Annotated in this window: 61 protein-coding genes, 1 tRNA gene and 2 other annotated features (1 of these 64 running past the window's edge); of the genes, 20 read left to right on the top strand and 42 right to left on the bottom strand. The window is 46.3% G+C overall.

Annotated features, from left to right (window positions below; all coding sequences use genetic code 11):
- The 31 genes from rplB to REC12_RS10660 form a co-directional block, all read right to left on the bottom strand.
- Positions 1-302, bottom strand: the start of a protein-coding gene (rplB, locus tag REC12_RS10810) for a 50S ribosomal protein L2 (protein WP_308894296.1). It extends 526 nt beyond the left edge of the window; only the first 302 of its 828 coding nucleotides appear in the window; its start codon is at positions 300-302; its stop codon lies beyond the left edge, outside the window.
- Between the two features lie 30 nt (positions 303-332).
- Positions 333-620, bottom strand: a complete 288-nt coding sequence (locus tag REC12_RS10805; RefSeq protein ID WP_308894295.1) for a 50S ribosomal protein L23 — start codon at positions 618-620, stop codon at positions 333-335.
- Complete coding sequence (rplD, locus tag REC12_RS10800; RefSeq protein WP_308894294.1) at positions 620-1,243, bottom strand: 50S ribosomal protein L4; 624 nt, start codon at positions 1,241-1,243, stop codon at positions 620-622. Before rplD ends, REC12_RS10805 begins: the two co-directional genes overlap by 1 nt.
- 17 nt (positions 1,244-1,260) lie before the next feature.
- Positions 1,261-1,896, bottom strand: coding sequence for a 50S ribosomal protein L3 (rplC, locus tag REC12_RS10795; protein ID WP_308894293.1), 636 nt, complete (start codon positions 1,894-1,896; stop codon positions 1,261-1,263).
- Between the two features lie 178 nt (positions 1,897-2,074).
- The gene (gene rpsJ, locus REC12_RS10790; RefSeq protein ID WP_308894291.1) at positions 2,075-2,380 is read right to left on the bottom strand and encodes a 30S ribosomal protein S10; all 306 of its coding nucleotides are present in this window, start codon (positions 2,378-2,380) and stop codon (positions 2,075-2,077) included.
- A 226-nt stretch (positions 2,381-2,606) separates the two neighbouring features.
- Positions 2,607-3,809, bottom strand: a complete 1,203-nt coding sequence (gene tuf / locus REC12_RS10785) for an elongation factor Tu (protein ID WP_308894290.1) — start codon at positions 3,807-3,809, stop codon at positions 2,607-2,609.
- A gap of 109 nt (positions 3,810-3,918) precedes the next feature.
- Positions 3,919-5,997: an elongation factor G gene (gene fusA, locus REC12_RS10780; protein WP_308894288.1), complete on the bottom strand. Its 2,079-nt coding sequence runs from the start codon at positions 5,995-5,997 to the stop codon at positions 3,919-3,921.
- 39 nt (positions 5,998-6,036) lie between these two features.
- Positions 6,037-6,507 carry a 30S ribosomal protein S7 gene (rpsG, locus tag REC12_RS10775; RefSeq protein WP_308894286.1) on the bottom strand — a complete coding sequence of 157 codons (471 nt, stop codon included), beginning with the start codon at positions 6,505-6,507 and terminating at the stop codon, positions 6,037-6,039.
- Between the two features lie 44 nt (positions 6,508-6,551).
- Positions 6,552-6,971, bottom strand: a complete 420-nt coding sequence (gene rpsL / locus REC12_RS10770; RefSeq protein ID WP_308894285.1) for a 30S ribosomal protein S12 — start codon at positions 6,969-6,971, stop codon at positions 6,552-6,554.
- Positions 6,972-7,062: 91 nt separating this feature from the next.
- Positions 7,063-7,314, bottom strand: coding sequence for a ribosomal L7Ae/L30e/S12e/Gadd45 family protein (locus REC12_RS10765; protein ID WP_308894567.1), 252 nt, complete (start codon positions 7,312-7,314; stop codon positions 7,063-7,065).
- Positions 7,315-7,380: 66 nt separating this feature from the next.
- Positions 7,381-10,815, bottom strand: coding sequence for a DNA-directed RNA polymerase subunit beta' (gene rpoC / locus REC12_RS10760; RefSeq protein WP_308894283.1), 3,435 nt, complete (start codon positions 10,813-10,815; stop codon positions 7,381-7,383).
- A gap of 26 nt (positions 10,816-10,841) precedes the next feature.
- Complete coding sequence (gene rpoB / locus REC12_RS10755; RefSeq protein ID WP_308894281.1) at positions 10,842-14,210, bottom strand: DNA-directed RNA polymerase subunit beta; 3,369 nt, start codon at positions 14,208-14,210, stop codon at positions 10,842-10,844.
- 410 nt (positions 14,211-14,620) lie between these two features.
- Positions 14,621-15,001 (bottom strand): 50S ribosomal protein L7/L12, encoded by a 381-nt coding sequence (gene rplL, locus REC12_RS10750; RefSeq protein WP_308894279.1) that lies wholly within the window; start codon positions 14,999-15,001, stop codon positions 14,621-14,623.
- 53 nt (positions 15,002-15,054) lie between these two features.
- On the bottom strand, positions 15,055-15,582 hold the full coding sequence (gene rplJ / locus REC12_RS10745; RefSeq protein WP_308894277.1) for a 50S ribosomal protein L10: 528 nt from the start codon (positions 15,580-15,582) through the stop codon (positions 15,055-15,057).
- Between the two features lie 23 nt (positions 15,583-15,605).
- Positions 15,606-15,736: a sequence feature (ribosomal protein L10 leader region), on the bottom strand.
- Between the two features lie 50 nt (positions 15,737-15,786).
- Complete coding sequence (rplA, locus tag REC12_RS10740) at positions 15,787-16,479, bottom strand: 50S ribosomal protein L1 (protein ID WP_308894276.1); 693 nt, start codon at positions 16,477-16,479, stop codon at positions 15,787-15,789.
- 50 nt (positions 16,480-16,529) lie between these two features.
- Positions 16,530-16,958, bottom strand: coding sequence for a 50S ribosomal protein L11 (gene rplK / locus REC12_RS10735; RefSeq protein WP_308894274.1), 429 nt, complete (start codon positions 16,956-16,958; stop codon positions 16,530-16,532).
- A gap of 35 nt (positions 16,959-16,993) precedes the next feature.
- Positions 16,994-17,521, bottom strand: a complete 528-nt coding sequence (gene nusG, locus REC12_RS10730) for a transcription termination/antitermination protein NusG (protein WP_308894272.1) — start codon at positions 17,519-17,521, stop codon at positions 16,994-16,996.
- A 42-nt stretch (positions 17,522-17,563) separates the two neighbouring features.
- Entirely contained in the window at positions 17,564-17,785 is a 222-nt protein-coding gene (secE, locus tag REC12_RS10725; protein WP_308894270.1) for a preprotein translocase subunit SecE, read from the bottom strand.
- Between the two features lie 216 nt (positions 17,786-18,001).
- Positions 18,002-18,151 (bottom strand): 50S ribosomal protein L33, encoded by a 150-nt coding sequence (gene rpmG / locus REC12_RS10720; RefSeq protein WP_308894268.1) that lies wholly within the window; start codon positions 18,149-18,151, stop codon positions 18,002-18,004.
- 181 nt (positions 18,152-18,332) lie between these two features.
- Positions 18,333-18,408: transfer RNA gene (locus REC12_RS10715), tRNA-Thr, on the bottom strand.
- A 104-nt stretch (positions 18,409-18,512) separates the two neighbouring features.
- Positions 18,513-19,163: an RNA polymerase sporulation sigma factor SigH gene (gene sigH / locus REC12_RS10710; protein ID WP_308894565.1), complete on the bottom strand. Its 651-nt coding sequence runs from the start codon at positions 19,161-19,163 to the stop codon at positions 18,513-18,515.
- A 201-nt stretch (positions 19,164-19,364) separates the two neighbouring features.
- A complete protein-coding gene (gene rlmB, locus REC12_RS10705; RefSeq protein ID WP_308894564.1) occupies positions 19,365-20,114 on the bottom strand; it encodes a 23S rRNA (guanosine(2251)-2'-O)-methyltransferase RlmB in 750 nt (249 codons plus the stop codon).
- Entirely contained in the window at positions 20,111-20,791 is a 681-nt protein-coding gene (gene thyX, locus REC12_RS10700) for an FAD-dependent thymidylate synthase (protein ID WP_308894265.1), read from the bottom strand. Before thyX ends, rlmB begins: the two co-directional genes overlap by 4 nt.
- Before the next feature lie 24 nt (positions 20,792-20,815).
- Positions 20,816-21,220, bottom strand: a complete 405-nt coding sequence (locus REC12_RS10695) for a Mini-ribonuclease 3 (RefSeq protein ID WP_308894563.1) — start codon at positions 21,218-21,220, stop codon at positions 20,816-20,818.
- Between the two features lie 11 nt (positions 21,221-21,231).
- Positions 21,232-22,668 (bottom strand): cysteine--tRNA ligase, encoded by a 1,437-nt coding sequence (gene cysS / locus REC12_RS10690; RefSeq protein WP_308894263.1) that lies wholly within the window; start codon positions 22,666-22,668, stop codon positions 21,232-21,234.
- Positions 22,565-23,311: a serine O-acetyltransferase gene (gene cysE / locus REC12_RS10685; RefSeq protein ID WP_445223113.1), complete on the bottom strand. Its 747-nt coding sequence runs from the start codon at positions 23,309-23,311 to the stop codon at positions 22,565-22,567. Before cysE ends, cysS begins: the two co-directional genes overlap by 104 nt.
- Positions 23,312-23,386: 75 nt before the next feature.
- Positions 23,387-23,600 (bottom strand) — a binding site (T-box leader).
- Positions 23,601-23,667: 67 nt separating this feature from the next.
- Positions 23,668-25,110: a glutamate--tRNA ligase gene (gene gltX, locus REC12_RS10680; RefSeq protein WP_308894259.1), complete on the bottom strand. Its 1,443-nt coding sequence runs from the start codon at positions 25,108-25,110 to the stop codon at positions 23,668-23,670.
- Positions 25,111-25,178: 68 nt separating this feature from the next.
- Positions 25,179-25,658 (bottom strand): 2-C-methyl-D-erythritol 2,4-cyclodiphosphate synthase, encoded by a 480-nt coding sequence (gene ispF / locus REC12_RS10675; protein WP_308894561.1) that lies wholly within the window; start codon positions 25,656-25,658, stop codon positions 25,179-25,181.
- Positions 25,659-25,660: 2 nt separating this feature from the next.
- Positions 25,661-26,410: a 2-C-methyl-D-erythritol 4-phosphate cytidylyltransferase gene (gene ispD, locus REC12_RS10670; protein WP_308894257.1), complete on the bottom strand. Its 750-nt coding sequence runs from the start codon at positions 26,408-26,410 to the stop codon at positions 25,661-25,663.
- Positions 26,403-27,575, bottom strand: coding sequence for a PIN/TRAM domain-containing protein (locus tag REC12_RS10665; RefSeq protein WP_308894560.1), 1,173 nt, complete (start codon positions 27,573-27,575; stop codon positions 26,403-26,405). The genes ispD and REC12_RS10665 overlap by 8 nt, the downstream gene beginning before the upstream one ends.
- Before the next feature lie 94 nt (positions 27,576-27,669).
- On the bottom strand, positions 27,670-28,146 hold the full coding sequence (locus tag REC12_RS10660; protein WP_308894256.1) for a CarD family transcriptional regulator: 477 nt from the start codon (positions 28,144-28,146) through the stop codon (positions 27,670-27,672).
- Positions 28,147-28,325: 179 nt separating this feature from the next.
- On the opposite strand from REC12_RS10660, the gene REC12_RS10655 reads away from it, so the two are divergent.
- From REC12_RS10655 to REC12_RS10645, 3 genes are all read left to right on the top strand, one after another.
- On the top strand, positions 28,326-28,718 hold the full coding sequence (locus REC12_RS10655; protein ID WP_308894557.1) for a nucleoside triphosphate pyrophosphohydrolase family protein: 393 nt from the start codon (positions 28,326-28,328) through the stop codon (positions 28,716-28,718).
- A 164-nt stretch (positions 28,719-28,882) separates the two neighbouring features.
- A complete protein-coding gene (gene sigK, locus REC12_RS10650) occupies positions 28,883-29,632 on the top strand; it encodes an RNA polymerase sporulation sigma factor SigK (protein WP_308894254.1) in 750 nt (249 codons plus the stop codon).
- 203 nt (positions 29,633-29,835) lie between these two features.
- Positions 29,836-29,988 (top strand): hypothetical protein, encoded by a 153-nt coding sequence (locus REC12_RS10645; protein ID WP_308894253.1) that lies wholly within the window; start codon positions 29,836-29,838, stop codon positions 29,986-29,988.
- Between the two features lie 51 nt (positions 29,989-30,039).
- Here the strand turns inward: REC12_RS10645 and REC12_RS10640 are convergent, their stop codons facing one another.
- The 3 genes from REC12_RS10640 to REC12_RS10630 form a co-directional block, all read right to left on the bottom strand.
- Complete coding sequence (locus tag REC12_RS10640) at positions 30,040-30,849, bottom strand: methyl-accepting chemotaxis protein (RefSeq protein ID WP_308894251.1); 810 nt, start codon at positions 30,847-30,849, stop codon at positions 30,040-30,042.
- Between the two features lie 860 nt (positions 30,850-31,709).
- Positions 31,710-32,165: a MarR family winged helix-turn-helix transcriptional regulator gene (locus REC12_RS10635; RefSeq protein WP_308894250.1), complete on the bottom strand. Its 456-nt coding sequence runs from the start codon at positions 32,163-32,165 to the stop codon at positions 31,710-31,712.
- 48 nt (positions 32,166-32,213) lie between these two features.
- The gene (locus REC12_RS10630; RefSeq protein ID WP_308894248.1) at positions 32,214-32,930 is read right to left on the bottom strand and encodes a DUF169 domain-containing protein; all 717 of its coding nucleotides are present in this window, start codon (positions 32,928-32,930) and stop codon (positions 32,214-32,216) included.
- A gap of 233 nt (positions 32,931-33,163) precedes the next feature.
- On the opposite strand from REC12_RS10630, the gene REC12_RS10625 reads away from it, so the two are divergent.
- From REC12_RS10625 to REC12_RS10600, 6 genes are read left to right on the top strand one after another with little or no spacing between them, the layout of a single operon-like run.
- Positions 33,164-33,370 (top strand): DUF1657 domain-containing protein, encoded by a 207-nt coding sequence (locus REC12_RS10625; RefSeq protein ID WP_308894247.1) that lies wholly within the window; start codon positions 33,164-33,166, stop codon positions 33,368-33,370.
- A 15-nt stretch (positions 33,371-33,385) separates the two neighbouring features.
- Positions 33,386-34,243: a DUF421 domain-containing protein gene (locus tag REC12_RS10620; RefSeq protein ID WP_308894246.1), complete on the top strand. Its 858-nt coding sequence runs from the start codon at positions 33,386-33,388 to the stop codon at positions 34,241-34,243.
- Between the two features lie 11 nt (positions 34,244-34,254).
- On the top strand, positions 34,255-34,734 hold the full coding sequence (gene spoVAC / locus REC12_RS10615; RefSeq protein WP_308894244.1) for a stage V sporulation protein AC: 480 nt from the start codon (positions 34,255-34,257) through the stop codon (positions 34,732-34,734).
- A gap of 1 nt (position 34,735) precedes the next feature.
- Positions 34,736-35,740 carry a stage V sporulation protein AD gene (gene spoVAD, locus REC12_RS10610; protein ID WP_308894242.1) on the top strand — a complete coding sequence of 335 codons (1,005 nt, stop codon included), beginning with the start codon at positions 34,736-34,738 and terminating at the stop codon, positions 35,738-35,740.
- Between the two features lie 14 nt (positions 35,741-35,754).
- Positions 35,755-36,108: a stage V sporulation protein AE gene (gene spoVAE / locus REC12_RS10605; RefSeq protein WP_308894240.1), complete on the top strand. Its 354-nt coding sequence runs from the start codon at positions 35,755-35,757 to the stop codon at positions 36,106-36,108.
- A 31-nt stretch (positions 36,109-36,139) separates the two neighbouring features.
- Positions 36,140-36,346, top strand: coding sequence for a DUF1657 domain-containing protein (locus REC12_RS10600; RefSeq protein ID WP_308894238.1), 207 nt, complete (start codon positions 36,140-36,142; stop codon positions 36,344-36,346).
- A 121-nt stretch (positions 36,347-36,467) separates the two neighbouring features.
- Here the strand turns inward: REC12_RS10600 and mutT are convergent, their stop codons facing one another.
- The gene (mutT, locus tag REC12_RS10595) at positions 36,468-36,866 is read right to left on the bottom strand and encodes an 8-oxo-dGTP diphosphatase MutT (protein WP_308894236.1); all 399 of its coding nucleotides are present in this window, start codon (positions 36,864-36,866) and stop codon (positions 36,468-36,470) included.
- 71 nt (positions 36,867-36,937) lie between these two features.
- Positions 36,938-37,963: a threonine aldolase family protein gene (locus tag REC12_RS10590; protein ID WP_308894555.1), complete on the bottom strand. Its 1,026-nt coding sequence runs from the start codon at positions 37,961-37,963 to the stop codon at positions 36,938-36,940.
- Positions 37,964-38,329: 366 nt separating this feature from the next.
- Here REC12_RS10590 and REC12_RS10585 point away from each other — a divergent pair, with 366 nt between their 5' ends.
- The 8 genes from REC12_RS10585 to REC12_RS10550 all read left to right on the top strand — a co-directional run bounded on the left by REC12_RS10585 (position 38,330) and on the right by REC12_RS10550 (position 47,621).
- Positions 38,330-38,656: a tautomerase family protein gene (locus tag REC12_RS10585; protein WP_308894234.1), complete on the top strand. Its 327-nt coding sequence runs from the start codon at positions 38,330-38,332 to the stop codon at positions 38,654-38,656.
- A 45-nt stretch (positions 38,657-38,701) separates the two neighbouring features.
- Positions 38,702-40,288, top strand: coding sequence for a PucR family transcriptional regulator (locus REC12_RS10580; protein WP_308894232.1), 1,587 nt, complete (start codon positions 38,702-38,704; stop codon positions 40,286-40,288).
- Between the two features lie 192 nt (positions 40,289-40,480).
- Entirely contained in the window at positions 40,481-41,125 is a 645-nt protein-coding gene (locus REC12_RS10575; RefSeq protein ID WP_308894230.1) for a TorD/DmsD family molecular chaperone, read from the top strand.
- 26 nt (positions 41,126-41,151) lie between these two features.
- Positions 41,152-43,350 carry a molybdopterin-dependent oxidoreductase gene (locus REC12_RS10570; protein WP_308894228.1) on the top strand — a complete coding sequence of 733 codons (2,199 nt, stop codon included), beginning with the start codon at positions 41,152-41,154 and terminating at the stop codon, positions 43,348-43,350.
- Between the two features lie 13 nt (positions 43,351-43,363).
- On the top strand, positions 43,364-43,930 hold the full coding sequence (locus tag REC12_RS10565; protein WP_308894226.1) for a 4Fe-4S dicluster domain-containing protein: 567 nt from the start codon (positions 43,364-43,366) through the stop codon (positions 43,928-43,930).
- Between the two features lies 1 nt (position 43,931).
- Positions 43,932-44,762 carry a dimethyl sulfoxide reductase anchor subunit family protein gene (locus REC12_RS10560; protein ID WP_308894225.1) on the top strand — a complete coding sequence of 277 codons (831 nt, stop codon included), beginning with the start codon at positions 43,932-43,934 and terminating at the stop codon, positions 44,760-44,762.
- Positions 44,763-44,986: 224 nt separating this feature from the next.
- Positions 44,987-47,026 (top strand): molybdopterin-dependent oxidoreductase, encoded by a 2,040-nt coding sequence (locus REC12_RS10555; protein WP_308894224.1) that lies wholly within the window; start codon positions 44,987-44,989, stop codon positions 47,024-47,026.
- Positions 47,027-47,048: 22 nt separating this feature from the next.
- Positions 47,049-47,621, top strand: coding sequence for a 4Fe-4S dicluster domain-containing protein (locus REC12_RS10550; protein WP_308894222.1), 573 nt, complete (start codon positions 47,049-47,051; stop codon positions 47,619-47,621).
- A gap of 177 nt (positions 47,622-47,798) precedes the next feature.
- On the opposite strand, the gene acs is transcribed toward REC12_RS10550, so the two are convergent.
- Positions 47,799-50,108 carry an acetate--CoA ligase gene (acs, locus tag REC12_RS10545; protein WP_308894221.1) on the bottom strand — a complete coding sequence of 770 codons (2,310 nt, stop codon included), beginning with the start codon at positions 50,106-50,108 and terminating at the stop codon, positions 47,799-47,801.
- 549 nt (positions 50,109-50,657) lie between these two features.
- Between acs and REC12_RS10540 the strand changes: the two genes are divergently transcribed.
- Positions 50,658-51,605: a DUF4474 domain-containing protein gene (locus tag REC12_RS10540; RefSeq protein ID WP_308894219.1), complete on the top strand. Its 948-nt coding sequence runs from the start codon at positions 50,658-50,660 to the stop codon at positions 51,603-51,605.
- A gap of 95 nt (positions 51,606-51,700) precedes the next feature.
- On the opposite strand, the gene REC12_RS10535 is transcribed toward REC12_RS10540, so the two are convergent.
- The 4 genes from REC12_RS10535 to REC12_RS10520 form a co-directional block, all read right to left on the bottom strand.
- Positions 51,701-52,741, bottom strand: a complete 1,041-nt coding sequence (locus tag REC12_RS10535; RefSeq protein WP_308894218.1) for a M42 family metallopeptidase — start codon at positions 52,739-52,741, stop codon at positions 51,701-51,703.
- Between the two features lie 118 nt (positions 52,742-52,859).
- Positions 52,860-53,114 carry a hypothetical protein gene (locus tag REC12_RS10530; RefSeq protein WP_308894216.1) on the bottom strand — a complete coding sequence of 85 codons (255 nt, stop codon included), beginning with the start codon at positions 53,112-53,114 and terminating at the stop codon, positions 52,860-52,862.
- A 52-nt stretch (positions 53,115-53,166) separates the two neighbouring features.
- Positions 53,167-53,835, bottom strand: coding sequence for an HD domain-containing protein (locus REC12_RS10525; protein WP_308894214.1), 669 nt, complete (start codon positions 53,833-53,835; stop codon positions 53,167-53,169).
- A gap of 29 nt (positions 53,836-53,864) precedes the next feature.
- On the bottom strand, positions 53,865-54,758 hold the full coding sequence (locus REC12_RS10520; RefSeq protein ID WP_308894212.1) for an Fpg/Nei family DNA glycosylase: 894 nt from the start codon (positions 54,756-54,758) through the stop codon (positions 53,865-53,867).
- Positions 54,759-54,925: 167 nt separating this feature from the next.
- Here REC12_RS10520 and REC12_RS10515 point away from each other — a divergent pair, with 167 nt between their 5' ends.
- Positions 54,926-55,852 (top strand): LysR family transcriptional regulator, encoded by a 927-nt coding sequence (locus tag REC12_RS10515; RefSeq protein ID WP_308894210.1) that lies wholly within the window; start codon positions 54,926-54,928, stop codon positions 55,850-55,852.
- Positions 55,853-55,895: 43 nt separating this feature from the next.
- On the opposite strand, the gene REC12_RS10510 is transcribed toward REC12_RS10515, so the two are convergent.
- The gene (locus REC12_RS10510) at positions 55,896-56,507 is read right to left on the bottom strand and encodes a GNAT family N-acetyltransferase (protein ID WP_308894208.1); all 612 of its coding nucleotides are present in this window, start codon (positions 56,505-56,507) and stop codon (positions 55,896-55,898) included.
- Positions 56,508-56,692: 185 nt separating this feature from the next.
- On the opposite strand from REC12_RS10510, the gene REC12_RS10505 reads away from it, so the two are divergent.
- Positions 56,693-57,265, top strand: a complete 573-nt coding sequence (locus REC12_RS10505) for a xanthine phosphoribosyltransferase (protein ID WP_308894206.1) — start codon at positions 56,693-56,695, stop codon at positions 57,263-57,265.
- Positions 57,266-57,671: the final 406 nt, after the last annotated feature.

The raw sequence follows: 57,671 nt of genomic DNA, 5'->3' as shown, positions 1-57,671 counted from the left end.
TTAAAACCGTCTTTGTAATAAAGTAAGGCGATATTAGCCGAGCGGTTCGGATCATATTCAATGCTGGCAACTCGTGCCGGAATACCGTCTTTATTCCGTTTGAAATCAATTTCCCGATACATTCTCTTATGCCCGCCGCCTTTATGGCGAACGCTCAAACGGCCTTCGCTGTTGCGTCCGGCTTTCTTGCGCAGCGGTTTTAACAAAGAACGCTCCGGCTCAGTTCTGGTAATTTCTTCGAACGTCGAAACCGTCATCTGACGTCGGCCGGCCGAAGTTGGTTTAAATGACTTTAGTGCCATTGGTTTCTTTCCTCCTTTGCTTCAAGCTGTTTACAGGCCTGCGAAGTTCTCGATTCTATCTCCAGCTTTAAGCGTAGCAATCGCTTTTTTGCGGTTTGATGTTTTACCGGTATACTTGCCCACCCGTTTCATTTTCCCTTTAACATTTATGGTATGGATCTCAACCACCGAGACCTTGAACATTTTTTCGACGGCTGCTTTAATTTCAATTTTGTTGGCGGCTGGGTCTACCCAGAAGGAGTACTTATTTTCCTCAACAAGACCTACGGATTTTTCGGAAATAACCGGGCTTTTGAGGACATCACGTGCGTCGCGCATTACGCAAACACCTCCTCTGTTTTTGATACCGCTGCTTTCGTCATAACCAGAATGTCATAGTTGAGCAAATCCACTACGTTCATGCCCGCGACATCCATGGTGATAACTCCTTCAAGGTTGCGCGCGGAGCGGAACACGGCTTCGTCGAGATTATCTGTGACAATCATAGCCTTCTTGTTAACTTGAAGGGCTTTGAGCAATTTGACAATCTCGCGGGTTTTGGCTTCTTCTAAATTCAAAGCATCCAAAACGATCAATTGCTGCTCAAGGACCTTCGAAGAGAGTGCTGAGTGCAAAGCTAAGCGACGAACTTTCTTCGGCAGTTTAAAACCATACTTACGCGGTTTCGGTGCAAATACAACGCCGCCGCCTCTCCATACCGGAGAGCGTGAGCTACCGGAGCGAGCGCGTCCTGTTCCTTTTTGACGCCACGGCTTACGGCCGCCTCCGCGTACTTCACCGCGCAACAAAGCAGATTGCGTGCCTTGCCGAGCTCCGGCCAATTGGGAAACAACGGCCGAATGGAGAACTGGGACATTCGGTGTAATCCCAAAGATATTATCATTAAGTTCAATTTCACCAACAGATGCACCTTGCATATTTACTACTTGAACTTTCGGCATTGCTTATTCCTCCTTTCTCAGTGCTGCTTCGCCTTGACAGAAGGCTTCAGAATGAGCAATGATTTTTTCGCTCCTGGGACAGCCCCTTTGATCAAGATCAAGTTTTTATCTAAGTCAACCCGGATAACTTCCAGGTTTTGTACTGTTACTCGTTCGCCACCCATACGGCCTGGCAAAACACGGCCTTTAAAAACACGAGCCGGGCCTTTCGCGCCAAGGGAACCTGAACGGCGATGATATTTGGAGCCGTGAGCCATTGGTCCGCGGCTGGCACTGTTGCGTTTGATCATTCCCTGAAAGCCTTTGCCTTTGGAAGTTCCTACAACATCCACTTTGTCTCCGACGACAAAGAGATCCACACTGACTTCCTGGCCAACCTCATAGCTGTCGATGTCCTCGACCCTGAATTCCCGGACATAGCGCATAGGCTTTAAGTTTGCCTTCTGGAAATGTCCTTTGCGCGGCTTATTCGTCAAGCCTTCGCGAAGCAGGGAAAATCCCAGTTGGATAGCGTTATAGCCGTCCGAAGCAACTGTTTTCTTCTGAACCACCGGACAGGGACCCGCTTCCACTACTGTGACCGGTATGACTCGGCCTTCGCTTGTGAACACCTGGGTCATCCCTATCTTTTTGCCTAAAATTCCTTTTGACACGAATGCCACCTCCTAGACACTTTGAAGTGCGCCAGATTTCTCTGGTGCACGAGAGCGTCTCCTTATTATTTATCTCACCGCGTTACTCCAAATCCCTACACACTACCGGGCGTTTCTCGCGACAAGTACAACATATTATATCACAAGACATATAATTAAGCTACTTAAAAACGAAAATTTATAACTTAATTTCAATATCTACCCCTGCAGGCAGATCCAATCGCATGAGAGCATCCACAGTTTTTGAAGTAGGTTCAAGGATATCAATCAAACGCTTATGAGTGCGCATCTCAAATTGTTCGCGGGAATCCTTGTTAACGTGCGGCGAGCGTAAAATAGTATAAACATTCTTCTCCGTTGGGAGAGGAATCGGTCCGCTAACCTGTGCTCCGGTTCTTTTAGCTGTCTCTACAATTCGTTCCGCGGATTGATCGAGAGTTTTGTGATCAAATGCCTTTAAGCGGATTCTGATTTTTTGGCTCATTGTTAATTCTACCTCCTTAATAGTTCCGTTAAACGGATCGAGCGCAAAAATTCCCCAGACAAGCGGAGTCACTTGTCCAGCAACCTTTTACGCCAGCAAAATATAGAGAGCAGATGCTGGAAACAAACGATCAAGCTTGATAAATCGTCCTTTCTCCATCTGACTTCACAATTAGAGAGGAAGAATCTCTTCCTCTCTAATTAAACTCATAGCTTATATATTACAATTAAGCATAAATTTTTGCAACAATTCCTGAACCAACGGTACGTCCGCCTTCACGAATAGCAAAGCGAAGTCCTTCTTCCATAGCGATTGGGGTAATAAGTTCAACGTCAATCGTTACACGGTCGCCAGGCATAACCATTTCGGTCCCTTCAGGAAGAGTGATAACACCGGTAACATCTGTTGTCCGGAAATAAAATTGGGGGCGATAGTTGTGGAAGAATGGAGTGTGACGTCCGCCCTCTTCTTTATTCAGGATGTAAACCTCGCCGGAAAACTTGGTGTGAGGTTTAATCGATCCGGTTTTGGCCAAAACTTGACCACGTTCAATATCTTTACGCTCAACACCACGGAGAAGCGCACCGATGTTGTCCCCTGCTTGGGCTTGATCTAACAGTTTGCGGAACATTTCTACGCCGGTTACGACGGTCTTGCGAGCAGCGGTGCTTAAGCCCACGATTTCAACTTCGTCTCCGACTTTAACTTGTCCCCGCTCAACACGGCCGGTTGCCACAGTACCACGACCAGTGATCGTGAAAACATCCTCAACAGGCATTAAGAAAGGTTTGTCAGTGTCACGTTCCGGAGTAGGAATGTAAGAGTCAACGGCATCCATAAGATTCCAGATCTTACCGCACCACTCGCAGTCACGTTTGCCGCAGCCACATTGGAGGGCTTTGAGGCCTGAGCCGGGAATGATGGGGATATTGTCGCCATCAAACTCGTAGGAACTTAAAAGTTCACGAATTTCCATTTCAACCAACTCTAAAAGTTCTGCGTCGTCAACCATGTCGGCTTTGTTAAGCCAAACTACGATACTGGGCACACCAACTTGACGGGCCAAGAGGATGTGTTCACGAGTTTGAGGCATAGGGCCATCAGCAGCGGAAACAACCAGGATTGCGCCGTCCATTTGAGCAGCGCCGGTGATCATGTTCTTAACATAGTCTGCGTGCCCTGGGCAGTCAACGTGAGCATAGTGACGGGTTTCCGTCTCATACTCAACGTGAGCGGTGGAAATGGTGATTCCACGTTCACGCTCTTCAGGGGCTTTGTCGATTTGATCAAAAGCTGTTGCCACAGCGCCGCCGACTTTGGAAAGAACAACGGTGATAGCAGCTGTAGTGGTAGTTTTACCGTGGTCTACGTGTCCGATGGTTCCAACGTTAACATGTGGTTTAGTACGTTCATATTTCGCTTTTCCCATGTTTTTCACTCCTTTAAAATATTCATGATCTATGATTCAGTGAGGTACCGAGGCTCAGGTTCATAAAAATTTAAACTTTTACAACTTGAACCTCGGCTTCCAACCTCGCTTACGCGCCTTGACGTTTTGCAATAATTCCATCCGTGATCGTCTTAGGAACTTCTTCGTAATGGTCAAATTGCATCACGTATACTCCGCGGCCTTGTGTGGCTGAACGCAAATCTGTCGAATAGCCGAACATTTCGGAAAGAGGGACATAACCGCGCACAACCTGAGAATTGCCTCGTGCTTCCATACCTTCAATGCGTCCACGGCGTGAGCTGACATCGCCAATGACGTCTCCCATATATTCTTCAGGAACCGTCACTTCAACTTTCATCACAGGTTCCAGAATTACGGGATCAGCTTTGGCGGCGCCTGCTTTAAAGGCCATAGAACCAGCAATCTTAAAGGCCATTTCTGAAGAGTCAACATCATGATAGGACCCGTCATAGACTGTGGCCTTTATATCAATGGCAGGATAGCCTGCGAGGATACCGTTTTGCATGGCTTCTTCAATACCATCGCCAATCGGGTTGATATATTCACGAGGAATAACCCCGCCGACGATCTTATTGACAAACTGGAAGCCTGATCCCGGTTCCATGGGTTCAAGTTCAATCCAGCAGTGTCCGTATTGTCCACGGCCACCGGATTGCCGTACAAATTTACCTTCAGCTTTAATCGTTTTGCGAATGGTTTCTTTATAAGCAACCTGTGGGCGTCCGACATCACATTGAACTTTAAATTCACGTTGTAAACGGTCAACAATAATCTCCAGATGGAGCTCGCCCATTCCGGCAATAATTGTTTGTCCTGTCTCAATGTCCGTACGCATTCTGAAGGTCGGATCTTCCTCAGCTAAACGCGACAAAGCTCCACCCATTTTTTCCTGGTCGGCTTTTGTCTTCGGTTCGATAGCCACATCGATAACCGGCTCAGGAAAGACCATTTTTTCCAGAATAATCGGCGTTTTCTCGTCACAAAGAGTGTCCCCTGTTGTGGTGTCTTTCAAACCAACTGCGGCAGCGATATCCCCCGAACGAACTTCAGGAATATCTTCCCGGTGATTGGCATGCATTTGCAGAATACGCCCAATCCGTTCTTTCTTACCTTTGGTCGAGTTGAAAACATAAGAGCCTGCGTTCAGAACTCCGGAATAAACCCGGAAGAAGGCCAGTTTTCCCACAAAGGGGTCAGCCATGATCTTGAAGGCCAAGGCTGAAAACGGCTCCTCATCTGAAGCTGTCCTGTGATCTTCAGCGCCTGTATCCGGATTAACCCCATTAATTGCAGGGACATCCAAAGGAGACGGCATATAGTCCACAACGGCATCCAACAGAGGCTGAACACCTTTGTTTTTAAAGGCGGACCCGCACAAAACAGGAATGAACTTGTTATCCACAACTCCTTTCCTGATTCCGGCGCGAATTTCCTCTTCCGTAAGCTCTTCACCTTCAAGATACTTCATCATGAGTTCTTCGTCCGTCTCAGCAACTGCTTCGACGAGCTTCTCGCGGTACTCATTCGCCAGATCCTGCAACTCTTCAGGGATCGCATTGTGCTCTGCCGTTGTGCCCAGATCATCCGTGTAAATGACGGATGACATCGTCACCAGGTCCACAACCCCTTTAAAGTTCTCCTCAGCACCAATAGGCAATTGGATAGGGACAGGATTAGCGCCGAGTCTTTCGGAGATCATAGAAACACCACGGAAGAAATCGGCTCCCAGCCGGTCCATTTTGTTAATATATGCAATACGCGGAACCTTGTATTTATCCGCTTGACGCCATACCGTTTCAGATTGAGGCTCAACTCCACCGACCGAACAGAACACTGCTACGGCACCATCAAGTACCCGTAGAGAGCGTTCCACTTCTACCGTAAAGTCCACGTGCCCTGGTGTGTCAATGATGTTAATACGATTGTTTCTCCACTGGCAGGTGGTTGCCGCCGAAGTGATCGTGATGCCGCGTTCCTGTTCCTGGACCATCCAGTCCATTGTCGCCGCACCATCATGTACTTCGCCGATTTTATGCACGCGTCCGGTGTAGAACAAAATACGTTCCGTCACGGTCGTCTTTCCGGCGTCAATATGCGCCATAATCCCGATGTTACGCGTATTATCAAGTGAAACTTTTCTTGCCACTGCGATTCCCCCTTTCTGTCAAAATCAGTGTGCCTCAAACTACCATTTGTAATGCGCAAAAGCTTTATTTGCCTCAGCCATTTTATGCATATCTTCCTTCTTTTTGACAGAACCGCCTGTATTATTAGCAGCGTCTAACAACTCTCCGGCAATCTTCTCTTGCATGGTCTTTTCACCGCGCTTGCGCGCCATGGTGACAAGCCAGCGCAGAGCGAGAGTCGAACGACGTTCTGCACGTACTTCGATAGGAACTTGATAGTTAGCGCCACCGACGCGACGAGCCTTGACTTCCAAAACGGGCATAACATTTTTCAAGGCGTTATTAAAAACTTCCAGTGGATCCTTGCCCACTTTCTCCTGAATCATTGCAAAGGCACTATAGCAAATAGCCTCTGCCGTCCCCTTCTTACCATCCAACATGATCTGATTGATAAACTTTGTTACCGTTTGATTCTTGTAGATCGGATCGGGCAGAACCTCGCGTTTCGCAACATATCCCTTACGTGGCATTAGTTTCCCTCCTTTATAGCGTACTCATCCGGCCTAAACAGTTTTTAGGCTTTTTTCGGGCGTTTTGCCCCGTATTTCGAACGACCTTGTGCGCGCTTTTGCACTGCTGTAGTGTCCAGAGCACCACGGATCACGTGATACCGCACACCTGGTAAATCTTTAACACGACCTCCACGGAGAAGAACCACGGAGTGCTCTTGAAGATTGTGTCCGATGCCAGGTATATAGGCTGTAACTTCCAGCTGATTCGTCAAACGAACACGGGCAACTTTCCGAAGCGCAGAGTTAGGCTTTTTAGGAGTTGTTGTATAAACCCTCGTGCACACCCCTCTTTTTTGCGAAGAGCCTCCGGACGGGAATTGTTTACGGTTTAAAGAGTTATAGCCCCACTGTAACGCTGGAGCTGTCGATTTTTTCTCGATTGAGGTACGGCCTTTGCGAATGAGTTGGTTAATTGTCGGCATGTCTCCACCTCCTTTCTGATCAAATCAATATGCAAGGAATTGCTTGCTTCAGCATCAAGCAAGCAATTCCAAAACCGGCATGTCAGTAAAATTAGTCTTTCAAAATAGCCGCCACGGCTGTTCCGACTTCAATTCCGCAGGCCTTGCCAAGTTCCTTCATGCTCGAAACCTCTATACGTTCAACATTATGATTCCGGCACAAATCCAAAATTGGGCGCAGCACATGCGCTTCCGCATCGTTAGCCAGATATACGCGCCGCACAATCCCTTTTTCCAGAGCGCGCTGGGTTTGCTTTAACCCGACGGTTTTGTTTTTAGCAAGTTTAAAGGTTTCATCAAGCAGCAAGATGCTTTCCCCCTTAGTCGCACTATAGTAGTTTAGCATTTGCGTTCAAAGGTGTCAATAATTTCAAACTGGATTTGTTTCTAAGGTTTTGATATTGCGGTAGCGAGTCATACCTGTTCCCGCCGGAATTAGCTTCCCGATAATAACATTTTCTTTGAGCCCCAGCAGAGGGTCGACTTTCCCTTTGATCGCCGCCTCTGTAAGCACTCGGGTCGTCTCCTGGAAGGACGCGGCAGACAGGAAGGAGTCCGTTGCCAAAGATGCTTTAGTGATTCCCAGGAGTACGGCATGGGCCACTGCGGGTTCTCCGCCGTTGATAATGGCCTTGGCATTCTCATCCTGAAAATCAAAAATGTCTATGAGACCGCCCGGCAGCAGGCTGGTGTCGCCGGCATCGTCAATTTTGACTTTGCGCAGCATCTGGCGGACCATGACCTCAATGTGCTTATCGTTGATGTCAACCCCTTGCAGACGATAAACGCGCTGGACCTCGCCTACCAAATAAACCTGGACCCCACGCTGACCTTTAACCTTGAGCATATCGTGAGGATTGATACTTCCTTCGGTCAGTTCATCTCCTGCTTCTACAAACTGCCCGTCTCTTACGCTGAGGCGGGAGCCGTAAGGAACGGTATAGGTGACATGCTCATCGGACTCCGTGGTGATCTCCACTTCGCGGCGCCCTTTGACTTCGCTGATAGTCACTTTACCTTTCACTTCCGAAATGATCGCTTGCCCTTTCGGCTTACGGGCTTCAAAAAGCTCTTCAACCCGCGGCAGACCTTGAGTAATGTCATCCCCCGCCACACCTCCGGTGTGGAAGGTCCGCATGGTAAGCTGAGTTCCCGGCTCACCGATAGACTGGGCTGCGATGATGCCCACAGCTTCACCCATTTCTACCGGACGTCCTGTCGCCAAGTTTCGGCCATAGCATCTTTTACAAACCCCATAGCGGGAAGTGCAGGCAAGTACGGAGCGAATAACGACAGAGTCAAACTCTTTGGCAATTTCTTTTGCCTGTTCTTCCGTCATTTCACTGTCCGGGCTGGCCAGGAGTTTTCCCGTCACAGGATGGTATAACTCTTCCAGCACGAAACGGCCTACCAGTCGTTCTTCCAGAGACTCGATGATTTCCGGACCATCTTTAATGTCTTCCACCACAATGCCTGTTGCCGTTCCGCAGTCTTCCTCACGCACAATAACGTCCTGAGAAACATCAACCAAACGGCGGGTCAAGTATCCGGAGTCTGCTGTCCGCAGCGCCGTATCGGCGAGACCTTTCCGGGCACCGTGAGAAGAAATGAAGTATTCCAAAACTGTAAGGCCTTCGCGGAAATTAGCCTTAATCGGCAACTCAATCGTTCGTCCCGAAGGATCGGCCATAAGTCCCCGCATCCCGGCTAATTGCCGCAGCTGCTGAATGTTACCCCGAGCTCCTGATGTTGCCATCATATAAACCGGGTTAAACTGATTCAAGCTGTCCATTAAGGCATCTGTAACGGTTTTCGTCGCTTTTGCCCAAGTATCGATAACTAAATTATAACGCTCTTCATCCGTAATTAAACCCCGACGGTATTGTTGTTCTGTTTTAGCAACAGCCTGGTCGGCGTTGGAGAGAATTTCAGTTTTCGCTTCGGGAACCGTAATGTCCGTCAGACCAACCGTCATCCCTGCCCGCGTCGAGAACTTAAACCCTTGGCTTTTCAAGCCGTCCAGCAGAGAAGCCGTGGCTTCATATCCTGCTAAACGATAGGTTTTGGCAACAATTTCCCCCAGGCCCTTTTTGCCGACAACTTCATTGAAGTAGCCGATTTCTTTGGGAATTACAGAATTAAAAATCAAACGCCCAACGGTAGTCTCTAAAAGTCCGTCCTCGCGCCGAACTTTAATCTTGGCTTGCAAATGGACTTCTTTGGAATCGTAGGCAAGAACTGCTTCATTAAAATCCTTAAAAATCTTGCCCTCTCCAAAAGCACCCGGACGTTCCATGGTCAAATAATAAGATCCTAAAACCATGTCTTGCGTGGGGGTCTGAACAGGTCGTCCATCTTTGGGATTCAGGATATTGTGGGAGGCCAGCATAAGCAAGCGGGCTTCTGCCTGGGCTTCTGCCGACAGAGGAACGTGGACAGCCATTTGGTCCCCGTCAAAGTCGGCGTTATAAGCTGTACACACAAGCGGATGAATCTGTAAAGCACGGCCTTCAACTAAAATCGGTTCAAAGGCCTGAATGCCTAAACGGTGCAGGGTTGGAGCACGATTCAAGAGAACCGGGTGATCTGTGATAACATCCTCCAGGACATCCCAAACTTCGGGACGAACCCGCTCAACCATCCTTTTGGCACTTTTAATATTGTGAGCATGCCCTTCATTGACAAGCTTTTTCATCACAAAAGGCTTAAACAGCTCTAAAGCCATTTCTTTCGGCAACCCACACTGATGAAGTTTGAGGTTCGGTCCAACCACAATAACCGAACGTCCCGAATAGTCTACACGTTTTCCCAGTAAGTTTTGCCGGAAACGCCCTTGCTTGCCTTTTAACATGTCACTTAAAGATTTTAAGGGACGGTTTCCCGGGCCTGTCACAGGACGTCCACGGCGGCCGTTATCGATCAGCGCATCGACTGCTTCCTGCAGCATCCGTTTTTCATTGCGGACAATGATATCGGGCGCGCCTAGGTCTAAAAGACGCTTCAGGCGGTTATTGCGGTTAATCACGCGGCGATAAAGATCATTCAAATCGGAGGTGGCAAACCGTCCCCCGTCTAACTGGACCATGGGGCGCAGTTCAGGCGGGATGACCGGAACGACATCCATAATCATCCATTCCGGGCGATTCCCGGAGGACTTAAAGGCTTCAACTACTTCCAAGCGCCGTATGGCCCGGATTTTACGCTGTCCGGAGACTTCTTTCAGCTCACCGCGCAGTTCGTCGTTAAGTTTATCGAGATCCATTTCGGCCAGCAGAAGTTTAACTGCTTCAGCACCCATGCTTGCGTGAAAACGGTCTCCGTACTTCTCGCGATATTCACGATACTCCGTTTCTGTCAACAGCTGCTTTTTCATCAGCGAAGTATCCCCAGGATCTGTCACAATATAGGAAACAAAATACAACACCTTTTCCAAAGCGCGGGGGGACATGTCTAAAAGCAGTCCCATACGGCTTGGTATCCCTTTGAAGTACCAGATATGGGAAACGGGAGCGGCAAGAACAATATGCCCCATCCGCTCACGGCGTACCTTCGAGCGAGTTACTTCAACTCCGCACCGATCACAAACAATACCTTTGTAACGCACCCGTTTATATTTTCCGCAGTGGCATTCCCAGTCCCTTGTCGGGCCAAAAATCTTTTCGCAAAACAAACCTTCCCGTTCCGGTTTTAAGGTCCGATAGTTAATGGTTTCAGGCTTCTTTACTTCTCCAAACGACCAATCACGGATCATGTCCGGGGAAGCTAGGCCGATACGCATACGGTCGAAGTTATTGACGTCTAGCAATCTTATCGCTCCTTTCGTCCGGGGGACTATTTGAGATCGCCAAGATCTATATCATCATCTTCGAGGTCTTCCTCGCTCAAATCATCGAGCGGATCCTCTTCATCTGGGATTTCATCCTCATCTTCCACGGCAACGAGGCGAGGTCCTGAAGGCGGAAGTTCCTCATGAAGGTCAATACCGAGCTCTTTGGCAGTTTCCGCGATATCTTCATCGGTATCATGAATCTCAATTTCCTGATCATCCGAGGAGAGCACGCGCACATCAAGGCCTAAGCTCTGCATTTCTTTAATCAATACCTTAAAGGATTCCGGAATTCCCGGCTCGGGAATATTCTCTCCTTTGACAATAGCCTCATAGGTTTTTACACGCCCGACAACATCATCTGATTTAACGGTGAGGATTTCCTGAAGAGTATATGATGCTCCGTAAGCTTCCAGAGCCCAAACTTCCATTTCCCCAAAGCGCTGGCCTCCGAATTGAGCTTTACCTCCCAAAGGCTGCTGAGTTACCAGAGAGTAAGGACCCGTCGAACGAGCATGGATTTTATCGTCAACTAAATGGTGCAACTTCAGCATGTACATATAACCCACAGTGATCTTACTGTCAAAAGGATCTCCTGTGCGTCCGTCATACAAGATCGTCTTGCCATCTCTGGGCAGTCCGGCCTTCTCTAAAGTTTCAAAAATATCCTCTTCCCGAGCGCCGTCAAAAACCGGAGTGGCAATGCGGATACCTAAAGCTTTCGCCGCCCACCCCAAGTGAGTTTCGAGTACCTGACCAATATTCATCCGGGAAGGAACGCCCAGCGGGTTCAACACAACTTCAATCGGCGTACCGTCCGGCATAAAGGGCATATCCTCTTGACGCATAATCCGCGAGATAACCCCTTTGTTTCCATGACGGCCGGCGACCTTGTCACCGACAGAGATTTTACGTTTTTGCGCGATATACACACGGACAAGCTGATTAACACCCGGAGATAATTCGTCCCCATTTTCGCGTGTAAAGACTTTCACATCAACGATCTTTCCGGCTTCCCCGTGCGGAACCCGCAGGGAGGTATCTCGAACCTCGCGTGCTTTTTCTCCGAAAATCGCTCGCAGCAAACGTTCTTCAGCCGTCAGTTCTGTTTCTCCTTTCGGAGTCACTTTACCGACTAAAATGTCCCCAGGTCGTACTTCGGCACCGATGCGGATAATTCCGCGTTCGTCCAGATCCTTTAGAACATCCTCCCCAACGTTGGGAATATCTCTGGTTATTTCTTCCGGTCCGAGTTTCGTATCCCGGGCATCGGATTCATATTCTTCAATATGAATCGACGTATAATAATCTTCCCGGACAAGTTTTTCATTAATCAAGATGGCGTCTTCGTAGTTGTAGCCTTCCCAGGTCATAAAGGCCACCAAAACATTGCGCCCTAAGGCAAGTTCCCCATGATCGGTCGAGGGACCATCGGCAATAATCTGGCTCGCTTCAACTCGGTCACCTTTTTTAACGATAGGACGCTGGTTGATGCAGGTTCCTTGGTTAGAACGCGAATATTTCAGAAGCTTGTGGCGTTCCGTCGTGCTATCGCCGTGCAGAACCACAATATCATCCGCAGTGGCCCGTTCAACAACTCCGGCCTGCTTAGAAATCGCGCAGACCCCGGAATCCTTAGCCGTCTTGTATTCCATTCCCGTCCCCACATAAGGGGAATCTGTCCGCAAAAGAGGAACTGCCTGACGCTGCATATTCGAACCCATCAAGGCCCGGTTGGCATCGTCGTGCTCTAAAAACGGAATGAGAGCCGTTGCAATCGAGACCATTTGCTTTGGAGATACGTCCATATAATCCACTTGATTTGGGGAAACGTGAACGAAGTCCGGACCATGGCGCCCATCGATTTTATCCAGAAGAAATTTGCCGTTTTCGTCAAGGGGTGCATTGGCCTGTGCCACAACATATTTTTCTTCCTCATCCGCCGTGAGATAGTGAATCTCATCGCTGACTCGACCATGTTCCTTATCAACCTTGCGATAAGGAGCCTCGATAAACCCATAGGGATTAATTCGGCCATAGGTGCTCAAAGAACCGATCAAACCGATGTTTGGTCCTTCAGGCGTCTCTACGGGACACATCCGGCCATAGTGGGAATAGTGTACGTCACGCACTTCAAAACCTGCCCGCTCACGGCTCAAACCACCTGGACCCAAGGCGCTTAAACGCCGCTTATGGGTCAGCTCCGCCAGCGGGTTGGTTTGATCCATAAACTGCGACAGTTGGCTGCTGCCAAAGAATTCCTTAATAGCAGCCACAACGGGACGAATATTAATTAAAACTTGCGGAGTAATGACCTCGACATCCTGAATTGTCATCCGCTCACGTACTACGCGCTCCATTCGGGATAAACCGATACGGAACTGATTCTGAAGCAACTCTCCCACAGAACGCAGGCGGCGATTTCCTAAATGGTCGATGTCATCTTTGTGCCCTTCGCCCTCCATAAGGGCCAACATTCGCTGAATACTGGCAACAATATCCCCGCGTGTCAGGTGTCGGACTTCCATCGGAATATCCAAACCCAACTTCTTGTTAAGCTTATAACGACCAACCTTAGCCAGATCGTAACGTTTAGCGTCAAAGAAGAGAGCTTCTAATAACGAACGTGCGCTGTCAACCGTAGGAGGTTCTCCCGGCCTTAAGCGTTTGTAGATTTCGACTAAAGCCTCTTCCGTGGACTCAGAGTTATCTCTCTCTAAGGTAGCACGGATATATTCATTGTCTTTAAACAATTCCAAGATCTGACCATTGCTGGAGTAACCTAAGGCTCGAATGAGAACCGTTCCCGGAAGTTTTCGTGTTCGGTCAACTCTGACAAAGATATTGTCGTTAATATCCGATTCGAATTCCAACCACGCTCCGCGGTTCGGTATCACCGTAGCTCCATAAAGCTTTTTACCACTCGGATCGATTTGTTCCGCATAGTAAACTCCAGGCGAACGGACGAGCTGACTGACAATAACGCGCTCAGCTCCATTGATAATAAATGTACCCTTGTCCGTCATCAAGGGAAAATCTCCCATGAAAACTTCTTGTTCCTTAACTTCTCCGGTTTCCTTGTTTATGAGGCGTACTTTTACTCGCAAAGGCGCAGCAAAAGTAACATCGCGTTCTTTACACTCCTCTACTTGGTATTTAGCCTCTCCTAAACTGTAGTCGATGAATTCCAAAACGAGATTGCCCGTAAAGTCTTGAATGGGGGATATATCGCGAAACATATCGCGCAGTCCCTCATCAAGAAACCAACGATAGGAGTTCTGCTGAATTTCAATTAGATTTGGCATGTCAAGGACTTCCCGAATTCTGGAATAACTCCAGCGCTCTCGTATCCCTACCTTAACAGGATAGAACATTAACGCTTCACCCCTCAGTGCGGTTTTCTCTCATTGAGGTATAATATATTGACATAAACAACCAAAAGCAAGGCCTCTTAATAAAACCTCGCTTAAACTGTCTATGGTATTCCGCATCATTGCGACAAATTCAAACTACTATCTCCTTATTATCCAATGCTTGTTAGTTATTACCATAGCATGGACGGATTAAGTAAAAATCCCAATCGTATGTATAGTAACATTTATAAAGTATACCAAATCTATTATTCTGTGTCAAGAATATTTTCCGGATTTGCAGTCAATAACTATTAAAAAAGTCTACAACAGGTTGCAGTATTCAAAACTGCTTATGCAATACATCCAACTTTAATGGAGCACATTAAAGAAGGCGCCCTCCACTTAGAGAGCACCTTCTTTATTTCTCTAAACTATTTAACTTCGACGGTTGCGCCGGCTTCTGTTAATTTAGTTTTCACAGCCTCAGCTTCATCCTTGGAAATTTTCTCCTTGACAGGCTTCGGAGCATTGTCAACGAGATCTTTTGCTTCTTTCAGACCTAAGCCGGTAACTTCACGAACAACCTTGATAACATTGATCTTGGAAGCACCGCAGTTGGTCAGGATAACATCAAATTCGGTTTTTTCTTCTGCTTCTTCAGCAGCGGCAGGAGCTGCTCCGCCAACAGCAGCAACAGCCACAGGAGCTGCAGCGCTGACGCCAAATTCGGTTTCAAAAGCCTTCACGAGTTCAGAGAGTTCGAGGACAGTTAATCCTTTAACTGCTTCGAGAATTTCATTAACTTTAGACATTATTGTTTCCTCCTTAAATTATAAAACATTTTATTACCCTAAATGTATAAAGCCTATTGGGCTTCCTTGAGTTTACGCACTTCTTCGAGAGCATAACCCATTTTGCGGATTGGTCCTTGAAGAACATTGGCCATACCTGCCAAAGGTGCTTGCATACCGCGCAAAACCATGGCCAGCAGCACTTCCCGCGGCGGCAGATCCGCCAGGTTTTTTACTCCATCGGAATCGATAACCTTGCCTTCAACAACGCCTGCTTTGATTTGGAAGCTTTTAAGCTTATTGACTTTAACAAAGTCTAACAAAATTTTAGCAGGAGCTACAGGATCTTTACTGAAAGCAAGAGCCGTCGGGCCTTCCAGATAAGGCTCAAGTCCCTCTACTCCCACTTCCTGAGCGGCCCGGCGCACAAGGGTATTTTTCAAAACCTTGTATTCCACACCGGCTTGGCGAAGCTGGCTCCGCAATTGAGTAACCTGAGCCACGGTTAAACCGCGGTAATCCGCTAAAACAACCCCGGAGGATTGTTGAAACTTCTCTTTAATCTCCGAGACAACGAGACTTTTTTCTTCGATATTAGGCATTCTGTGTACCTCCTTCCTTAGGGTCACTCAGCAAAAAACCTCCGCGACTGCAGAGGTTAAGAACGCCAAGTATATCTATCGGCACGTTTTCCAACCTCGGCAGGAAATTAAGCCTTGCGGCGCCTGCTTTCTACAGTGGCTATTCAATTCCTGATAAGTGTACCCTCTTTATCGAACACTGTCAAGAGAACTCTAAATTTAGAATTAGAGCGCCTTTACAGGGTTGATTCTCACACCGGGCCCCATGGTCGAAGTAACCGTTACACTGCGGATATACTGACCCTTAGCCGCGGCAGGTTTTGCTTTAACAATCGTTTCCCCTAAAGTACGATAGTTCTCCATCAACTGCTCCGGGCTAAAAGAAGCCTTGCCTATGGGCGCGTGGATAATCCCCGCCTTTTCAGCACGATATTCAATCTTACCAGCTTTGATTTCTTTAATCGCACGGGTTACGTCCGGCGTTACCGTACCTGTTTTGGGGTTTGGCATTAAACCTTTAGGTCCAAGGACCCGTCCCAGTTTTCCAACCATACCCATCATATCCGGCGTAGCCACGACGACATCAAACCCAAACCATCCTTGTTCAATCTTAGCAATCATATCCTCGGCGCCTACAAAATCGGCTCCTGCTAATTCTGCTTCCTTCGCTTTATCGCCTTTGGCGAAAACCAGCACCGAGCGAGTTTTACCCGTTCCATTCGGCAGCACAATCGCGCCGCGAATTTGTTGATCGGCATGACGAGTATCAATGCCTAATTTAAAGGCAACTTCAATCGTCTCGTCAAATTTTGCCTTGGCGTTAGCCTTTACAATTGCGAAAGCTTCAAGGGGTTCGTAGTACGCAGTGCGCTCAAAGGTTTTTACGGCCTCTTGATATTTTTTTCCTACCTTAGCCATTCACTTAACCTCCTCGTGGTGATACGGGCTAAGCCCTCCCACAACTCATTTTAGACTTCTTCAACAACGATGCCCATGCTCCTGGCGGTGCCTTCCACCATCCGCATTGCCGCCTCGATACTTGCCGCGTTCAGGTCTTTCATCTTGATGTCTGCAATTTCGCGTACTTTCGCTTTCGAGATTGTGGCAACCTTCTTGCGATTCGGTTCAGAAGAACCCGAGTTAATATTGGCTACTTTTTTAAGCAGCACGGAAGCCGGCGGAGTTTTGGTAATAAAGGTAAACGAGCGATCTTCATAAACTGTAATTTCTACCGGAATAATAAGCCCCGCCTGATCTTTAGTGCGCTCATTGTATTCTTTGCAGAAGGCCATAATATTGACCCCATGCTGACCAAGAGCCGGACCAACCGGAGGTGCCGGTGTTGCCTTACCTGCCGTTATCGCTAATTTAACCAAACCAATTACTTTCTTTGCCATTGTCATTACACCTCCTTGATAAAGTAATCCCTATTTTAGTCGAGCTTTTGCACCTGCGCAAAATCCAATTCCACAGGTGTCTCTCTTCCAAACATCGATACTTCCACACGCAGCTTACCTTTATCCGGGAGAATTTCCCGGACTATCCCCACAAAGTCTTTAAACGGCCCGGCGATAACCTGAACAGTTTGATTGACCTCGAAATCAATACGAGCGTGGAGTTCGTCCATACCCATCTGCTGCAGAATCCGGATAACCTCTTGTTCAAGAAGCGGAATAGGCTTTGTTCCCGTACCTACAAAACCGGTCACTCCCGGCGTGTTGCGTACAACATACCAAGAATCGTCGGTCATTTCCATCTCAACAAGCACATACCCGGGATAAACCTTGCGCTTGGTTACCTTTTCTTTCCCATTCTTGAACTCAACTTCATCCTCCATCGGCACAAGAACGCGAAAAATTTTCTCCTCCATATTCATGGATTCGACTCGTTTTTCGAGATTCATTTTAACTTTGTTTTCATAACCCGAGTACGTGTGAATAACAAACCAGTCTTTTGCCATTTCTCAGGGACCTCCTCAGACACTGCCGCAGAAACTTGCAGTTTAGGGCACTAGCTTGGTTAAGGCTATACTTAAACCGCCGTCTACAATCCACATGAGAACGGATACAATTCCCACCGTAAAAAACACAACTCCTGTGTAGGCGAGCAATTGTTTACGGCTCGGCCAGTGAACTTTTTTTAATTCACTCAAAACCCCACGGAAATACTCCGCAGTCTTTTCCGCTTGTCGCTGAGTATTAGCTGGTTTTTTCAACGCGCCCATCACTTCACATCCTTACACGACATCGGTGCCCTCGACACTGTGACAACGCTTCCTGGCGTACAATCCATGACCTCACAGGGTAAGTAAACTTGCCTAGCCTACTCAGAAACTGTCTTCGCCCTTGATAGCCGTCAGGCACAGACGATTGCCCCAGTTGCACTTACCTACAGAAAATTTAACAGAAAGTCATACTTTCTGATAGGTGCAAAAAAAAAATTACTTGGTTTCCTTATGAAGAGTATGGCTTTTGCAGAACTTACAATACTTTTGGGCTTCTAAACGATCAGGGTTATTTTTCTTATTCTTCATCGTAGCATAATTACGGTGCTTGCAATCCGTACACGCTAAAATAATGCCAACACGCATTCACGAACACCTCCCAGACAACGGTAGAACGCTGCATTTATTCCATTACTCAAGTACTTTATCACAAGATAACTACCCTGTCAAGGAAATAACCGGTAAGAAAACTCAGTTAGCAAGCGTCCCTTGAACATCATAACAAAAAAGACAGCCTGGCTGTCTTTTGAAATATCTGCAAAATAAATGGAGCCAACGAAGGGACTCGAACCCGCAACCTGCTGATTACAAATCAGCTGCTCTACCAATTGAGCTACGTTGGCATTTTGTTTGCGCCCCATCAGCGCTTTGCTGTCAGGCACTCATATAATTTAGCATCTTTTCGCTATAAATGCAAGCTTTTTTTCTTTCAGAAGTGTATGTAAAATTATCCATCCCGACGTTCAAGGTAGCGCTCAAGTTTCCTTTTCACTCTCTGCAACGCGTTGTCGATCGATTTCACATGTCTCTTCAAGTCAACAGCAATTTCCTGATACGATTTCCCTTCCAGATAAGACATCAGTACCTTCCATTCTAAGGAACTGAGAATTTCGCCCATCTTTTCCTCAATGTCGTCAAATTCTTCCCGGCTAATGATCAGCTCTTCCGGGTCTGTAATGCGAGTCCCCGAGATGACATCAAGCAGGGTACGATCAGAATCCTCATCATATATAGGCTTATTCAGTGATACATACGAGTTTAGAGGAATGTGTTTCTGCCTTGTCGCTGTCTTGATAGCGGTAATGATTTGGCGGGTTATGCATAATTCCGCAAATGCCCTGAACGAAGAGAGCTTGTCGCCGCGGAAGTCTCTTATGGCTTTATAGAGTCCAATCATTCCCTCTTGAATAATATCTTCGCGATCCGCCCCTATGAGAAAATAGGAACGAGCTTTTGCCCTAACGAAGTTCTTATATTTGTTGATTAGATACTCCAGTGCTGCCGCGTCGCCTTCCTTGGCAAGCTCAACCATCTCTTCATCTACGATTATATCGCCGATTTCGCACTCTGGTAGTTCTGGTTGGGCTTGAAAAGTCAAGTTGATCCCCCCTACAATGTCGTCATGAAGAAGACGCAATCTCGCCTAGCCCTTGTCCACGGGAACATTCTCATTATACTCGACGCTGAAGAAAAGCGTCAAGGCGAAGTTTTGGTTGTTCTGTCGCTATATGCGCGAAGTTTAAAGCCAAGACCCGGGTACAGGACCGGAGGTTGTCTAAAAGAGACTTTAGAATTAACTTTAACGAGCATAAGCTCTCTGCCTAAACACTTCATAAAGCATCAGAGACCCGGCAACACTCGCGTTAAGTGACGTCACCTTCCCCCTCATCGGCAGACTGACAAGCTCGTCACAGTTTTCACGCAGCAAACGGCTGATGCCTTTGCCTTCGCTGCCAATAACAATAACCCGAGGTCCTGTCAGATCCGCCGTAAAAGCATCGCTGCCTCCGGCTTCGGCGCCGGACACCCAGCACCCTTTCTTTTTCAGCTCCTTAATTGTCTGCACTAAATTGCTTACCCGGGCAACCAAAACATGTTCAACAGCCCCAGCCGATGTTTTGGCAACCGTTCCGGTCAGGGAAACACTGCGCCGTTTGGGAATAATCACCCCATGAGCTCCAACGGCGTCAACGGTCCTCAGCAAGGCCCCCAGATTGTGGGGATCTTCGATTTCATCCAGCACCAGGATAAACGGGGCTTCCTGCCTCTTTTCCGCTAAGGCAAGGATGTCCTCCACTTCAGCATACTCTCTGGCAGCCACATAGGCCAGCATGCCTTGATGCCGCTCGCGTTGAGCCAGACGGTCAAGGGCCTGACGGTCCACAAATTGATAAGGGATGTTCCGCTTCTGCAAGAGGGAAAGAATTTCTTGATTCCGTACATTCGCGCCATCGGCAAGCAAGAGAATCTTGTTGACAGGCTTCCCGCTTTTCAAAAGCTCTAAGACCGGATTTTTGCCGTAAATGATTTCATCGTTCAAGTTATTCACGTCTTCTTTCTTGACAGGGTTTGTAATCTTCCGCAACTATAAGTACCTTGATGGCATACTCCCTGGGTCACACAGGTCGGCCCTGCTCCGCTAAACAAATTCGGAGCCACGCCGCGCACCAAGTCCAGCATCCTCTCCGCCAGCCCGCGAATTTCCCACTGGGCTCTCCGGCAGGTGCGATGCTCGAAAAAATTTAACAGCGAGCGGGCATTAAAAGTAGCCATTAACGAGGTCGTGCAGGCGTTGGGCAGCACAAAACGGGCATCTTCGGCAGGCACCATGCCCTGAAGAGCTTGGTACTCCTCCTGAAGGCGCGCCATAACCCCTTCAAAACGCTCCATAGCCTGGGGATTTCCTTGGATACTCGGGGGGATGACATACTCAAAGCCATTCTCTTTTACATAGCGCTGAGAACGTTGAGAGTAACTGGCGATTCTATGCCGCACTAATTGATGAGATAAAGCCCGCGAGACGCCGTCAATGGAAAACTGAAAACTCACATGTTCGAATGGAGAGAGATGGCCCATAGCGCGCAATTTACGGACAAAGCGGGCCACTGTCTCCTCATCCAGATGTTCTAAAAGTTCCGGCACGGGATCTGCCGAGTAACACAAACGGGCAGCGGAAGCCACAACCTTTTCCGGGTCCGGAGTATATTGAATCAGATCCACTTTCATTTCGACAGCCCTCTTTTCTCTCCGTCATTTTATACTGATTTCTTTCGGGGACTCTTCCCCTAAAATACCGTCCACTTGCTGAAACGCCCAGTGCATACGCTGAACCTGTCCGGTCAATTGCCAATACCCGATTAAGCTTTCAAAGGCTGTGGCATGACGATATGTCACAACATCAACGTTTTTCGGATAACTGCCTTTGGCATTGCGCCCGCGTAAAACCACCTGCTGCTCAACATCCTCAAGATCCGGGAGCAAAGCGTGCAAAATCCGGGCTTGAGTTCCGGCGCACACATAGCGAATCGCCTGCTTGTGAAGCTCCTTGACTTTTTCATGCCCTAACTCCAGCAAATGCGTCCGCACCCATAATTCATAAACCGCATCCCCCAAATAAGCTAACGTTAAGGGGTTCATTTCCTGCCAACTGCGCATATGGTCACCTTTCAAAACTTTTTAATATTCCACCTTGCCCCTTGCGGGGTATCTTCAATAATGATTCCCTGGGCCTTAAAGGCATCCCGGATAAAGTCCGACATCTCCCAATCTTTTTTCTGGCGGGACTTAGAGCGGATCTGAAGAACGATCTCCATCACTTTGGCGAGCATTTCCTCATTTTCAACTTGTCTTTGAGCCGGATGCAGAAGATCAAATCCCAGCACCCCTCCCAATTCAATTAAGGTCCCTTGTGCTTTTGCCAGTCCCTCAGAAAAAACAGGATGTTCCTGGCCGTAGCCATTCATCGTCTTAGCTAATTCAAAGAGGGCGGCATAAGCCAGGGCAGAATTAAAATCATCGTCCATAGCCTTCTCAAAGGATTCACGGGCTTCCTGAGCCGCTTTGAACAACTCCTGCTCAAGCTCTTCGTTTTTGGCAGACCCCTTTCTGTCCAAAGCCTGCTGAGCTAAGCGAACACTGGTTTGCAGCCGCCCCAACCCCTTTTGAGCCATCCCTAAATTCTCATCATTGAAATCCAACGGGCTGCGGTAATGAGTTCCGAGCAGATAAAAACGGATCACTTCTCCGGGATTCTTCTCAAGCAGCTCCCGGGTTGTGAAAAAATTGTTCAAGGACTTGGACATTTTCTCCTGATTAATCGTCAGAAAGGCGTTGTGCATCCAATAGTGCGCAAAGGTCTGTCCTTTCAAATACCCTTCTGTCTGGGCAATTTCATTCTCATGATGAGGGAAAACCAAATCTCCGCCGCCGCCGTGAATGTCAAAGCCCGCGCCTAAGTATTTCAAGGACATAGCTGTGCATTCGATATGCCACCCCGGCCGCCCCATGCCCCAGGGACTTTTCCAGGCCGGTTCACCGGGCTTGGCCTTTTTCCAAAGCGCAAAATCCATGGGATGATGTTTGCGTTCATCCACCTCAACCCGCGCGCCCGCTTTCATGTCCTCCAAGGTTCGGCCGGAGAGTTTTCCATAGCCGGAAAAGCGATCCACCGCAAAATACACATCCCCATCCACTTCGTAAGCAAGCTCTGTGTTAATCAAACCCTGGATAATCTCAATCATTTCCGGAATATGTTCAGTGGCCTTGGGGTGAACCGTAGCCGGAAGAATATTCAAAGCCTGGGCATCCTTAAAATACTCATCGATATATTTTTGGCCCAAGGCCAGAGGGTCCATCTTTTCGAGGTTTCCCCGCTGAATGATTTTATCATCGACATCTGTAAAATTCTGCACATAGCGAACCTCGTAGCCTTTATACATAAAGTAACGGCGTATCATGTCAAAAACGACAAACATCCGGGCATTTCCGGCATGAAAATAGTTATAGGTCGTCGGACCGCAGACATACATCGCAACCTTCCCGCTCTCTCGGGGCTTGAACTCCTCTTTTTGCCGGGTCATTGTGTTGAATAATTTCAAAGACATTGCATCGACTCTCCTCTTCTTTTAAACGTTGTTCCAGATACTCCACTCTCTGCATTAAGCACTTCAGCATTTCATTGACAGGATCGGGAAGATCATCATGTCTCAGATCAGGGTCTTTAATCGGAACCCCATGGTGAAGAACAATCCTCCCCGGTATGCCCACCACCGTCGTGTCACTGGGAACGGATTTGTTAACGACAGAACCCGCGCCTATTTTAACATTATCTCCAACTTTAAAGGAACCTAAAATTTTCGCGCCCGTCCCAATTACAACATTATTGCCAATCGTCGGATGCCGCTTGCCCTTTTCTTTGCCGGTTCCGCCAAGCGTAACCCCTTGATACAAAGTAACATTGTCTCCGATTTCTGCCGTTTCCCCAATGACCACTCCACTGCCATGGTCAATAAAAAAGCCCTGTCCAATTTTAGCGCCAGGATGAATCTCTATCCCCGTGAGAAACCTGGATAGCTGAGAAATCATTCGCGGCAAAAGGACCAAATTGTGTTGATACAACCAATGGGCCAAACGGTGAAAAAGCACCGCATGAAAACCCGGATAGCAAAAGATCACTTCAACGATGCTTTTGGCAGCGGGATCTCTTTCAAAAATCACGCGAATATCGCGCCTGATTTGACCAAAAATCATTTCCGGCACACCCCTTTCCTGATAATCCTATGCGAACAACCTAGAATTAGATACAAAAACGCGGAACCTTCGTCCAGAGACGAAAGGTTCCGCGGTCCCACTCTGATTGAACGAACACTGTCGTTCCTGCTTAATAACTTTAACGCAGTTAATACGGAAAGGCATACTCAGGTTTCCGCCGATCAGCTCAGAGATGCACTTCCAAAAATTCCTCGCCGATGGCTTTCACTATCCCATCTTCGCTAGGGCAATTCCTTTTTGTACTCTTTCTCATCATCGCCTTGATTGTTAAATAATAAACTATTATAGGGCAGACTCCAGTCTCTGTCAATAAATACCTGCCGCTATTTTTATTAGTCAACCTTATTGGCCAACTTATTAATTCCAACGTCTATTCTTCTCAGGGTTTCTGTTTTACCCAACAATTCTGCCAGCTCCAAGGCACCGCCAGGACTGGATTCCAATCCGGAAAGGGCTGTGCGCAGGGGCCAGAGTACTTGTCCGTTTTTAACTCCCAGCTTGGAGATTAAATTTGCCAGGTTTTCTTCTATGTTGGCCAAATCCCAAGTCTCCAGGACGGACATCGCCTCTTTAGCAGCCTTTAAGTTACTTAAAGAGTTAACATAATCTGTTTTCATTTTCTTGTGGACAAATAAAGCACTGTCATAATCGGGGAGACTATGCAAAAACTCAACTTTCTCGGGGATCTCGCTGAGAATTTCCGTTCTCTTTTGCAATAAAGCACTGACCTTTTTAGAGTCTATCTCACGTCCTAAAACTTCCTGGTAATAAGGCAAGGCTAAACTATTAAAGTCTTCCAGGCTCAATCTGCGAAGGTATTCGCCGTTCATCCACTTTAACTTATTGACATCAAAAATCGCCGGGGATTTGCTCAAGCCCTCAGTACTGAAACATTTTTCCAGTTCCCGGAGAGAAAAGAATTCCTCATTAGTGCCAGGATTCCATCCCAGCAGCACAATATAATTTACGATAGCTTCCGGCAAATAGCCTTTGGCAATAAAATCTTCAAACGAAGCGTCCCCTTCGCGCTTGCTTAATTTCTTTTCTGCCGTCTTCATAATAGGCGGCAAATGAATATACTCGGGAATATCCCAGCCAAAGGACGTATAGAGCAAATTGTATTTCGGCGTTGAAGACAGGTACTCCGACCCTCTTACAACATGCGTAATCTCCATTAAATGATCATCTACCACATTGGCAAAATTATAGGTCGGCAAGCCATCAGATTTCAGAAGGACTCCTTCATCCAGTTCGGAATTTTCCACCGTAACCGCTCCATAAACAAGATCATGGAAAGTCGTTGTGCCTTCATGAGGGATGCGCTGGCGTACAACGTAAGGCTTGTTATGCTTAAAGTTTTCCGAGATTTCCAAAGCACTCAAATCCTTGCAGCGGCAATCATGCTTCACAGGAACAGCTGTTGATTCACTGTCGTTTTTCTCTTTGGAGCAAAAGCAATAATAAGCACCTTTTAATTCAACCAGCTTGTCCGCGTAATCTTTATAGATGGATTTCCGCTGGCTTTGCACATAAGGTCCAAAAGGTCCTCCAACATCAGGGCCTTCATCGTATTTTAAACCAACAATGTCAAGAGTTTTTAGGATCACCTCAATGGCTCCTTCCACAAAACGAGCCTGATCGGTATCCTCAATCCTCAATAAAAACTTTCCCCCCTGAGATTTAGCAATTAAGTACTCATAGATAGCAGTCCTCAAGTTTCCAATATGCATATAGCCCGTCGGGCTGGGGGCAAATCTTGTCCTGACTTCTTTCATCGTCAACCACCTTAATATCTTCTCTATTGTTTTAGCTCATTATAACAAAAGATCCTTTAAAAAGCTTCTCAGACTTTAACCTTTTCCAAACAGACGACGGCCTGTGCTCCGATGCCTTCACCCCGGCCTGCAAAGCCCAGCCGCTCCGTCGTCGTTGCTTTCACCGAGACATTTTCAACCTCGGTTTTCAAAGCCCGCGCCAAATTCAGGCGCATTTGCGGGATGAAGGGAGCAAGTTTTGGCCGCTCTGCCACAATAACGCTGTCGATATTTTCAACGCGGTACCCCCGGTTTCCAAGCAATTCGACAACCCGCTCCAGCAGCACAAGACTGGAAATCCCCGAATAGCGGGGATCGCGATCAGGAAAATGCGCCCCGATATCCCCAAGGGCCAAGGCCCCTAATAAAGCATCCATAAGAGCATGAATTAAAACATCGGCATCCGAATGTCCGAGCAAACCCCGTTCATAAGGAATTTCCACTCCACCCAGAATCAATCGTCTTTCTTCAACCAAAGCATGGACATCATAACCTATTCCAACCCTGATCTTCAACACCCCAATCTTGATATTCGCGGTTCGAAATTCTTTATCTCAGCCTGTGAACCTTGCTCCTCGCGCAGCGCAAGTATCCGTTCCGCCAGCCACAAATCCCCCGGCGTCGTAATTTTGATATTCTCTTGCGAACCTTCAAGCACTTTGACGGAACATCCCATCCATTCTAACAAAGAAGCATCGTCCGTTCCATAATATCCGGCAGCGGCAGCTCTGAAATGTGCTTCTTCTAATTTGTGACGCTCAAAAATCTGCGGGGTCTGGACGGCTACCAACCGTTCTCTCGGCAATGTATCCGTCACCCAGCCGGCATCATTAAACCGCTTAATAGTATCTTTAACCTGAATTCCCATGATTGCCGCCGGAAATCCTTCCGCCTCTTCAAGAAAGCGATGAAAATCCTCCAACGTCAAAAGGGGCCTAGCCCCATCATGAACCACTACCCGTTGAATAGCGGGACTGAGTGCTAGTACCCCTGCGCGAACAGAATCCTGACGCTGTGCTCCACCTGCGCAAATGCTGACAACCTTATCAAATCCATGCTGATCGACGATTTCCCCTATTTGCGTAAGTTCATTCTCCGCTCCCACGATGACAATTTCCGAGACATAGCCGGAAAGCTGAAACAACCTTACCACATGGGCTAAAATTGGTTGTCCCCATAACCTTAAAAATTGCTTATTGTACCCGGCCCCCATCCGTTTGCCTTGACCAGCTGCAGGAATGACGATGCCTAAATCAGCCAATCGCATTCACCTCATCTGTCGAACGAAGACCCATCGGCTTTTTTTCTAAAGCGCTTTTAGGTTTGGCAAAAATCATACGTCCAGCCGCAGTTTGCAGAACACTGGTTACCAAGACAGTAACATTTTGTCCCATATAACGGCGACCGGTGTCTACAACAATCATAGTCCCGTCATCGAGATAAGCTACACCCTGACCGGGTTCTTTTCCTTCTTTCATCACCTGAACCAACATTTCTTCTCCCGGCAAAACAATCGGTTTCAGGGAGTTGGCCAGTTCGTTGATGTTCAGAACCTTCACACCTTGAAGCTCCGCCACCTTATTCAGGTTATAGTCATTGGTCAGCAGCGGTGAATTCAGAACCTGACCTAAGCGCACCAGCTTGCTGTCAACTTCATTGATATCCTCGAAATCCTGTTCGTGAATATGAACCATGATGGCCGTTTCCTTAGAAATCTGATTAAGAATGTCAAGCCCTCTGCGTCCCCGATTTCGTTTCAAAAGGTCTGAAGAATCGGCAATATGACGAAGCTCTTCCAAAACAAAACTCGGAACAAGCAAAGTCCCTTCAATGAAACCCGTTTTGACAATATCGGCGATTCGGCCGTCAATAATCACACTCGTATCGAGAATTTTATAGTGAGGGTTCTGATCCTTGGTATCTTCAGTCTCCAAGTTTTGGCCGACCTTAATTTCTTTTTGCTTATCTCCGCGATCTCGAAATCTCGGAATAAAATTAAGAAATCCTAAAACATCCTCTTTACGTTTCATGCCAATCGTTAAGCCAAGATACCCTAAAAAAAGGCTCAAAAGCACGGCAAGAAGTGGCCCAAAAAAGTTTATACTAATGAATGAATTACTAAATAAACTTGAAATAATAAGTCCAATAATTCCTCCAATGGCTCCGCCCATCAGATCATGAGTTGGAACCCGAGTCAGGCGGGAATCCAGCCAACGCATTAACCTAAGAACCGAGCGAATACTGACAGGTGCAATTAAAAAACCAAAACAAGCAAATAAAAGAATCATAGAGACATATGTCCAGACCGGGGAAAAGTTCCACTTTAAAAGTGGTAAAAGATCCAGGCGTAATAAAACATAGTCAAGATAAAATCCCAATGCACCAAATAACAGGGTGATGATCCCGCGTATTAGATTGCGAATCATCATTTCACCTCCTTTATTTTAGTTTGACTAAAAGTCTTTCCAATTATACTGTTTATTCCATTTATTTTCAAGTAAAGGCAATTTAATCCTGTCTTCAAACCAAGGCTTTAGAGAGCCATTGTCTGACAGCGGCTTCCTCGGACCCTGCCGTCAGGACAAGCTCGCTGATTAAAATCTGACAGGCATTTTCGTACATCTTTTTTTCCCCGGTAGAAAGACCTTTCTCACTTTCCCGTTGGGCAAGACTGCGCACCACATTCGCTACTTCAAAAATATTCCCGCTTTTAATCTTTTCCAGATTGGCACGGTAGCGCCGGTTCCAGGCTAGGGTAGTTGCCGTGTCTTTCGTCTGCAATACTTCCAACACATCTTTGACCATAGTTGGAGAAATCACTTGCCGCAAGCCCAAATTCTCAACATTGTTCAAGGGTATAAACAGCTTCATATTCCCCACAGGCAAATGCATGACATAATATTGGCTTATCTCACCGAGAACTTCCCGTTCCTCGATTGATTCTATAATTCCGGCACCATGCATCGGATAGACAACCTTATCACCAACATTAAACATTCAGCCACCCCCTTCTACCTATTATAGCAAGTAACAAAGCCCGGGTCAAAATTTTAAAATTATACCATACAAGTCTTCCGTCTGTCAATTTCCCTTTTTATCAGCCAAACTCCTGGAAAATTGACAATGACCCAGCCAGCTCGGTATAATAGAGGAGGCAGAAAGGAGTGAGGATACTCATGGAACAACTCACTGACCAATTCCAAAATATAGTGAAATCTCTGTTAATCCGACATCAAAGTATTTTGGACATCCTGTCCAAGGGCCAAGAGACTTCAGCCCGTGTCAACAGAGCTGTTGTTAAATCCGTGACAAATTGCGGTTGTCATTCCGTAAACGCACACAAGAAATCAATCCCCCCCGATGCAAGCCTGGCCGATTTAAAAGATCTCCTCGACAGCCAACTCGATGGGACTCTCTGCGACAACTGCAGAGACATCATAGAAGCCGAATTAGGCAAACAATTGTTTTACATAGCTGCACTGGCCAATGCCTTGGATATCTCGTTAACCGACGTCCTCAACCTGGAATGCAAGAAGTTACAGACTCTGACTATCTTTAATTTAACCTAAATTATAAGACATTAAGCTCCTGCACGTCAGGAGCTTTTTATATTGGCACCGCGCCGGTCCGACTAAAGTTGTAAACTTGGGAAAATCACCAACAAGGCTTTTCAGCAATTCACTCCTTTGCCTTTTAACGCATAAAATAGCACGATGCGAAAGGAGTGAAACCGATGTTTACACCCACTCTTCTAATCAGCTTTGCTTTCACGGTTTGCAAAGGAATTGTCCTCCTCGTCTCCTATATCAATAATAACGCTTTCCCACACCCGCTTAACAAAGAAGAGGAACTTCACTACCTACAAATCTTAGAAAATAGCCGCACTAACCCCGAGCCAACGGATGAAAACCAGGCTTTAGTTGTTGAAACTGCTCGCAACAAACTAATTGAACACAACTTGCGCTTGGTAGCTCACGTCGTAAAAAAATATGAAGGTCCCGAAGAGAGGACTGAAGATTTATTTTCCATTGGCATTGTCGGCTTAGTAAAAGCCATCAATACCTTTAACCTTAAAAATGGCGCTAAACTAAGTACGTACGCAGCCCGGTGCATTAACAATGAAATCTTAATGCACTTTCGCATCATAAAAAAACGCCGGGGAGAAACATCTATATACAGCCCTATCGGTCCGGACGCTAATGACAGTGAATTAAGCATATTAGAGAGCCTTTCCGCCGACAATCCGCCAATCCCGGAACAGATCGCCGATGAGGAGGACCAGCGCTTATTGCTGGAAAAGATCAAAAAGCTTCCTGTTCTTGACCGCCGAGTCCTGCATCTGCGCTTTGGACTAATGGAAAGCAATGAACATTCTCAGCAGGAAATTGCCGATATTTTAGGGATATCCCGCTCTTACGTATCCAGAATTGAAAAAAGAGCTATCCAAACCTTAAGTTTAGAAATGAAGGACAGCTTACCCTAATTTCTCTTAAATCAAAGTGCCCCATCATTGCCTAAACAGCCTTGAATTTTCTGCTGAAATAGTTTTACCGGTAGAACGCAAAATAGTTTTACCGGTACATAATTACGAGGTTCAATAACCATACTTACTCTATCCGGGCCAACAAGCCTGGTATATCCATTTGAGTTATGATGTTTTCCACTAATACTTAAGGAGGAATCACTTTGACTCTTAACAAAAATAAATCAGCCAAACAAGTCAGTAATAACCAGTCGACGCCTCACAATCATAAAAACTCTCCCACTTCCGGGATAACGGGGAAAGCAAGAGACTCCATAACCCCAGCCAAGGATAAAAGCCCTGATGATTTAGAATGATTTAGAATACGCATTATAAAAAAGAAGACCTGAGGGTCTTCTTTTGACGTTTCAGCCTTGTCCCATTTCTACAAGCCTTTGAGCCATGCCCTCTATTCTCTTTAAGCTCTGAGCGATCTCTGACATGTCATAAGCATAATTCTCAGTTACCGCTGTCAGCTGCTTTATAGCCTCAATCAGCAAGCCCACAGAAGACTGAACCTCTTGAACGTTACTGTCGATCGCCTTTGTGGAAGCATCGGTAACCGAGGCAAGTCTGCGAACTTCTTCCGATACGATGGCAAAGCCCCTTCCGTGCTCGCCGGCCCGGGAAGCTTCAATCGCCGCATTGAGGCCCAAAATGTTACTCTGTTTGGCGATCTTTTTAATTTGCCGGGTCAACTCACTGGTTCGGCCCATCTCGGTATTCACATGCCCCGTCTCATTATCCATACTCCGAATCGTTGCCGCCAGCTCTTCAGTGCCACCCGACAAATTCTGCGCCGAAGAGGAGATTTCCACCACCGCTGCAAGAATTTCTTTCCCGGTTGTGAAGAGATTAGCATAAAGCTCCACGGAGCAGGCAACGGCAAGGCATCCGACAATTTTCGACTCTTCAAAGATTGGCAGCGCAATCCCGACAAAAGGAATACCAAAAATTTCTTTGGAAACACGACGTACAACTCGCTCGCCACTCGTCAAAGCTTCCAAAACGTTAGAACCGGGCGTAGGAGGATTCCCGAGCTCGGCTTTAGTATCAATTTTCTTTCCCGGATAATAGGCAACAATTTTTTCAGTATCGAAAAGTGTAACAGCAACATCATCATTGAAAAACTGCTGAATCTCCCCAGCTATAAGCTGATAAGCTTCGAATTTAGTCACTTTGATACCTCCATGTTTTTTTCTATAACCTATTTCACGAAAATAATTTAAAAGTCCTTTAACCGCTCCTAGTATTGATTCTATATACCAAAATTACCGCAAAGTCCGAAATTACCACCTTTCGATGCCGGGAGGCTATATTCTACAATTTAGGCTTTTAAAAATGTTGCAATATCCATGCCGCTTTTAATTTTTTTCCTAAATTAATTTTAATTATTTTTCCTAATAGGTCAGACCTGAAAACCTTACGCATTTACCAGTCACAATAAGGCTTTACGCAACTACACTCCTGTCTGCCTCTGAAGTAAGGCAAGCTGAATGCAGGTTCAAAAATTACATCTTATCTCATATTGATAATTTTAATCTCATTATGAGATAAGACGTTTGCCATATCGTAATAAAACTACCCTTTGTTGCCCTTCTTGCCGGAGGGCAGAACGTTAAAATACACATTCATGAACCCTTTCAGTTCACAGGTTAGACTAAAATATTTCCGTAAGTAAAGAAGCGCCTTACTTGCTTGTGGTTTTTCTAAAATACCCTAAAGCTGGAGATATTTAGCGCGTTATATAGATAGTATTTTCTGTATTATCAGTATTCGACATTAAATAAACAAAACCTTTAGTCTTAGCCTATTATTCTTCTGCTTCTTATCCGGTTAATTTAAGTTGTCTTTTTTATTGAATATTATAAAAGGAAGCAAAGCCAAAACTCCGGGTACCACTAATTTGGTGCCCGGAGTTTTGGCTTTGCTTCCTTTGGGAATTAAGGACCGTCTCTTTTTACATGCTCTTAATCCAGATCCTGAATGATTCCCTGGCAAGTCCTTTAGTTTCCTGATCTAATTGGGGAATATCCTCTTAATCTAAATTAGAAGAAAGCTTTTCGGCAGAGTTTAATATTTCCTTTAAAGTACTAGCAAATTTCAGATAATTATCATGGTCTAAGTCGCGTATAAAGGTCTTATTGGCTTGCTCGGCAACACGAATGAGTTGTTCGAGAACATCCTCGCCGCTATCGGTAAGCGTAATACTGTAAATCCTCCGATCCTTACCGGCAATATTTCTAGTAACGTATCCCTTTTTGACTAATAAATCCAAGATTCTTGTGACGTTCGTTTTATCTTTAAAGGATATGCGGGCCAAGTCGGTTTGCGACGCTCCGGGATTTTGCCGGACGGCATTTAAAATAACCCATTGTTCCGTAGTGACGTCCAGGTTATTTTTTTTTATTAACTTATTAAAATACGATTTCATATGAAAGTTTGTTTTCGCAACAATATATCCCAAAGAATCATCAAGATTAAAGCCGTTCATAATTACCTCTTTAAAATTAGATACACTTAAAGGCGCTATCCTTAGAGATTAAATCCTTGCGGCAATTTGCCGCCATGTTTCCTTAGTCAGGAAGCTTTCTTCAACTTGGTCTTCCAACTCTAAAAAGCGCGTATAGGGCATGCTGAAGGACAGAATATCCTGGTCAATAAACTTCCGGGCCGAAGGATCTGTTAAGCCAACAATACATTTCGGATTTTCCGCCTCCAATTGTTGCAGAGCATAAAGTACGGACTGTTGACAACCGGAACCGAAGTCTAATTTTACATTGTCCTGAGTCGGCTTATCATAATTGGCAAACCACATTAAGGCTGAAAGTTGGTCGGCATTCGCCAGAAAAATAATAACCTCAGGCGTTTCGTCCTCCGCTAAGGCAGCTAAAGGTTTAAAAACGAGATAAGTCTTAGCGGCAACATGAGGCAATCCTGAGACAAAGGCTGCGGCCAATTCCGGATTCTTTTTATAAAATTCTCCTTCCTTGCCGCCAACTCCTCCTGTTGATAAAAAGTGCTCGATAAATCCCAATTGGAATTGTTTAAATCCTAAACCCACTTGTCCCCCCATACAGCCGGTAGTCTTTATGTCGAATACTGCCGTGCGTCCTTTGGCGGCGGCATTCAGCATAGAGATCACACAGCCCCATTTATCCTCTTTAAATTGCAAAGCACCCTCAGGTTGGAGATCTGTACGCAATACGGCCACCGGTTGGGTTTTAAGCTTTATGGCTTCAGCAAGCTTACTTTTCAAAGACGGCACTTCCTTTCTTTCTCAGTTCTTCCTTAAATAATAGTTGTTATAGCAATTGTAGATATAGCAACTATAATTGTCAAGCAATTCTTGCTTTTCTTTTAAAGCTTTTTAGGAGTTTTCCTGTAGCAACAAAGTCTTCTTTGAATATTCTTACTTCCCTTCACTTTCCAATTTGAACAAGGGATTAAAAGAATTCTAATTGGAATAATAAGGTGCGGAGGTTGATAATTATGACCGTCGCTTCACAAGTGAAACAAACTCTGGCCAGTTTAAAGGGCGTCCAAGGCACATTAAGAACCTATACTTCGCAGTCAAGGGACGAAGAAACTCAAACTATTTATAACAGCTCTCTGGAAGTCACCGCTGCCATTATCAAGGATCTGGAAGATCGTTTAAAAGTTTTGGAATTTGAAGAACCACAATACAAAGGCAATTAAAAAGGCGGGTAAGGTATGCAGGAAACAGTTTACATCATTATAAAATCATTGGCGTTATTTTGTATTACTTGGTTGTCAATACGACTTATCGGTAAGCGGAACATGACCAGAGTAAAGCCCTTCAATTTTTTGAGCTATATTATAGTAGCCTTCGTCGTTGCGCTGATGTCATTGGAACTTATAAACTTCAGCTCCGGCTTAGTTGTTTTGCTGATTTGGGTGATTCTTCCCATTGCTCTGGATTATCTGGCGATCAAGAGTCAAGCCGTGCATCAGTTGATCAACGGAAAGGAAACCGTCTTAATCAAGCATGGCAAAATCATGGAAGAAAACCTCCTGCAGGTTCGAATGACCGGCGAAGATCTGCTGGCGGAACTGCGCTCTAAAGGAATATTCAACCTTGCTGAAGTAGAATTTGCCGTCATGGAATCGAACGGCGATATCAACGCCTATCTGAAATCTGATAAAAAACCGGTGACTGCCTACGACCTTGGCAAGAAGGTAGCACCACAGGCCGAACCCCAAACGGTCATCATGGATGGCAACATTCTCGCCGAACCACTTTCTTCCTTAGGTCTTAACCAGGAATGGCTAAAAACCGAACTTGACAAAATGGGAGTTGCCCTTGAAAACGTGTTTCTCTGTCAAGTTGATTCCTCCGGGGAACTATTTCTCGACCTCTTTAACGATGCTGTCGAAATCCCCCAGCCAAAGGTCAAAGAATTACTGTATGCCAATCTGGAAAAAATTCAAGCAGACCTTTTGGCCTTTTCTCTGCAAACTGAAAATAACAATGCTAAGGGCATGTATCTCAGAAACTCTCAGAAACTCGACCAGCTTTTAAATCAATTACGTCCTTACTTGTTAAATTAAGAGGTGTTACTATGTCCGATAAAAAGAAAAAAAAGCTTTCTCCGACTCAGCAGGAATACCAAAAATTTGCCCAAGACAGGGAACCTAAGAGGCCCATCCTGCTCAATTGCCTAAAAGCCTTTTTCACAGGCGGGCTAATTTGCGTTATCAGTCAAGGTATACAGCTGTTCTTCATTACATATTTCCATTTCACACAAGAGACTGCCGGTAATCCTACCGGAGCCGTTATCATCATAGTTACCATCATCCTGACCGGTTTGGGTGTTTTTGATCATATCGCCCAATGGGCAGGAGCAGGCACAATCATTCCGGTGACAGGTTTCGCGAATACCATTGCTTCAGCTTCTATTGAACATCGTACTGAAGGTTATGTTCTGGGAGTTGGCGGCAATATGTTTAAACTGGCGGGTCCGGTCATTGTTTATGGAGTATTCTCCTCCTTTGTTGTTTCCTTAGTCGTCATAACGTTAAGAGCATTGGGTGTGATGTAATATGTTGCAAGGTCATCAATCATGGGTTTTTGCTTCCAGACCAACCATCATTGCTTCAGCGGCAGTGGGAGGCCCCCGCGAAGCTCGCGGTTCCCTGGCCGACGATTTCGATCTCCTTCACGAGGATATCTGGCTGGGTCAGGACAGCTTCGAAAAAGCCGAGCGGAAATTACAGGAACAAGCCACTGAGTTGGCTATAAAGAAAGCGGCTCTGAAAAAAGAGGATATACAGTTCTTATTAAGCGGGGATTTAATCAACCAGACAGTTCCCAGCAGCTTTGCCGCCCGCACTCTGGGAGTTCCTTTCCTGGGGCTGTACGGAGCCTGCTCTACGTCGATGGAAGGCTTAGCTTTGGCTTCACAGCTTGTTGACAGTAAATTCGCCAGGAACGTTCTCGTTTGCACATCAAGTCATAATGCCGCATCAGAAAAGCAATACAGGTACCCTACGGAATATGGGGCTCAAAAGCCGCCTACAGCCCAATGGACTGTCACCGGGTCCGGTGCGGCCCTGGTAGCGGACCAGGGAGAGGGTCCGAAGGTAACCACGGCGACAATCGGCAGGGTCATCGACATGGGGCTGTCCGACCCCTTTAATATGGGCGCAGCCATGGCACCCGCGGCAGTAGATACCATCGAGGCCCATTTTCGGGATTTGAACCGGGAACCATCTTATTATGATCTTATTGCCACCGGCGATCTGGGCAGAGTTGGGCACAAAATTGCCGGTGACCTCTTGAAAAAACACGGGTTAGAGATCCCTGAGGAAATTTTCACTGATTGCGGGATTTTAATTTATAAGGAAGATCAACCGGTTGTTCTGGCGGGAGGAAGCGGTTGCGCCTGCGCGGCAACCACCACCTTCGGACACTTTCTTAAACGCATGCGTCAAGGTAACTTAAAAAAACTTTTAGTGATTGCCACAGGCGCCCTTCTCTCCCCTATGTCCTTTCAACAGAAAGAAAGTATTCCCTGTGTTGCTCACGCAGTAAGTATTGAACTATAAGGAGCGCGGTGATTATGGAAAAATTTCTTTGGGCTTTTTTGATCGGAGGGGGTATTTGTGTCATAGGGCAACTCCTCTTGGACGGTCTTAAGTTTACTCCGGCCCATACTACCTGCACTTTAGTTGTGGTAGGAGCAATTCTGGGGGGATTCGGTCTTTATGATCCTCTGATTAAATTTGCCGGTGCCGGAGCTTCCATACCCATCAGCAGCTTTGGCAATTCCCTGGTCAAGGGAGCTTTAAAGGAATTTCAGGAAGCGGGCCCGATCGGAGTTCTTACCGGTATTTTTGAAATTACCAGCGCCGGTATATCGGCAGCGATAATTTTTGGCTTTCTGGGAGCCCTTGTTTTCAGGCCTAAAGGATAAAGAAACGTCTTTTTAAGGAGGTGATAAAAAGATGACCGTAGGAACGCAAATGACCCAGGCTATAGCCACAGTCCAAAGTGCCGCGGCAACCATGAAGACCTTTGCCCTGGAAACTCAGGATCAGGAGGCCAAAAAGACCTTCGAACAGCTTGCTCAAACCTTTGATTCCGCTCTTACCGTTTTAAAAGGCAGAGAGCAATATATTCAGCAACAGGAACCTCAGTATAAACAGCAATAAGCGCAATGAACCGGCTGCTTCATATGTAAATCTCTCTAAAAAGCCCTAGGCACCTTTCAGCCTAGGGTTTTAAATAAGCATTTTATACTATGGTTCTTAACGCCAAACAGCCTGATTTAGTCTATAGTTGCCATAACTTCGTCTCGGATTTCAGCTTTTGAACCAGAGAAATGTCCGCAGGAGCAAAGTCATAAGGTTCGAGCTCAGGACAACTAACCCAAGCGAACCGGCTATGCACTTTCAAAGTAACGTCGCCGGACAGCCAGCGGCAAAAAAACGCCAGTAGTTTTATAGTTCCATTGCTATAATCATAAATACTCTGAGCAAAATAATCTAAGACTTCAATATCGATTTCCAATTCTTCTTGGATCTCACGCTTTAAGCACTCCTGTGGAGTCTCACCCGCTTCGATTTTGCCCCCCGGGAATTCCCATTTACCTGCTAAATTCTCACCAGGTGCCCTTTGCGCGATCAAAACCTTGTTATCCTTTAAAATAATGGCCGCCGTTACTTCCTTCATGATTTTCATCCTTATTTCAATTTCTCGATTTTCAAATCCTTTTCTGCCTTCATCCCAACCGTTTGAGCTATCTAAAGCAGCGCTTTAAAATCCTTAATAAAGGCCAATACGGCTTCTTCTTGCGTCGCCCAGGAAGTCACCAGACGAACTGCGGAATTATTCATATCGACCTTTGACCAGACATAAAATGAGTAGTTCTTCTGCAGCTCAGAAATCATTCGGTCAGGCAAGATCGGAAAGATCTGGTTTGAGGGGGAGTGGACCAGAAACCCGAAGCCCGCTTGGCTGATTTCTTCCCTGAGCAAACCTGCCATGGCATTCGCATGCTTGGCTAAATCAAAGTACAAATTATCCCGGAACAGTTCAAGAAATTGTACGCCGAGAAGTTTTCCTTTCGCCAGGAGAGCTCCCTTCTGCTTCATATGAAACCGGAAATCCTGTTTAAGCGCATCACAACAAATCACAAGAGCTTCCCCCAGGAGAGCGCCATTTTTAGTTCCTCCGATGTAGAAAGCATCAACCAATGCCGCCAACTCGGAAAGCTCCAGGTCATTCTCTTCACAACACAAAGCCGAACCAAGCCTTGCCCCATCCATAAACAAAAAGAGATTATTGTCACGGCAGCATCTGCTTACCTGTTCGAGTTCTTTCCGATTGTAAATAGAACCAATTTCCGTCGGATTAGAAATATACACCAACCTGGGCTTGACCATATGCTCGTCGGTATGAGAGTCAAGGGCCGCCTTAATATGCAAAGAATTGAGCTTTCCGTCTCCTACTTCGACAGCTATGATTTTATGCCCCGTAGCCTCTATCGCTCCCGTTTCATGCACTAAGATATGCCCTGTATTAGCCGCAATTACGGCTTCATGAGGTCTTATAAAAGCTGAAATAGCCGTAAGATTCGTTTGCGTGCCACCGGAAAGCAAGTGGATATCAATATCGTTTCTCCCAATTCTTTCTTTTAAGATTGCGCTGGCTTTTTGCGTATAGCAATCCTCGCCATAGCCTTCAACCTGTTCAAAGTTCGTTTCCAGCAAAGCGTTCAAAAGTCTGGGATGGGCGCCTTCACTGTAGTCGTTTTTAAAACTGTACATCATTAATACTCCCTTTTCTCTTGATATCTAAATTATATAAAGAAGACTTGATTCAGGCGGAGTTTTAACTCCATCTGAATCCTAGTCGCACTTATCCAGGGACTTAGCCCCTCTTGACTCACCGCTTGCCAAAGCGGGAGTCTTAGAGCGGATCAGTCAGCGGATAAATTCAAAACTGAAACTAATGAGTTTCCCGGACAGCCTTTTTAAGTGCTACTCTTTATCTTAACCTTCAAATACCGGCAGTTCAATGACTTCGCTGCTTTAATCATAAAACTACTTGAATTTACAGACTCCCGTTCCTCATAATAGACTCAGATCTAAAAATTTGCTAGGCCAAAAACCAAGCGAGGGAGGATATTTGCAATGCCCCAAATTAAAATTCGCGGAATCGAAACAGACACTGTACGCAAGCTGAGCAAGCATCTCATTGACGAGCTCGAAACCCTGACTCAATCCCCAAGAGACTATTTTACCCTGGAAGTGATTCACTCTACCTTCATCCTGGATGGAGAACTCTCCCAAGGATATCCCTTTGTGGAAATCGCCTGGTTCGACCGTAGTCAAGAGACTCAAGACCAAGCTGCGCGGGCCATCTATCAATTGCTCAAAGAAGCCGGCTATCCCAACGCAGACATTATGTTTACAATTCTGGAAAAACCGCGTTACTATGAAAATGGCGAGCACTATTAAAACAACCCTCTCTCTTCCGGAAAGCACTTATTTGAGGTGATCATAATGACTATGGACTTGCCGCAAGGTATTACCTTGGGACAGCTGAGCAGAGCTTTTAATTTAAGTATTCCTGCCGACTTTGATCTTCTCTGGGAAAAAGTCTCTGAGCTTGACATTCATATCCTGCACTTAGATGTCAAGCAGTACATCCTCCCTTTTCCCGGTTGTGAAGTCCATATATTCCCCGTGGATCACAATCTAACGCTCCAAATCACATCACTGAACAACAATCCGTTCTGCCAAGAACAACCTGTCCGGCTAGAGTTCAGGAAACCGGCATTGCCTTGGCTAGAGTTCTCCGCAAATGTAGAAAACTGGCTTGAACGGCAACAAGTCCGCGTTTTAACCGCTTGCGATCAATGCTTTCATTGGCTTACTCAAAATCTCTCCAACCAGCATGACTACTCCATCGTCGACAAACTTAAAACTATTCTGGGGTATGACGTCTTTCTCCTCGACAGCCAATTAGACGTTCTGACCTGGTCAGGCGGAAAACAATTACCTGAAAATCCAATCCCCTTTTTCCCGCCTAAAATGCCCACAAAAGCTTCTGTGGCTCCTTCTCCCGGGTTTACGGAGACGTTTAAGGGATTCTGGAAAGATTCCCGCAGCGATCTGTCCTTAACCTGGTATCCGCTTAGCAGTCAACAGGGCATTCTGGGATATTTAGGTTTAAGCGTTGGGCCGGAGTGCTTCGGAAGCATAGAACACTATTTCCTTGATAAAGCCTCCGCGCTCTTGTCCTTTGAATTGCTAAAAAATCAAAGCATCTGCGAAAACGAACGGCAGCACCACCGCGACTTTCTCTTTGACTTGCTTTACAATAACTTTGAATCCCTTGAGGTTATTTGTTCACGCGGCAAACTCTGGGGCTGGGATTTTAGCAGGCCCCATTTAGTCGCCGTGGGAGAAATTCAAGATTTCGCCCCCCTTCCCGTCGAACGACAGCGTCTGGATAATCTGATAACGAAAGCAACACGTACCCTCCGCAACCTTGATCCCGCTACTATTTGTCTGGAACGCAGCGACCAAATTGTTTTTCTCTTTCCGCTGCGGGAAATGACAGCTCAATCCCAGACAGCCAACACGGCGGAACTGCTGCTTCAACCTTTCTGGAACCTTGCCGCTACTCTATTTCCGGACCGCAAGATCTTTTTCGGTTTGGGCAGCCTTTACCCAACTGCCAGGGAAATCCACCGCAGCTTTCAAGAAGCCAGATCCGCTTTGGAAATAGGCCGCCTTTTATACCCGGATAAACGTCTGACAGCCTTCAACGACCTGGGGATTATGCGCCTCCTCCAAAAACTGGATCACCAGGAACTCGAAGATTTTCGCCTGGAAACACTAAAACCCCTCTTAGATTTTGACCGCGACGGCAACCTCGAACTGGAGCAAACTCTTCTGACTTATTATCTCTGTAACGGCGACCTCAACCAGGCTGCCCAGAAGCTTTTCCTTCACCCCAACACCCTGCGCTACCGGATTAAAAAAGCCTCCGAGGTTCTTGACCGGGATGTCTCGCATCTTAATCAGCAGCTTAATCTCTTTGTGGCTCTGCAAATAGGCCGCTTAAAAAACTTATGGTCCTAATCCGCAAATTTCCCTTTGCCCTTGCGCCTGCCTGTTTTCTCAGTGTTAACAGGCAGGCGTTGTTTTATTTAACAAAAACCCCTCTTATTTTTCATAGTTGACACCAAAGACAAAACTTTACAGGAGCCTTATACTTTGGTTGCGACAGATTGACGAAGCCTCAATCAACCAAGTCGAAAGGAGAGACCGTCTTTGACTGTTACACTTAACGCCCTGATTAAACAAAGCGGCCTGATCACAAGTTCCGTTTCAGCCCTTCTTGCACTCAGCCGCTTGTTTGCAGCCGGCGGAGAACAAATGTCTCATACCTTGCCGGAACTGGTGAAATCGACCCAAAACCTAGGTCTGAAACTGCCGCAGATGAGGCAAACCGGCCAGGACCTGGCAGCTTATTCTCAGGTTAAACCTTTGGAGCTCCGGCAAATGTGTTTTGAATTCAACCGTCTCTTTGTCGGTCCGACTTCGCCAATAGCTCCTCCCTATGAGTCCGTTTATTTATCCCCAGAGCGCCTGGTAATGCAAGAACATACCCTGGAGGTGCGCCAAATGTATCAGGCGGAAAACTTAATGGCCACTTCACAAGGTACCGCTCCCGATGATTTTATTGCCACCGAACTCGAATTCGCCGCCTACCTTCTTAACTGTGTAAGCCGGGAATCATCCCGGGGAAATTCCTCAAATGCTGTGAAATACCTGGATTTATACAACGAATTTATGCAAAAGCATCCCCAACGCTGGCTAAAACTATTTGCGGCTTCGGTCTTGGAAAATGCCCGACATCCCGTTTTTCCTTTAATCATGCAAGTGCTCTTAGGCACAATCGAACTAGCGTTTTAAATCGACTAACGAAAAGGAGGATCACTATGAACATCTCCCGCCGCCAATTTATCGGTGCAACGGCAGCAACTGCCGCCGGCACCAGTCTTTTCAGTTTTCGGATGCTGACAAAATTAAACCCTGCCGCGGCAGCGGATACCAATGCCGAATTTCAGCAGTTCCGCAATGTCTGTCCCCGCAACTGTTACGATACTTGTGGTCAAATCTCCTTCGTGCAAAACGGGGTTTTGAAAAAAGTACAAGGAGACCCTAAACACGGCTACACCAACGGCAAACTTTGCGTTAAAGGCTATACTTACACCCGCCGTGTTTACAGCCCCGATCGCATTAAATACCCTATGAAGCAAACTCCCCGCGGTTCCGGCAATTGGACGCGAATCAGCTGGGACGAAGCTATGGAAACAATAGCCAAGAAAATCCTGGCTATTAAAAAGCGTTACGGCTCGACCTTGCCTATTTGTTTTGACAAATACTCCGGCAACTTTGGCATCCTTCATTACGGAGCAGACGGAACCATGTCCAGCATTGGGTATACGACACGTGCTCTGGGAACTCCTTGCTGGCCCGCCGGAATTGATGCCCAGACTTATGATTTTGGCACTCTCTATTCGAACGACCCGGAGGATATGGTCAACGCCAAATATTTGATTCTTTGGGGACAGAACGCGGCCTGGACCGCTATTCACAGTGTTCCCTTCATTGCCCAGGCCCGCCAGCGCGGCACCAAACTGGTAGTCGTTGACCCCGTTCTGACGTCCACAGCCTCTAAAGCAGACCTCTACATCCAAATAAAGCCCAGTACCGATGGAGCTCTGGCCTTAGGGATGGCCCGTCATATTCTGGACAACAACTGGGTTGATTGGGATTACGCTCACGCCAACAGCGTGGGGTTTGACGAGTGGATTGATTACCTGAAGAAAAACGTTACCCTGGAATGGGCGGCGGAGAAAACCGGCGTCCCCGCCGATATCATCAAAGAGATCGCCCGGGAGTATGCGACCAGCAAGCCCGCCAGCATGTGGGTAGGATATGGCATGCAGCGCCATACAAACGGCGGTCAAAACGTCCGCATCATCGACGCGCTTGGCGTAATGACCGGCAACGTCGGCAAATCAGGCGGGGGAGTTAACTACGGCCATTTAGAAACCTGGGGGTTTAATTACAATGCCATGGCCAATCCCGCCCCCCAGGGCTCCAAGGGCTTCGTCGGAGCGGACGGCAAGACGGGAGACCGCAATATCAACATGAATAACTTCGCCCATGATGTCCTGGCGCAGCAGGACCCTCCGGTAAAAATGCTCTGGCTGGCTTGCCGCAACCCCGGAGCTCAGGACCCGGATACAACAGCGATTGAGAAAATGTTTGCTTCTATGGAATTTGTCGTAACTGTCGATTCTTTTTTTAACAAAACGGTAGAAATGTCAGACATCGTTCTTCCTGCGACAACCCATTTTGAAAACCTGGACGTCAATGCCAGCTATTGGCATTACTGGGTCGGTATCAACCAAATGGCTATCCAATCAATGTACGAAAGTAAAAATGACGTGGAGATCGCTATGCTCCTGGCCAAGAAAATGAACGCCCTGGAAGCAGGGTCTTGCACCTTCCCTACCAACGGTACCCCGGAAGAGTGGTTGGCAAAAGAATTTAACCCCGCTATTTATAAACTTTTGGGCATATCCGATTGGAAAGAACTCCTCGACGGTCCGCGCAAAGCTAAAATGCCTGCCGCATCCTGGTCGGACGGCCAATTCCGCACGCCTTCCAAGAAGATCGAAATCCACAGTGACACTGCTCAGAAAAATGGCCTGCCACCCCTGCCGGTTTGGGTCGAAGAAATGAAAGCGCCGGACAAATACCCCATCCGTCTGATAACACCCCATCCCCAGCATGCCTTGCACTCACAATTTCAAAATTTAGACTGGATGATGGCTGCCAACCCCGAACCGCTCTTGGAAATTCATCCTAACCTGGCTTCCCAATATGGAATCGGCGAAAGTGATGTTGTCAGAGTTTTCAACGACTTAGGTTCAATTACCCTGAAAGCTCATTTAACCCGAACTACTTCACCCGATGTAATTGTCTCCTATGAATCATGGTATAAAAACTCGAACTACAATGTCAACTATACCGTTAAAGCCATACCCAGTGATATGGGAAAACAAGCTACAGGCAACGATGGCTTGGCTTTTCACGACAACTTTGTAATGATTCAAAAAATTTGAGGAGGGGTAACGCATGAGTAAGCAGCTTGGCTTTTTGCTGGACTCGGAAAAATGTGTAGGCTGCCGGGGCTGTGAAATGGCTTGCAAAAACGAGTATCAAAGTGATCCGACGCCGCGCTGGCGCCAGGTTTTTAAACTTGATGAGAACAGCTATTCGCTTCCGGCGCGCATGTTCTTTTCTATGGCCTGCAACCATTGCGCCGAACCGCAATGCCTGAAGGTTTGTCCGGTAGGTGCCTATACCAAAAGAGAGGACGGAATTGTCGTTCACGACCATGACCGCTGCATTGGCTGCCGCTTGTGCACCATGGCCTGCCCCTATGACCGGCCCCAATTTAATCCTTCGAAGGGTAAAGCCGAAAAGTGCAGTTTGTGTTATCAACGTATCGACCAAGGACAAAAACCTGCCTGTGTAGCCGCCTGTATTCCCGGAGCCTTGCAGCTGGTAGAGATCAACGAACAGCTTGACCGCAAAACAGGCGTCCTAAAAACTCTGCCCGGACTGCCCAGTCCGGCGATAACCAATCCATCAATTCGCTTTATCGGGCCTAAGCAAGGCCAACAAATAAGGAGGGATTAGCATGGGAACTTGGGAATGGCCATTAATTATTTTCACAGTTTTGGGAGAAGCAGCCATCGGCATTCTCCTGGCCTTATGGTGGCTGGACCGCACCCCTTTAGATTCGGCATTATATAAGAAGGCGACTCTCACTTCCGGGGCTCTGCTGGCCCTGGCCCTTATAGCTTCTTTAGCTCACCTTGGACACCCGGAAGCGGCCTACCGCGCTATCTCACATTTAAGTTCATCCTGGCTGAGCCGGGAAATACTCTTCTTTTTATTGACTGCAGCGGCCTGGATCTATCTTTTTTTCCAAACCCGTCAGCCCCAGGGCAACCGGCGTTTGGCCGCTGGGATTACCGCTCTGCTCGGCCTCTTAGGCGTGCTCAGCAGCTCTATGATTTATGTGTTGCCCCGGGTCCCGGCTTGGGACAGTGCCCAAACACCCTTCTTTTTTCTCCTGACAACCGGCCTGCTAGGTGCGCTTACTCTCCTGGTCTTAGGTCATAAAGCTCTTACCCCAGGCCAAACCTCTACGCTCATCTATTGGTCAGCAACTTGTATTGTTGCCAGTTTGCTTTCTTACGGCTTGTACCTTTCCCTGCTCAATGCCGGCAGCTCTGAAAGCGTGGCCACTGTCCAATTCATAAGTGCCAGTCCCCTATTCTGGGTCCGGGTGCTCACAAATTGGCTGGCGCCCTTGATTTTGCTATACTTTATTATCAAAAATAAAAAAGCAGCCAATCTTAACTTGATCTTACTTTTACTCGTCACCAGCGGTCTGGGTGAACTTCTGGGACGTTCTCTCTTCTATTTAAGTGCCGTGGGCATCCACATAACCGCTTTAAAATAAGAGCTTAGTTTGGCGAGAACTGTTCCTTGGCAAAAGGCACCCGTTTTTGTGCGCTCAATTCACTTCCTTTAACACGAATTGGCACTGCCTGGCGGATGCCTTTCCTCATGAAAAATAAAAGGAATTGTCCGGGGAAATAACGAACAATCTAAGCTATAACGAGAAAAGTGTTTTTGTTTCTTGGGCAATGGTCGTCGCAATTCCGTCAAGAAGGGGTGAATGCAATGCCGCAAAAGCATTATCACATTTGTCCGCGAAACTGTTATGACACCTGCAGCATGATCAGCACAACCAGCAACGGAGTTCTTGTTTCAGTCGAAGGCAATCCCAGCCATGACTACACCAATGGCAAACTATGTCCGAAAGCTTTGCATGATGTCAAAAAAGTCTACAGCCCTTCGCGTATCCGCCATCCCCTGCGCCAAAAGCATCGTTTTAGCGGGGACTGGGAGCGGATTACCTGGGATGAAGGACTTGACCTGATTGCCCGGGCAATTTTGGGTATTAAGAACAAATATAACTCCACGTTACCAATCGCTCTGAATAAGTATTCCGGGAATTTCGGCGCTCTGCACAACGCTATGGAGTGGCTGTTTTCCGGGATTGGGCCCACCACCAGAGCAATCGGTTCTCCCTGCTGGTCCGCCGGGATTGATGCTCAGGCTTTTGATTTTGGCAGATTCATTTGTTCCGACCCTCAGAATATGGCTAAAGCCAAGCTTATTTGGCTTTGGGGTGTCAATCCGGCCTGGACAGCCATTCATCAAATGTCTATTATTTTCGACGCCATAGATCAGGGAGCGACCGTAGTTTGTTTTGATACCCACCTCAGCGCCACGGCCGTCAGATCTCACAGATTTGTCCAAGTGAAACCGGGTTCCGACGGTCTGCTCGCTCTGGCCATGTGCAAGGTTCTGCTTAAAGAAAACTTTATAGACCCCAAGATTAAAGACTACTCTGTCGGCTGCGACGAATTCATCTCCTATTTAAACTCCGAGATCGATTTAGAGGAAGCTGCTCAAACAACAGGGGTGAAGAGTGAAACCATCAAAAACCTGGCTATTGCCTATGGCCAAACCCATCCTGCCTGCATCTGGGTTGGTTTCGGCCTGCAGCGTTACACAAACGGAGGGCAAACACTGCGGGCTATCGACGCTTTAGGCGCCTTAGCCGGCCATATAGGGGAAGAAGGCGGCGGTGTCAACTACGGTCATTTCGAAACCTGGCAGTTTACGGATACCCAGCAAAGTCAGAGCACATCCCCAAACCGCCGGCTGAATATTAACAGGTTTGCCACAGAAGCCCTGAACTGCACAGACCCACCTGTAAATTTGCTGTGGCTATCCGGCAGAAACCCCCTCTCTCAGGATTCAGATCTGAAACTGTGGCACAAACTGGTCCAGCAACTGGACTTGATTGTAGTTAATGACCTTTTCCTTACCAGCTCCGCTGAAGCGGCGGATATCTTTCTGCCGGCAACGACTCATTATGAACATTGGGACCTGAACTCCAGTTACTGGCACTATTGGGTTGGCATCAATGAGCCGGCCATCTCTCCCCTCGGCGAAACAAAATCTGATCTCGAAATTGCCTGGAATATCTCAGCAAAACTCAACGAACTGGAACCGGGCAGCTGCTCTTTCCCGACCCATGGCTCCGAAAAAGAAACCGTACTGAGACAGCTTAGCCCGACATTACTCCGGCAGCTCGGTTTAAGCGAACCGGAAGAAATTTTATCTCAGCCGGCAAAGGCAAATTTGTCCCCTACCGCTTGGAGCGGCCGCAAGTTTGCCACTCCTTCCGGCCGCTTTGAATTCTTCTCGGCCACTGCCGCCGCTGCGGGGTTTCCCGCACTTCCTTCCTACCTGCCTGCCCAACAGCCGCCCGGAGATGCTCCCTTGCGTCTGCTGACACCACACCATACCTCCATGATCAACTCCCAATCTTACCTGGAGAGCGATCAGACGTCCAACTGTTATAAAGTACAGCTTAATCCGCAGCTTGCCCAGGACTACAAACTCAAAGAAGGGGACCTGGCAGAGCTCTTTAACGAATCCGGTATTCTGCAGGTGCGGGTACTTCTTGATCCAACGCTGCCTAGGGATGTCGTGATTATTTACCGCGGCGCAACCCAGCAGCAAAGTCTTGATCTAAACGTACTGTTCCGGTCAACCACTACTGATATGGGAACCGTAAGTACCGGAGCACCTGGATTCGCTCTCAACGAGACCTTTGTCAACCTGCGAAAACTCACCAAGCGCTAAATCAGCCCCGGAACATTGCTCAATGGAATTAGGAGGGATACAAACGGTTAAACAATTAGGCTTTGTTTTAGACACCAATCGCTGTTTGGGTTGCGGAGCATGTGTCAGCGCCTGCCAACTTAATCATCGCCTCCCCTCATCCCTTACCTATCGCTCTATCCGTGAAGTCAAGGATCATAATTCCGAGGGTCTAAGCCAATTTTTTCTCTCTCTTGCTTGTAATCATTGCGCCAATCCGGAGTGTTTGCGGGTTTGCCCGCAAGGCGCTTATGCTAAGCGCCGCGATGGGATTGTCATCCATTCCCCGGCAAAATGTACAGGCTGCAAATCCTGTGTGACCTCGTGCCCTTTTAATGTTCCCAAAATTCATCCCGTAACCAGCAAGGCGAGCAAATGCCAGCTTTGTTACAAGCGAATTGACGACGGACAGCTTCCCTTCTGTGTCAAAGCTTGCCCTACAGGAGCCCTTAGACTCACTGAACTGCAAACGTTACCCTTCGACAGTTTGATACGGCTGACAGCATCCTTGCCCGGATTGCGGCTGACAAACCCTTCCGTTTACTACCAAACACCTAGAAGAGTAAAATTAGATTAGTTAAAATAACAAGACCCGTTTTTTGTAATTCTCTACAAAAAACGGGTCATATTTTTGTAATTCAAAACAATAGCTTTGATTTTGAACTTTAATTTGCTTGGAATCATTATACACCTTTAATTTGTCGGCCACAATAAAATAACAAAAGCAGGGAAGAAATTCCGCAATCAGCTCACACTAGCCCGCTGAACCGCAGAAGCAAATCTGTCCTTCCTCGGCCAAGTCATCGGTTATGCTCCCTTCATTGATCACGGCATGGCTGAAATCCGGGGCCCCACTGCTAAAAATTGCCTCAAAAGTACTACTGTTGTTTATCATGATGTTGGAGATGGCCAGGGCAATCTCTGCCGGCAGATTCAGCCGTTCTATCCACTTAAAGCAATAGAAATTGGTAACCGGGTGTCGTGATCCTTCCTTGGCAGGAGTCGCGAACCAAACCGTGTAACTATACCCTTCGTAGGACTCTTCTTTACAGCGGTTAAACGTTGCCGAGTCGGGAATCGAAATCCTGCTTCCAAGTTTAAGCGAAGCATTCCGGGCAGCTTGGATCTTCTGAGCATCAATGTTCTTCTTAAGGAAATTTATCACCGCCGCGTCGGCAAGAGTGCTGGTATCTCCCATAGCCCGACCTTCGGCGATATCCTTAAGCAGACGCCTCATGATTTTTCCGCTTCGGGTTTTGGGCAGCTCGGCCGTCAGGAAAATATCATCCGGCCTTGCCAGAGAACCGATCTTCAGCACAACATGGGCCTTCAGCTCATCTACAAGCTTCTCCCCAACTTCAATTCCTTCTTTTAAACTAACGAAAGCAAATACCGCCTGACCCTTCACTTCGTGGGTCCTGCCCACACAAGCTGCTTCCGCAACAGATGGATGTTCGACCAAAGCACTTTCCACTTCCGCGGTTCCAATCCGGTGCCCCGAGACGTTAATCACATCATCGACGCGGCCGATGATCCAGAAATAGCCGTCTTCATCCCACTTTGCTTCATCTCCGGTAAAATATACCCCTTTAAATTGGTTCCAATAGGTGTCTTCATAGCGCTTGTCATTTCTATATACTGTTTTGAGCATCGCCGGCCAAGGCTCGCGCGCCACTAAATATCCGCCCTTGCCTTTCGCTACGGGATTGCCCGAATTGTCAACTATCTCCATATGAACACCCGGGAAAGGAATCGTACACGAACCTGGCTTGAGAGGAGTAACCCCCGGCACCGGAGTCATCATAATCATACCTGTCTCTGTTTGCCACCAGGTATCTACGATCGGACAACGCTTTCCTCCGATGTGTTTGTAGTACCACATCCAAGCTTCCGGGTTAATCGGCTCGCCGACAGAACCCAAAAGACGCAGGCTGGAAAGATCTCTGCTTAAAGGATAGCTTTCTCCCCATTTCATAAAGGTGCGAATTGCCGTCGGCGCAGTATATAAAATAGTTACCCGGTATTTTTCCACGATCTCCCAATAGCGATCCTTTTCAGGGTAATCCGGAGCCCCTTCATACATCACAACCGTAGCACCATTGGCCAACGGCCCGTAAACTAAATAGCTGTGCCCTGTTATCCAACCAATATCGGCAGTACACCAATAAACATCTTCTTCTTTAAGGTCAAACACCCATTGATGTGTTGTGGAAACTCCTACCATATAACCGCCTACCGTATGAACAACCCCTTTGGGCTTTCCGGTAGTTCCGCTCGTGTACAGAATGAAGAGCATGTCATCTGCTTCCATAGGTTCAGAGGGACAGACAAAAGAGGCACTCTTAATAACCTCGTGATACCACACATCCCGTTCCGCCTCCATGTTTACCGGCTGACCGGTCCGCTGCACCACAATCACTTTTTCTATACAGTTTACATCGCGTAGGGCTTGATCCACACTTTCTTTTAAAGGGATAGTATTTCCCCGGCGATAACTGCCATCCGAGGTTACTAAAATTTTCGCCTGGGCATCAAGAACCCTGTCCCTCAAAGCTTCCGCACTAAACCCGCCGAAAACGACACAATGAGCCGCACCGATTTTAGCACAGGCAAGCATGGATATAACTGCCTCCGGGATCATCGGCATGTATATTGTCACCCGGTCTCCTTTGACCACACCATAAGATTTTAAGACATTGGCAAACTGGGACACCTCGCGCTGAAGATCCTGGTAGGTTAAAACTCTTCGATCTCCCAACTCTCCTTCAAAAATAAGGGCGGCCTTATTGCGGCGCGGTCCTTCCAAATGACGGTCCAAGCAATTATAAGCCGCGTTCAATTTTCCGCCGACATACCATTTGGCAAAAGGATAATTCCAGTCCAAAACTTTATCCCACGGTTGAAACCAACTTAACCGCCCCCCTTGTTCCTCCCAGAAGCTTGCCCTGTCTTTTCCAAGTTCATAAATCTCCGGGTCCTGAATCACGGCCTTGGAACGGAACTCCCCAGGAGGAAAAAACAACCGTTTTTCCTCCATCAGTCCATCACGGTGTTTCTCTTCCATCTCTTATTCCTCCTTTTCTTTGTTATATGATACATCAAACTATTTGAAATGTTAAGAATATTTAATTTATGATTTGATAGTATGCACCTATTGTAAGATCTCTCCAAAATTAGCATTGAGGCCACGGAAATTATACGGCTGGTTAGGTACCTATTGGGAGCCATATCAGCAGCAATATGGGGCCAGCTGCTAAATAACTTATTCTCTGGTTTCACATTATGAGATGTCGTTTCACAGTTATGATAAAAACTACCTGCTCTCTTAATAATCGGCAATTTAAACTTAACTAAATAATATGGTTTATATTAATGTATAACAGCAGTCAATGTAAATATACTATTTTATAATTGGATAATCAGTAATTTTAATTTCTTCCTATTTTTAGTTTACCAGGCTCAATCTTGATAACAAGAGCCCAGCGCATTTCCGCTAATACCCAGCATCAAACATTTCAGCCCCAATCCCTGACTTGATCTCAACTAAATTTTTAATTTAATGCACCATTCCCTACCACAAGTCCGTACTATGTACAAAGGGGAGGTGTTTTGCTTGTCCGAACAAATCAATATATTCGATGAAGAACCGATCAGATGGGACAATTACAAAAATTTCGGAGCCTTACCTGAAGAAACAGGTATTGACGCTTTGGATGAAATAATAGAAATTACCGGTTATTCCTATGATCCTGAACAAGATATTTTTTATTCTAATATGGACCCCTGGCAGAGAAAAATAGGATACCGCCGTTTTTTTGATGAAGCGGCAGCACCTACGGGAATGATTATAGATTGTGAACCGATTACCTTTCAGTACAACAATAAAGAATGGCTGATTGGCTTTTGGAAAGGCCAATACGATTTAGTCACCGGGTCGGAAATAGGAGTGTATACAAAGTCTTCCAAACGAACCCTTTCCAGTTTAATCTTTGGCACCCTTTATCAAAGCGCCACTAACGACGAGCTTTTACAAATGTCATCAACATTAAAGAAAAACGGCAAAGAGCTTTTCACCAGGCAAGATAAACACTGGTGGCTGACCGGTTTTAAGTTAGGGGAATTTTCACAGCCCTCGGAATTGACAATGGAAATAAGCGTCACTTTGCAGGATCAGACCATGTGTGCCGCCTTTATCAAGGGATTAAACGATGCCGGCTATTCCGAGCAGGAATTGCGCAGAAGCGGATTGACCGTAAGTTTCGAATTCAACACTCCGCATACCCCGCAGCCCCTTACGCGGACAAAAGCCCTGGAGCGGATCGTGCAATGGAAAAACGAGCAATTGTGCAATATGTTTCAAGAAATTACCGGATCGTCGACCACTTTGCCTGAGAAACTGAAAATTCTTGAACAACTGTCACCAAACCTGTATAACAGGATTATTGACATGGGCAGGTCAAAACCCTTATATAACCTGCAGCAAACATTATTAGCGGTGAGCATTGCACTTTTGATTATTATAATTGGAGCGGTTTGCTCCATCTATTTTCTCAAGTCATAAACTGAGAATCAGAGCACTGCTACCTGCTGACAAAAAAGGCTTTGAGCGTCTCCGCGTTCAAGGCCTTTATCCTTGTGCCCGCCAAAGAATCTGCATTATTGCGCCAAAAGATAATGCAGGAGCAACCCGGCAGTATTGGCAAGAGCCTCCTTATGAGTGCGTTCATGTCCGTGCGAAGCATCAATTCCCGGCCCGATTAAACCATGCACAATGTCAAAGCCGGCACGCAAGGCCGAACTGGCATCAGAACCATAATGCGGATAGACATCAACTTTATAATAGATTTTATGTTCTTGGGCTAATTGTACTAATTTTTGGCGCAAGCCGAAATGATAAGGGCCGGAGGAATCTTTAGCGCAGATCGAAACACAAAATTCATCCGTTGCTTGTCCCTCACCGACTGCACCCATGTCCACGACCAAATATTCTTTTGTTTCCGGAGTTATACCGGCATTGCCGCCATAGCCAATCTCCTCATTATTGCTGAACATTATGTTTGTCGTATAGGGCAGCGGCAGATTATTCTCCCGGAGATATTTGAGAACCCCCAGCAGAACGGCAGCACTGGCTTTGTCATCAAGGTGGCGGCTATTGATAAAGCCGCTGTCGGTTACCCGAAGCCGAGGATCAAAGGAAACAAAATCACCGACGGCAATACCTAAAGCTGCCACATCATCTTGATTTTTCACCTTTTCATCAATACGCACTTCCATAGTGTCATCATTGCGTTCCTGTTTGGCATGATCTTCATAGACGTGGACCGAAGCGTGAGTGTTGAGAATGGTACCCGAATACCGGTTTCCCGCCCCAGTCTCAAGATAGCAAAGGGCGCCTTCCAGGCTGTTCCAATTATAACCGCCGATTTTAGTCAGCTTTAGCCTGCCGTTGGGCTTGATTTCCTTAACCATAGCCCCGAGAGTATCGACATGAGCTACAATATGACGGTGGATACTCCTTTCTTTACCTGAAATCGTCGCGATTAAAGCTCCCTTATGCGTGGAATTATAAGAGATGCCTAATTCGTCTAATTCTCTGCTCAGATAATCCATAATCTTTTGGGTATTGCCCGCCGGACTGGAAATTGAACAAAGTTGAATTAACTGCTTCATGATATAGGTTAAATCTGCAAAATCCATTTACATCCCTGCTTCCATTCATGTTTGATGTTTTTCAAGCACCTTTAAATATCTTTAAATGTCTCAAATAATTTTAACATCAAAAATACTAGGATTTCGAAAAAATTCACAAATCCCTTTAATTCTTTCCGAATTCTTTGTCCAGCTTTTGTTCAATTTCTTCATCCGTCAAGTCAAATTCACGGATATATTCTCGCGCCTTTTGCCTCTGGGTATAATAATATTGCCTGCGCTGCTCTCTCAGGCTTATCGGGTCTGGCCTGCCACGTCCTACATTTCGCAAACTCCGGTAAATAACAAGGCTAAGCAGTGAAGTAAGCAAAAGCATAATAATACTCTGCATGGGGCTTCCAAAGCCAAAACCTATAATCATTAATCCGCACCTCACAACCTTGTCTTATTAACTCTATCCGGGAAGTCGCTCTTTATACCAATCTATTATCCCCTGAGCCCAAGAAAGACTCCGGATTAATTTCAGAGTTTAAATAACCCGTGCATTTTTCCAAGAAAGTTAGAATGCTTTTTTCTTCTTCCAGCTTCTTGTCAAGGGTTAGGTTTCCTCTGCCTAAGCGGTCACATAGCCCTAGTAGGGCTATCTCGCGGACGGAGACCTCAGAGGCCATCCTGTCAATATCCGCAAAAGGCAGTCCTTTAGTAACGAAGAGTATTTGCATATGCCACCTTACCATTTTGGCTACTTGGTATATAAAAGCATCCTCATCGGTAAGTTCTTTAAGAAACTTAACGGCAAGCCTCTCTCCCAGCTTATCATGATCATAAGCGGTGATTCTCCCTTTAGTTAGTCTGGTTGCAGATGCTTTACCCAAATCATGGAGCAAAGCTGACCACATAAATACCCTTGGATTTTGGCTAAGATGTTTCCTTTCTCCTGCATTGTCCAAGACTAACATGGTGTGGTTCCAGACATTTCCTTCCGGGTGATGTTTCGGCGATTGAGGTACTTGCTTTAAGTCTCCCAGCAGCGTATAAGGATATTTTACCCTAAATACTCCGGTTTTGCTTAACTCATTGAAATAGCTGGAAGGTTTTTGCTCGTTCAGCAAATGGGCATCGAATTCCTTAAATGTGGACATTTGGCAAGCTCCTTCAGTTCTTTGCTGAATTATTTCTGACAGTGCGGACAGTAGAAGGCATTCCGGCCTCCAACCTCTGATTTTTTAATGACAGTTTTACAATTTAAGCATGGCTCTCCAGTCCGTTCGTAAACCTGAAACTGGGGATTATATCCGCCGGTAAAATCGTCCCAAGGCGCAAAGGGTTCCTCCATGTCGCCGCCCAGGCGAATGGAATCCTGAAGAATCGTTACTAAAGCATTAAATAAAGCAACACTGTCGGCATCGCTTATGGCTGAAATCAGACGAGTGGGCAAAATGCCCGCCCTAAACAGAGCTTCGTTTGAATAGGCATTTCCCACCCCGGCTATATTCTTGGGATTCATTAGCCAAGGTTTGATCATTCCTCTTTTTCCTTTGATTAAGCGGGTGAATTCCAGAGCCTTAAATTGGGAATCTAAAGGATCACTGCCTAATTCACCTAATTTGCTTTCAAGTTCATCTTGCCTTAAGTAATGCAAATACCCTAAAGTAAGACTGCAGAAAAAGAGTATAGAATCATCATTTAAAATAAAAACAACACTCGGTTTTCCCGGTAAGCCTTTAATTCGCTGCCGCAAATCTTCCGCCTTACCCTCAAGGATCTCCGACATTATTTCTTTAAACTCCGGGCTATTTTTCTGGTTTGTTAAGGGCAGCAAAAACATTCTGCCGTCCAGCATCATATGTGTTAAGAGGAAATGTCCGTCGTCAAGATGAAAAATAATATATTTGCCTCTGCGGGTAATAGCGCGAATCAACTTACCCATAACGCTTTGGCAAAAAGCCGTACTTTCCATATTTACACTTTTAACCCTTAAGACTTTGACTTTTTTGATCTCTTTGCCTTTTACCCACTTATTTAAATAATCCCTGTATATCTCCATCTCAGGTATTTCAGGCATACCAACTCCACCCCCTCTCAGTTCGCTTGTTTTTTATAATTCCACGGACCGTCCGAATTAATGTATGCTTAACGGTAATGTAAGGACCGGGACATTGTTAAAGTGTAGAAAAAGAAGTATCATTATAGGAATCTATTAATTGGAAATCTAAAACCAGAGGTGCAGCTATGATCAACGATCCTTTAAAAACCTTCGTTACTGTAGTCGAGCACAAAAACTTTTCTCATGCCGCCGAAGAGCTTTATTTATCACACCCTAATGTCAGTTTGCAAATACAGACTTTAGAAGAAGAACTCGGCACCAAACTCGTCGACAGCTCGTCAAACCACTTGGAACTTACCCAAGCGGGCGAGATCTACTATAAATATGCCAAGCAAATTTTACGTTTGCACAACAAGGCCCTACAAGAAATAAAACAGCTGTCCAACGTGGTCACAGGTACTCTAAAAGTTGGAGCCAGCTATACTATCGGAGAATATATTTTGCCTTTTGCAGTGGCTGAGTTCGCAGCTCAATACCCAAAGGTAGACATTGAAACCTCTATAGCCAATACGGAGGAAATCATCCAGGCTGTGCGAACGAATCAGTTAGACGTTGCCCTTGTGGAGGGAGAAGTCGATCATTCGGATATTCTGATCCACTCCATCATGGAGGATGAAATTATCTTAGTTGTTCCTAATCAACACGCCTTGGCCCGGCTTCCCATCGCAACTTCGGAACATCTTCAGGATCAAGTCTGGATTCTCAGGGAGAGCGGCTCGGGAACCCGCGCTTTTAGTGACAAGCTTATTAAAGAATGGGGCATCAATGTCAGAAAGGCTTACATCTTCGGAAGCAGTCAAGCCGTGAAACAGGCAGTTAGCACAGGTTTAGGAATTGCACTTGTCTCGCGCTGGATTGTACGCAAAGAGTTAAATGCCAAAGAATTAAAGTCGCTTAGAATAAAGGGCAAGCGGCTGACCCGCTCTTTTTACCTGATACAACCAAAAAATCACGAAACATCCGAGGTTACGGAAGCTTTCACAGAGCAGCTCCTAAATCACGAATTGATTACTTCGTGGAGAAAATTAGGTAAAAGAAACATTGATAACTAAGGTGGGGTGACAAGGAGGATAACAGGATGGCAAAGCCTCTTTGCTAATTGCGACCGATTTCCCGGGCTAGAGGGGCGGACCTATTAAATTCTAATTTATGCAGATAACGTTTTCCCATTAAATCGAGGTATATTGCCCGTATGATTTGTCCTATCTGCTTATTCATAGTCGTCAATGACGCTTTTAGCGGGCGTATCATCAGGTGCATAGGAACATCCCAGATTATGTAGTCGATGTCCGGAACCAAATAAAACCCGGCGTTTTGATAAAACCTTATTCTCCCGGCGCGAAGTTCTCTTTCTGCAGCGGATTTTGAATTCTCGGGCTTCTCAACCTCAACAATAATACCTTGATTCCGGGAAAAATCAGTTATTAAATCTTCCAGAAAAATTGATCCCAGACCCCTGTTTCTAAATTCTTCATACACAGCCAATAAGCTGATGAGGACATGGCCGTTGGCGCACCCGTCTGCGCATAGGGCATAGCCGACATCTTTTTTATCCCATTGCAAAAGATAGCCTTTTTGTACTCCCTTTGCAAGCTGTGCCGCCAGGACATCGTAAGGGGCATATTCGCCCTCCGCAAAATCAAGCTCAATTCTTTGATAGATGCCCTTAAACTCTGTGAGCATCATTTTTCTGATTGTCGTATTCATCGCTTTCCCCTTTAAAGTAATACGAATTTCTTCAGCCAAACCTTTGGAAGGTTACTGCGAAAAGTCCAAAGAATCCTTTATTGATTTTTTTCGATATTCAAGTTATCCTTGTTATTATTACATTCTATTTCTATGTCACTCCTTGATTCAGGAGTTTTTTCATTTAAGAAGGGAGTATTACCAGCATGCAGCTCTTAAAAGATAAAATTCGCGCCGACGCCAGGATAATCGAAAATCGGATCATCAAGGTCGATAATTTTCTCAATCACCAATTAGACATTAGGTTGTTCAATGAAATCGGCAAAGAGTTCAAACGCCGGTTTTCAGATAAAGAAGTAACCAAAATAGTAACCATTGAAACCTCCGGTATTGCCATCGCCAGTATTGCGGCTCAGTACTTCAATTATATTCCTGTGGTGTTTGCGAAAAAACACGCGGGGATTAATATGAACCAGGATGTCTATGAAGCTAAAGTTTATTCTTATACCAAAGACCAGGAATACTCCATTAAAATATCCCGGGAATTCCTAACCCCTAAGGACAAGGTCTTAATTATCGATGATTTTCTGGCCAGCGGAAGCGCGCTCCTGGGGCTGATCAGTTTACTCTCTCAAAGTAAGGCGGAAATTGCCGGAGCAGGTATCGTCATCGAAAAAACATTTCAAGAGGGCCGAAAACGCGTCGAAGAAACAGGTGTTCAATTGGAATCTTTAGCGATTATCGATTCAATAAAGGACGGCCAAGTCATTTTTAAGTAACACTTAGCAACTAAAATCACTCACGCACAACAGCTTTTCTTCACGCTGAAAAGACCACCGGTTTGGCTTTTGGGCTTAGAGTCTTAGCAACAGTCGCATTTCACGCAATCAATTTCTGAAATGCGGCTGTTGCTTTCTTTATCCGCTGACTAATCCGCTCTAAGACTCCCGCTTCGGCAAGCGGTGAGTTAAGAGCGGCTAAGTCCCTGGATAAATGCGACTAAGATTCAGATGGATTTAAAACTCTACCTGAATCAAGTCTTCTTTATCTACTTATTGAAATAATACCGGTAATAGTCCCTGTAGCCGCTTGCTTGAACCGGTTCGTTGCCGTTTTGATAGTGATTGATACTAAAAGCCACAAACTCCCGCACAAAGGGCGAAGCTCTAAACAATTGTTCATTAA

The sequence above is a fragment of the Candidatus Desulfosporosinus nitrosoreducens genome, assembly GCF_030954495.1.
In the GTDB taxonomy this organism is placed as follows: domain Bacteria; phylum Bacillota; class Desulfitobacteriia; order Desulfitobacteriales; family Desulfitobacteriaceae; genus Desulfosporosinus; species Desulfosporosinus nitrosoreducens.
Note: the sequence above shows the minus strand (reverse complement) of the source record. Positions and strands in the feature narration are given on the sequence as shown.

Excerpts from the sequence above, each read along its gene's own strand:
- REC12_RS10805 (WP_308894295.1), bottom strand. The coding sequence starts at position 620 with ATGCGCGACGCACGTGATGTCCTCAAAAGCCCGGTTATTTCCGAAAAA.
- rplD (WP_308894294.1), bottom strand. The coding sequence starts at position 1,243 with ATGCCGAAAGTTCAAGTAGTAAATATGCAAGGTGCATCTGTTGGTGAA.
- rpsJ (WP_308894291.1), bottom strand. The coding sequence starts at position 2,380 with ATGAGCCAAAAAATCAGAATCCGCTTAAAGGCATTTGATCACAAAACT.
- tuf (WP_308894290.1), bottom strand. The coding sequence starts at position 3,809 with ATGGGAAAAGCGAAATATGAACGTACTAAACCACATGTTAACGTTGGA.
- rpsG (WP_308894286.1), bottom strand. The coding sequence starts at position 6,507 with ATGCCACGTAAGGGATATGTTGCGAAACGCGAGGTTCTGCCCGATCCG.
- rpsL (WP_308894285.1), bottom strand. The coding sequence starts at position 6,971 with ATGCCGACAATTAACCAACTCATTCGCAAAGGCCGTACCTCAATCGAG.
- rpoB (WP_308894281.1), bottom strand. The coding sequence starts at position 14,210 with ATGTTCTATCCTGTTAAGGTAGGGATACGAGAGCGCTGGAGTTATTCC.
- rplL (WP_308894279.1), bottom strand. The coding sequence starts at position 15,001 with ATGTCTAAAGTTAATGAAATTCTCGAAGCAGTTAAAGGATTAACTGTC.
- rplJ (WP_308894277.1), bottom strand. The coding sequence starts at position 15,582 with ATGCCTAATATCGAAGAAAAAAGTCTCGTTGTCTCGGAGATTAAAGAG.
- rplA (WP_308894276.1), bottom strand. The coding sequence starts at position 16,479 with ATGGCTAAGGTAGGAAAAAAATATCAAGAGGCCGTAAAAACCTTTGAG.
- rplK (WP_308894274.1), bottom strand. The coding sequence starts at position 16,958 with ATGGCAAAGAAAGTAATTGGTTTGGTTAAATTAGCGATAACGGCAGGT.
- nusG (WP_308894272.1), bottom strand. The coding sequence starts at position 17,521 with ATGGCAAAAGACTGGTTTGTTATTCACACGTACTCGGGTTATGAAAAC.
- secE (WP_308894270.1), bottom strand. The coding sequence starts at position 17,785 with ATGGGCGCGTTGAAAAAACCAGCTAATACTCAGCGACAAGCGGAAAAG.
- rpmG (WP_308894268.1), bottom strand. The coding sequence starts at position 18,151 with ATGCGTGTTGGCATTATTTTAGCGTGTACGGATTGCAAGCACCGTAAT.
- thyX (WP_308894265.1), bottom strand. The coding sequence starts at position 20,791 with ATGAAAGTGGATCTGATTCAATATACTCCGGACCCGGAAAAGGTTGTG.
- REC12_RS10695 (WP_308894563.1), bottom strand. The coding sequence starts at position 21,220 with ATGCGCAGTTGGCAGGAAATGAACCCCTTAACGTTAGCTTATTTGGGG.
- cysS (WP_308894263.1), bottom strand. The coding sequence starts at position 22,668 with ATGTCTTTGAAATTATTCAACACAATGACCCGGCAAAAAGAGGAGTTC.
- gltX (WP_308894259.1), bottom strand. The coding sequence starts at position 25,110 with ATGAAAGAAGTCAGGACAAGATTTGCCCCCAGCCCGACGGGCTATATG.
- REC12_RS10665 (WP_308894560.1), bottom strand. The coding sequence starts at position 27,575 with ATGATTCGCAATCTAATACGCGGGATCATCACCCTGTTATTTGGTGCA.
- REC12_RS10660 (WP_308894256.1), bottom strand. The coding sequence starts at position 28,146 with ATGTTTAATGTTGGTGATAAGGTTGTCTATCCGATGCATGGTGCCGGA.
- REC12_RS10655 (WP_308894557.1), top strand. The coding sequence starts at position 28,326 with ATGGAACAACTCACTGACCAATTCCAAAATATAGTGAAATCTCTGTTA.
- sigK (WP_308894254.1), top strand. The coding sequence starts at position 28,883 with ATGTTTACACCCACTCTTCTAATCAGCTTTGCTTTCACGGTTTGCAAA.
- REC12_RS10635 (WP_308894250.1), bottom strand. The coding sequence starts at position 32,165 with ATGAACGGCTTTAATCTTGATGATTCTTTGGGATATATTGTTGCGAAA.
- REC12_RS10625 (WP_308894247.1), top strand. The coding sequence starts at position 33,164 with ATGACCGTCGCTTCACAAGTGAAACAAACTCTGGCCAGTTTAAAGGGC.
- REC12_RS10620 (WP_308894246.1), top strand. The coding sequence starts at position 33,386 with ATGCAGGAAACAGTTTACATCATTATAAAATCATTGGCGTTATTTTGT.
- spoVAC (WP_308894244.1), top strand. The coding sequence starts at position 34,255 with ATGTCCGATAAAAAGAAAAAAAAGCTTTCTCCGACTCAGCAGGAATAC.
- spoVAD (WP_308894242.1), top strand. The coding sequence starts at position 34,736 with ATGTTGCAAGGTCATCAATCATGGGTTTTTGCTTCCAGACCAACCATC.
- spoVAE (WP_308894240.1), top strand. The coding sequence starts at position 35,755 with ATGGAAAAATTTCTTTGGGCTTTTTTGATCGGAGGGGGTATTTGTGTC.
- REC12_RS10600 (WP_308894238.1), top strand. The coding sequence starts at position 36,140 with ATGACCGTAGGAACGCAAATGACCCAGGCTATAGCCACAGTCCAAAGT.
- mutT (WP_308894236.1), bottom strand. The coding sequence starts at position 36,866 with ATGAAGGAAGTAACGGCGGCCATTATTTTAAAGGATAACAAGGTTTTG.
- REC12_RS10590 (WP_308894555.1), bottom strand. The coding sequence starts at position 37,963 with ATGTACAGTTTTAAAAACGACTACAGTGAAGGCGCCCATCCCAGACTT.
- REC12_RS10585 (WP_308894234.1), top strand. The coding sequence starts at position 38,330 with ATGCCCCAAATTAAAATTCGCGGAATCGAAACAGACACTGTACGCAAG.
- REC12_RS10580 (WP_308894232.1), top strand. The coding sequence starts at position 38,702 with ATGACTATGGACTTGCCGCAAGGTATTACCTTGGGACAGCTGAGCAGA.
- REC12_RS10570 (WP_308894228.1), top strand. The coding sequence starts at position 41,152 with ATGAACATCTCCCGCCGCCAATTTATCGGTGCAACGGCAGCAACTGCC.
- REC12_RS10565 (WP_308894226.1), top strand. The coding sequence starts at position 43,364 with ATGAGTAAGCAGCTTGGCTTTTTGCTGGACTCGGAAAAATGTGTAGGC.
- REC12_RS10560 (WP_308894225.1), top strand. The coding sequence starts at position 43,932 with ATGGGAACTTGGGAATGGCCATTAATTATTTTCACAGTTTTGGGAGAA.
- REC12_RS10555 (WP_308894224.1), top strand. The coding sequence starts at position 44,987 with ATGCCGCAAAAGCATTATCACATTTGTCCGCGAAACTGTTATGACACC.
- REC12_RS10550 (WP_308894222.1), top strand. The coding sequence starts at position 47,049 with ATGGAATTAGGAGGGATACAAACGGTTAAACAATTAGGCTTTGTTTTA.
- acs (WP_308894221.1), bottom strand. The coding sequence starts at position 50,108 with ATGGAAGAGAAACACCGTGATGGACTGATGGAGGAAAAACGGTTGTTT.
- REC12_RS10535 (WP_308894218.1), bottom strand. The coding sequence starts at position 52,741 with ATGGATTTTGCAGATTTAACCTATATCATGAAGCAGTTAATTCAACTT.
- REC12_RS10530 (WP_308894216.1), bottom strand. The coding sequence starts at position 53,114 with ATGATTATAGGTTTTGGCTTTGGAAGCCCCATGCAGAGTATTATTATG.
- REC12_RS10525 (WP_308894214.1), bottom strand. The coding sequence starts at position 53,835 with ATGTCCACATTTAAGGAATTCGATGCCCATTTGCTGAACGAGCAAAAA.
- REC12_RS10520 (WP_308894212.1), bottom strand. The coding sequence starts at position 54,758 with ATGCCTGAAATACCTGAGATGGAGATATACAGGGATTATTTAAATAAG.
- REC12_RS10515 (WP_308894210.1), top strand. The coding sequence starts at position 54,926 with ATGATCAACGATCCTTTAAAAACCTTCGTTACTGTAGTCGAGCACAAA.
- REC12_RS10510 (WP_308894208.1), bottom strand. The coding sequence starts at position 56,507 with ATGAATACGACAATCAGAAAAATGATGCTCACAGAGTTTAAGGGCATC.
- REC12_RS10505 (WP_308894206.1), top strand. The coding sequence starts at position 56,693 with ATGCAGCTCTTAAAAGATAAAATTCGCGCCGACGCCAGGATAATCGAA.